We start from the raw sequence: 57,671 nt of genomic DNA, 5'->3' as shown, positions 1-57,671 counted from the left end.
GGTTGGAACGTGGTGCAGTTCGATTTGCGGGTGCTCCATGAGCACGCCCAGCGCCTCAATGTGCCATTGCTGCTCGGGCGCGGTGACGAGGCCATGAGTTGGCGCGAGCACGGCAGCCGCAACCATTACTTCGCGGCGGCGGCGGGGCGCTTGATCATCGACGGGATCGAGGCGTTGCGGTCGGCGACCTGGAGTTTCGAGTCCTTCAGCCTGGAAAACGTTGCGCAAACCCTGCTCGGCGAAGGCAAGGACATCTCCACCCCGTACCAACGCATGGACGAAATCAACCGCATGTTCGCCGAGGACAAGCCTGCCCTGGCACGCTACAACCTCAAGGACTGCGAACTGGTCACACGGATTTTCGAGAAGACCGAGCTGCTCAAGTTCCTGCTGGAGCGCGCCAGTGTCACCGGCTTGCCGGCTGACCGTAACGGCGGTTCCGTCGCCGCGTTCACTCACCTCTACATGCCGCTGATGCACCGCCAGGGCTTCGTTGCGCCGAATCTGGGCGACAAACCGCCCCAGGCCAGCCCCGGCGGATTCGTCATGGACTCTCGCCCCGGTCTTTACGAGTCGGTGCTGGTCCTGGATTACAAAAGTCTCTACCCGTCGATCATCCGCAGTTTCCTGATCGACCCCGTGGGCCTGATCGAAGGCCTCAAACACCCCGACGACAGTGATTCGGTCGAAGGCTTTCGCGGTGCACGGTTTTCCCGCACACGTCATTGCCTGCCGTCGATCGTCGCGCGCGTGTCCGAGGGGCGTGAAGTGGCCAAGCGCGAACACAATGCACCGCTGTCCCAGGCGCTCAAAATCATCATGAACGCCTTCTACGGGGTGCTCGGCTCCAGTGGCTGCCGGTTCTTCGACACCCGCCTGGCCTCATCGATCACCCTGCGTGGTCACCAAATCATGCGCCAGACCCGCCAGTTGGTTGAGGCCCAGGGTTATGAGGTGATCTACGGCGACACCGACTCCACCTTTGTCTGGCTCGGCCGCGCGCACTCACAGGAGGACGCCAGTCGCATCGGCCAGGCGCTGGTCAGGCACGTCAACGATTGGTGGCGCGCGCACTTGAGCGCCGAGTTCGGCCTGCAGAGCGCCCTGGAGCTGCAATATGAAACCCACTTCACGCGTTTCCTCATGCCGACCATTCGCGGCGCCGAGGAGGGCAGCAAGAAGCGTTACGCCGGCCTGGTCGTGCACGGCGACGGCCGCGAAGACATGGTTTACAAGGGGCTCGAAACCGTGCGCAGCGACTGGTCGCCGCTGGCCCGAAAGTTCCAGCAGGAGCTTTACCGGCGCATCTTTCATCGTCAGCCGCACCAGGCGTATATCCGCGATTACGTGCAACGAACCTTGAGCGGCGAATTCGATGAGCTGCTGATCTATCGCAAGCGCCTGCGACGCCGGCTGGACGATTACGAGCGCAATGTGCCGCCCCACGTGCGTGCCGCGCGCCTGGCGGACGAGTACAACGACCGCCTGGGACGCCCGCGCCAGTACCAACGCGGTGGTTGGATCAGCTACGTGATCAGCGTCAACGGGCCTGAACCGCTGGAGGTGCGTCGGGCGCCCATCGACTACGATCACTACGTCACCCGCCAATTACAGCCGGTGGCCGATGCGATTCTGCCCTTTGTGAATGACGACTTCAGCACGTTGGTCGGCGGGCAGATGGGACTGTTCTAAAGCGCTTGCACTGAGCGGTCGCATGTCTGCACGCTTGGCCTTCTTCGACGCGCAATCAAGGAGAGTTCCCGATGTACACGCTCTACGGCACCGACGAGTCCGGCTCATGCATGATCGAAATTGCCCTGCAGCGTTGCGCAGTGCCGTGGCATCGGGTGGACGCCAGCTCCTGGCACGAAGGTGAGGGCAGCGATGCCTTGGCGCGCATCAACCCCCTCAAGCAGATCCCCACGCTGGTCACGCCGGACGGCCAGGTGTTAACGGAAAGCGCAGCCATTCTGATCCACCTGGGCCTGGCATTTCCCGATGCGCACCTGCTGAGTGGCGACCGCGCGCAGATCATCCGCGGCCTGGTGTACATCGCGGCCAATTGCTACTCGGCGATTGGCATCATCGACTACCCGCACCGTTGGTTGGGCGACGCGCCGGACGCAGTGCAGGCGCAACTGGTCAGCGGCACACGGCGTCACCTGCATCAGGCCTGGGTGATATTTGCCGAGCAGTTTGCCGAGCAGTTGTTTGCCGACAACGGTGAGCCGAATGCGCTGGGCCTCATGGCGGCGACGGTGTCGCGCTGGGACTCGGCGCGAGAGGCGTTGAGCGCCCTGGCGCCAGGCTTTGCACAAACGCTGGCGCGCGTGGATGCCGACCCCGTCGTGGCACCCGTGTTTGCCCGGCATTGGCCGCAGTGGAAGGTGTCGTAATGTTTCTGCAATCAAGCGAAACAATCGTCGTGACCCTCCTCAACCCCTTGCGTCGCGGACGTCCTGACCTACGCTTTCTCAAAGTGCTGTAGGAATCATCCTTGAATTTGACGGTCGCAGACATGAAACTCAAGAACCCTGCATGGAATTCAAAGGAGGTGCGCATGCTCATCCGGTCGCTGACCCTGGCTACCTTGATGGCGTTTACGGGGCCGCTGTTGGCGGCTGACGATATCAACCCGCTCAAACAGGACTTGGGCAAGGCCCGCCCGCTGGTGGTGGTAGAGCTTGATTCCGGCAACGATACGTTGGCCAAGCTCAAGAAGGCGCTGGACGAGCCGGCCACCAAGCAGTCCTTTGAAGAACGCAGCATGGTGTTCTACACCGTCAAGTTCGGCAGCATCGGCGCCGAAGGCGAGAAGTTCGCCAAAGACCCTAAAGACAACAAAAAACTCACCCCGCCGGAAACCAACGCCTTGATCCGCGCCCTCAAACTTGGCGCCGGCAGCGGTACCAAAGTGATCCTGGTCGGCAAGGACGGCGACAAGAAGCTCGAGAAGACCGTGCCACCGGATACCCTCGACCTCAAGGAATTCTTCAGCGCCATCGACCAGATGCCCATGGCCGAAAAGGAAGCCGCGGCGGCACCTGAGCCGCAACCAGCGGCACCTGCCCCGACGCCGGCCAAGGGCGCCAAGCCTGCCAAGCACGGTAGCAAGCCAACTGCGCAGCCATTGGACGATTAACCTCGCAAGGAGCGAGCACGCTCGCTCCCCACACCTATTCCTAGCGCCTGCGCACCGGAAACGGAAAATAGAAAAACCGCAGGGCCGCCACCCGCTTGATCACTTCCCCGATCAGCAATGGCACCACCACGGCCACCACAAATCCGATGCACGCCGCGGCAAAGTCATGCAGCCCGAGGCGCACCAGCAGGTCCACTGTCTTGTGCTGGATCTCGCCATGGAAGATCAACAGGAACAAGGTGGACTGGCCAATGTAGGTCATCACCCGCGTCAACAGTAGCGACGCCATGATCACCTTCGCAAGTGCCCAGCACAGATACACGCCGATCACCGCCAGCAGGCTGGTCCACAGCCAGTGATCGTAGCGACGCTGCGCCAGGTCCATGGTGGCATGGCTGTAGAGGAACACCGCGGCGAACAGCACCACCGACACCAGCAGTGTCAGCCAGGAACCGCCGTGGGTCCGCAGCCAATCGCGAAGTAGGTAACCATAAACAAAACACGCACTGCTGATCGGCGTGATGTCCAGGCTGAACGGCAGGCCGGGCAGCACCCAGGTGTGCTCGCCGATCGTGACCGGCAGTTGCCAGAACCAGGGCAGCATCCAGATGCCCAGCAGCAGCGGGACGATCATTACGGTGCAGCTCAGCGCCAGCGACAGGCGCTGGATCAGCCGCAGCAGCACCCAGCTGAACACAATCGCTACCCAGAAGTGCGGCAGGAACCATAGCGCCTGCCACGGTATGGTGCCCACCGTGGCATACAACACGCCACCGATGTCCGGCAGCAAAGGTTGGCCGCGCAGCACATCGCGCACGATCACATACACCAGCATGGTGAAAAAAAATGGTTTGAGCAGGCCGTCCGCCTTGCGCACCGCCATTTCCATAAACGGCTGTTCCGGTTTGAAAAACACCCCGGACAGGAAGAAAAACAACGGCAGCACAAACGATGCCAGGATCGGATACAACACGTCCGGCGATGTGGCGACGAACCAGCTGTGGGCATACACGATCACCAGGATGCCGATGCCTTTGGCGATGTCCATTTGAATCCAGCGATGTTTCACCTCAGTGCTCCCGTTCGATGACAGCAACTCATGCTTTACGCCACGGCTTGAGCCACAGCCCCATACCCAGCATCACTCCCGCGCCGGCCAGCGTGCTCAGCCCCAGTTGCAGCCATACCCCAGGCACCGGGAACAGCAGCAGCGCCGGCAGGCCCAGCAGCAGCGCACTGAGCAGCCAGTGACGAGCCCAGGGCAGAGCGTCGAGCAACGCCTGGCGCTGCATCAACAACAACGCCGTGCAGATCACGCCCGCCAGCGCGGCCAATGGGATGCCCGCCAGGCCAACCATAAACGGCAGGGCGCCCAGCAGCAGTACATTGACCAGGCTGCCCAGCAGCTCGCAGCGCAGCGGCTGGCGAGTGTCGCCGGCGGCGTAGGCGTAACGCGCGAGCAGGGCATTCCATGCGCCGAACACCAGCGGTACGGCAAACCAGGCCAGCAGCAGCGGCAGCGGCGAACCCAGCGATTGGCTGGGCAGCAGCAGCGCCACCAGGCTCGGCGCGGCGGCGACCAGGCCGACGCCCGCCGGCAGGGTCAGCACGCTGGCGGTCTGCAGGCCGCGCTTGAGCAGGGCCAGGCGCTCATCGCCCTGGCGTCGGCTCATCATGCCCAGCAGCACCTGATTGAGGCTCATCAGCGCAATCAGCGGCAGGTTCATCAGCTTGCGCGCCAGGTTGACCCACGTCACCGCGCCTTCTCCCAGCAGTGACGCCACCAGGCGCTCGATCAAGGCCAGGCCCTGGCTGGCGCCGTTGCTCAGCAGCAGCGGGCCGATGCGCTGGCCCAGTTCCCGCAGCGGCGCAGCGCTCAGTTGCCAACGCCACGGGCGCCAACCCTGGCGCCAGATCGACGGCAGCAGTGCCAGCGGCATCAGCAGGCTGCCGGCCAGGCACGCCAGCGCCAGTGAGTGCGGCTGTGTGGCGCTGCCCGCGACGGCGAGGTAAGTCACCGGCGGCAGGTTGAACAACAACGAGCCCAGCCCCGCCAGCACAAAGCGTTCGCTGGCCTGCAAGGGAATGCTGAACAGGGCGTGCAGCAGTAATCCCGGCACGCACCACGCGACGATCTGCAGGTTATTGGCGGCCAGAGCCGTGGCGCTGTTCGCCAATCCAGGCCCCAGCACCTGCACCAGCCAGGGGGCCAGCCACATCAACAGCAGGCTGGTCAGCAGCGCAATCAACAGCAGGGCCGGAAACAATACCGCCAGCCAGTCCAGTCGCTCGCGCTCCTTACGCGCCAGGTACAGCGGCAGTGCGGCGGCGCTCAGCACGCCGCCGGCCAACGACATGCGCAGCGCTTCGGGCAGGAACAACGCGATCAGGAACGCATCGCTGCGCTCGCCGGCGCCCCACGCCGCCACCAGCAGCCACTCGCGGGCAAATCCCAGGCACAGGCCCAGCAAGGTTGCCAGGGTCAGCCACGCGGCGGAGCCGAGCATCAGAAGGGCGCACCATCAATCAGCGGTTTACCGTGCGCCACCCGCTTGACCTGCGGCACGCGCGCCGGGAACAGCCGCCGGGCCTCCAGCACATTGATCCCCACCATCAGCCAGAACAGCGCCACCATCACCACCGCGAAACTGAAGTAGTGGTCGAACAGGCCGCTGACCAGCGCCGACAGGATGCCGGCGGTGGTGCCGAGCCACAACGCATTGTCCTTGGTCAGGCGGATCGGGCCTTTATCCGGGCGTGCCTCGCGCCACCAGCGCATCGTCACCGCAACAAACAACAGCATGCCGGCCAGGCCGATCTTGTAGATGTAGTTCAGCCACAGGTTGGAGATCCCCAGCAGGTGCGAACCGGGCACCGGTGGGTCGGCCTTGAACCCGATGCCCAGGGGATAGGAGGCCACCGCCTGCGGGAACATGCGGTACTCGTCGAAGCGCACCTCGGTACTCGCATTGCTCGAGGAAAAGATGGTTGCCAGTCGGTCCTGCAGCGGTGGATAGGCGAGCACCAACGCCACGGTCAGCGCCGCGCCGATCATCAGCAGGCGCCCGGTGTACGGCACCCGTCGAATGGCCATCCACATCAACACCAATGCCAGGCTCACCATCGCCCCACGGCTGCTCGCCAGCAGCAACGCCGCCGCACCCAGACATGCCACGCCCAGGCCGAGCGCGCGTCTCCAACCTTGCTCGGTCATGCCGAAGCAGAACGCCAGCGGCAGCAGCAAGGCCATGATCCCGCCGATGGCGTTCGGGTGGGTCCAGGGCGAACCCATGCGCGAGGACATGGCTTCCAGGCCGAACTTGAGCATGTCGAAGTTGGCGTAGTTGAACATTGCCAGAATCGGCGCAATGCCGGCGCCGGAGCGGGTGCGCACGAACACTGCGATCGACAGCAGCAGCATCGCCAGGGTGCCCAGCAGCAGGGCGATCACCAGCGCCTCGCGGTGTTTACGTTCCACCAGCAGCCTGGCGGCGAGAAACACCCCTGACAGGTTCAACAACCAGCGCAGCCAGTTGGCCACGCCGCTGGTGTCGGCCTGGACGGTGACCTGCCCCACAATGAAGGGAAACACGCTGAACAGCATCAGCCACAGCAGCATCTGGTCGGTGGGCCGCGTCGCCAGGCTCGGCGTGGCCGGCAGGCGTGACAGAAAGCTGTGCCACACAATCGCGCCCCAGGTCAGGGCCAGGATCGCTTCGCTGACCGTGCTGCGAATGCCGAGATTGACCGTGGAGTACGGCATGAACGTCGCCATCCCCGCAAACAGCAGCAAGCCCCACAGCGGGAACCGCAGGATGGTCACTACGCCCGCCAGGCCGATCACCGCCAGGAATGCCTTGGCCGGGGACAGCAGCAGGGCCAGGGCACCAAACAGCAGGCCGAAGAGAATCGCGACGAGACTGGCCAGGTTCACTTTCACTTCAGTTCCTCGATCAGTTCGCCCAGGCGCTGGCGATAGGCGTGGTGATTGAAGCGCTCGGCCCACAGGCGGCGTTGTTCGGGCGAGTCCTCGGCGGGCCGCACGCTCAGGGTGAGCATCAACTGCATCAGCGCCGGACCGTCGGTGGGAGAAAAGCGCGGCGCAGTGGGTGGCGTGATTTCATCCAACGAGGTGCCGCTGGCCACCGCCACCGGGGTGCCCACGCTCAGCGCCTCGATCACCGGCAGGCCGAAGCCCTCGGCGTACGAGGGTTGCCACAGGCGTTCGGCGTGGCGATACAGCGCATGCAACTCGGCATCCGACACGCCGTTCAACGCCCGAATCCCCGGCAGTGCGCGCTGGGCTGGCGGCAAATGCTCAAGGCTGCCCACCAGCACCAGTTCCGGTACCGCAGGTGACTGGCGTCGCGCCTGCTGCCATGCCTCCACCAGAAACGGCACGTTCTTGCGCAACTCGCGGGTGCCTACCAACAGCCAGTAGCGCGCGGGCAGTTGGCGCGCCGTGAGGTCGGCGGCCAGCGCGCTAAACCCGTCGACCTGATTGGGCAGCACGCGAATCTTGCCGGTGGCCTTGGGGAACAGCCGCGCGGTCTCGTCCGCGCTGTACCGCGACGGCGTCCACACGCGGTCGGCACTGTGCACCGCGTAGGCAATCGACAGGCGATCGCTGGTCTTGTAGATCAGCGCCTTGAGACGATTGGCGTGGTAGTTCTGCAAGGTGATCTGGAACAGGTCGTGCAGCAGCACCACGGTGCGCAGGCCTTGTGGCTTGGGCGGCAACGGCAGGCCCATGTTGAACGTGCTGATATACAGGTCGATATGCTGCTCGCGCAGCGCACGCGGCAGAAAGCCGGCCTCGAAGCGCAGGCGATTGTGCGGCTGGTGCATCGCGGTCTTCGCGCAGCCCCAGACAGGGCAGTGGGCCTGCAAGCGGGTTTCATCGCCCAAGGGCGCGACGGTGAAGCGCTCCAGTTCGATCTCCGGCAGCGTGTACAAGGCGCTTTCCAGCGCATACACCTGGCGACTGATGCCCGATTGCGGCGAGGTGCCAACGGTGCGGTAATCCAGGCCTACACGCATGCGGGCTCCTCGTGGGGGTGCGGCGCCAGGGCGGCATACACCTGCTCCAGCTGGCTGGCGGCAACGTTCCAATCATGGGCGCGGCGCACATAGGCGCGGCCCGCTTCGCCCATCGGCACGGCGGCTTCAGGGTGCTGCAGCAGACGTACCACGGCATTCGCCAGGCCGCCGGCGCTTTGCCCGCCGAGGTAGTCCAGACCTTCCACCAGATCCAGCCCCGACACACCTTGCTCGGTGCTCGCCAGCGGCAGGCCGGCGGCCAGGGCTTCCAGCACCTTGAGCTTGGAGCCGCCACCGTGGCGCAGCGGCGCCAGGAACACCGAACAGCGAGATTGCAATTGCAGCAGGTCGGGCACAAAGCCTTGCCATTCGATACGCGGGTCCGGCCAGCGCTCGCGCCAGCTGCCGGGCATGCCGAAGCCGCACACGCTCATGCGCGCCTCGGGGCAGTGCTCCCAGACCTTCGGCAGAATCTCTTCCAGCGCCCACTCGATAGCATCCACATTGGGTGCATATTCATAGTTGCCCAGGAACAGCACACGCTGGGTCGCAGGGTCCGAACGCGCGCCGGCGAAGTGCGCGCAGTCCACGCCGTTGACCACCACCGACAGCGGTTTGCCGGCGATGGTTTCCAGCACTTGGGCGTCGCTGGTGGTAACGGCCACCACCTGGGCGGCCTGGCGCATCACCCGTTGTTCCCAACGCTGGTAGCGCCATTGGTCATAGCGGATAAACGGCAGCGACCAGCGCGGCAGCCGGTCATAGGTGGCGGCACCGAGGGCCGACTCTACGTTGTGCTCGGTCAGCACGAAGGGTTGGCACTGACGCGCCAGCGCCTGTTCATAAGGCTGGAAGGTATAGGAATGTTCGATCTGCACCACGTCCCAGTGCTCGCTCAGTAACTGCTCGAAGCGCGCCTGCAGCGCTGCCGACAGCCCGTTGACACTGGCCAGCAGCGGGTAGGGTGCGAACAACCCTGCCAACAGGGTCGTGAAGCTGCGCAACGGGCGGCGGGGCAGGATGATCACCTGTTCAAGAAACGCCTCCAGCACCTGGCGGTCGGGGGGCGCCACCGGGTGTTTGTCGTGCAGCAGCAGGGTGATCCGGTGTCCGCGCGCGGCCAGGCTGCGCAGCAGGTGGAACTGGCGCGTCTTGCCGCCGCTGGTGGCGGGCCAGGGCGAGTAGGGCAGGATCCATAAAATGCGCATGGCCGTTTCTAATCCCATAACAGAATTTGCAGGTTCGGCTTGACCGGTACGGTCAGCCCTTGAGCGCCGGTGACCGGGGTTTGGGTGCCGCGCAGCGGGTCGTATAACGTGGCGCGGGCCAAGCCGGGCAAGTGCGCGTTGCCGCCCTGGGCCGACCAGAAAAACCACAGCCTGCGCCCGTCGGCGCGCGTCCAGGCGATGCTGAACAGGCCGTCGGGCAAGCGGTCGGCGCCGGGCGGGTCGGCGGGAGTGAGCCTGGGCCCGCTGACGTCGAGGAAATTTTTCAGTGCGGTATAGACCGGCTTGGGATTGGCGTCGATGTCCAGCAAGCCGTAGGACTGGTCCCGCACGCTGGCGCGTTGGTCGAGGTCGCTCAGGGTAAACAGGAAGATTCTGTCGTAGTCCAGCGCGCTCATCAGTGCCAGGCGCCGTACCACGTAGTCGGCCTGGGCCTGCGGGCTGATGATGTCCTGAGCGTCCTTGGGCCCCTTGTAGGTCGACCAGCCCCACTCGGTGCTCCATAAAGTCTGGACCCCGCTGCTCCGCAAAGCCTGGTTGAGCTGGGTAGTCTTGGCGATAAAGTCGAGGTTGGCGGGGTCGTTGCCTTCGGGCAATTGGGTGTAGGGGTGGTAGGACATCACCGTGTTCAGGCTTGCCACCCCCAGCGCACCGAGCGCCTCGAGCATGGACTGGCCGTTGGGCATTTCACTGAAGAACGCCATGCCGGCGGCCACCACCGGTTTGCTCGGGTTGACCGTGCGCAGCGCCGTGGCGGTGACCGTCAGCAGCCTGGCATAACCGGCAGGGTCCGCCACCGGGCGCCAGAAGCCCAACAGGTTCGGTTCGTTCCACACCTGCCAGGCGTTCACGCTGGGGTAGCGCTGGGACAACAACAGCATGCGGTTGGCGAACACGTTCGGGTCTTTGGGCGGGTATTGGTCCTGGTAGGGCGCGCCGGCCGGTGCAGTGGTCGCGAACGGCGCGGACCCGACGAGGTAGAACACCGACTTGAGCTGATTGGCCTGCAGCTTCTGCACCAACTGATCCAGGGTAGCTACCTGATATTGGCCCTCAACGGGCTCCAGCTGGTCCCAATGCAAATCCAGGCGCACCCACTCCAACCCCAGCGCCTTGAGGCGATCGATCTGCTTCTGATAGCGCTCGGGGCTGAACCACAGGAACTGCGCGTTCACCCCCAGGAAATCCTTCCATACCACCACCTTGCCGGCCTTGAGCACATGGCTTTCGGCGTCCGCCTGGCGGCCCCAGAAAAACCCCGTCAGGCCAAGGGCGACGATCACGGTCAGCGTAGCGAAGTAGGTGCGTTTACGCGCCATGGCGAGCTCCTGCGATGGCTTGGTCAAACAGTTCGATGAATGTGCCGGCGGTCTTGGGCCACAGGCGCTCGCGCCCGATTTCGCCGGCGCGCTCGGCCCAGTCCCTGGCCAGCAGCGGTTGGCGCGCCAGTCTCAGGAGCTGCTCGCCCAGCGCGGCCACATCGCCTTCGGGGTAGATGGCGCCGTTGCCGCTGGCGACTTCCTCGGCAAACGCACGGGCATCGGAGGTGATTGCGCCGCGCCCACAGGCCGTTGCCCAGGACAGCGCGCCACTGGTGCCGCGCTGGCGCCCCAGCAGGCCGAGTTTTTTCGATTCGCGATAAGGCAGCACCATGACGTGGTGAGCCTGGATCGTCTGGGCGATCTGGTCAGCCGGCAGGTTCAGTTGCCAGTCGACGGCATCGGCCAGGCCCAGTTCGGCGATCTGTCCCTTGAGCTGTTCCAGGTAGTTGCCGCCCGCGCCGAAGGCCATTTCCGGCGCCGTGCCACCGGCCAGGGTCAGGCGCACCCGCTTGCGCAGCTGCGGGTCTTGATTGAATACGTCCGCCAGCGCCTGAACCAGGTCTTCAATGCCCTTGCCTCGGTAGATAAACCCGAAGTACAGCAGGCGCAGAGGCTCCAGAGGCGGCAGCGCAACCGGGTCGATGGCCAGATTGGCATGGTTGATCACCGCCACTTTGCCGGCGGGCAGTTGCATGCGCTGGCTCAGGCATTCGGCCCCCAGGCGCGTAAGGGTGATCAGCCGCGTCAGGCCCTGGGCGACCTGGCGTTCTTCGCGCAGGGTCAACGGATCGGCCAGCACCACCGCTGCCTGGGGCATCGGGCTGGGCAGGCGTTCGAGCAGGTTCAACGGAAACGGCAGTTGTTCGCGTCGCCACACCATCCGCTCTGGGTCGTGCACGGTGGCGGTCAGCGGCAATAGCGGACAGGCCTTGCGCAGTTCACGCAAGGCCAGGAATTCCCCCAGCCGGCCGCCGCCCAGCTCGGCATGGACCAGGTTCACGCTGTGCCAGTCAAAGGCGGCGATGGCCGACCTGATGGCCTCGCTGTTGCCCGCCACGCCCGCCAGCGGTGTCAGCACCGTCACGCCGAGTGCTTGGAGTGCCGTGCGAAAATGGTTCGCGTAGTCGGCGATCCCGTTTTTCTCCGGCGGCAACGGCGCGAGCAGGGCGATACGCATCAGAACGCTCCCCGGTATTTGGCGATGGTCTTGAGCACCTTGGACGGCACCTCGAACTTGCGCCGGTTGATAATGATGCCGTCGACTTTGCCAAACGCAGTGTTGAGGATCGACAGCGCATGCTCGACCACCGGCACCGTGCTTTTCTGGGCTTCCACCACCAGTGCAATCAGGTCGGCGCGGCGCAGGGCGACAAACGCATCACGGTTGTCCAGCAGGGCCGAGGCGTCCAGCAGCACCACTTCACCGGGCGCCGCCGGTTCAGCACCGCCGACCCGCGCGTTGATGCCGTTCTCGTCCAGCAACTGACGTAGTTGTTCAACCACGAACGTCACCCCTTCGCCATGCCGTGCCGAGGTGAGCCCCAGGGTCAGGCCCTGTTCGGCGATGCGGTCCGGGCGCAACAGGCTGTAGAGGCGGTAGATGCTCGCATTGAAGGCGTTGGTGCTTTGCGCGGTGCTGGTGTCCAGCTCCGGCAGGGTCGTCCACAGCGGCAGGCCGAACTTGCGCTCCACCAATCCGCCGTCGTGGATGCGCTGGTCCAGCAAGTAGCACAGGTAGACCACCAGCAGTCCTACAACGATGGCGAATGGAATCGCCAGCATGAGCATTACCAGGGTTTTGGGAAAAATGCGCCCGGGGTTGAGGGTGGCTTCTTCGATTACGGCGATATTGCTGATCTGGCTGTTGTCCAGCTCACGGTCGATACGTGATTTTTCCAGATTGTCGACGTACAGCGCGTAGTTACGCTCGGTGGCGCTCAGTTCGCGGGCCAGACGGGTCAGTTCCGGTTCGATTTCCAAGGCTTGCTTGCGCTGGCCTTCGAGGTTGGCCAGTTGTTTCTGTTGCTGAGTCAACTGAGTGCGCAGGGCGCGGTTGTTGCTCGACTCATCCAGCAGCACCCGCTGCAAGTGAATTTCCAGCGTGTTCGGCGCGCGGTTCTCGGAGCTTTGCACCGTGTTGCTTTCGCTGGCGACCTGGGCCTGCATCGCCTTGATCGACGCATCCAGAGCTTTGACCGGAGGCGCGTTGTCGGTGTAGGTGCGCATCATGTCGGCTTTTTCCAGCAGCTTCTGATTGAGCAGGCGGCGCAGGTCCTGCTGCTGCGGGTTCAGTGCGATCTGGCGTACCGTGGTGACTTCCTTGGGCTGGCTCTTGAGCTGGTTGCGGGTGCTCTCGATGGCGCTGTCGGAAGAGGCGATCAGGCGCGTGGTATTGAACACTTCGCCACGCAGCACGTTGATGCGCTCGGACAAATCCTCCAGGCGATCGGTGATGCTCGCCGCGCCAATCTCATTCAAGTGCGTGAGAATCTGCTGTTTGTAGCTCTTGATTTCGGTGGCGCTGTTGGACACCTGCCCCTCGTAGAAGGCATACAGGCTCTTGCGCCCCAGGGCCTGGGTGCGTTCGTTGATGTAGGTTTCGACCCAGTGCTTGACCACCTCCTGTGCGACCTGGGGGTCGCCCCAGGTGAAGGTAATGTCCATCACCGTGGAGCCGGCGGCGTGGCTTACGTCAAAATTTTTCTCCAGGCTGGCAGCGAGGCGCTCGACCGGCGTGGTTTTCTCGACGACACCGACGGTTTCCAGCACCACGCGCAAACCGTCGAACACCGCGCCGATGGTGCTCTTGACGTAGTACTTGATGCGCTTCCAGGCACCTTCCGGCGGCGGCGCGTTGTCGAGCACTTCCAGGTAGTGCTCGGCCACGGCGCGCACGATCGGGCGGCCGGTCAGCAAGCGCTCTTCGTCGACGATCGGGTCGCGCTGGGTGCTGGGCATCACCAGGGCCTGGCGATTGCTGATCTCGATCGGCAACGTCGAATCACGCCCGGGCTTGACCAACAGGCGCGCGGTGGATTCGTACTTGGCCGGAAGCAGGAACGCCCCCAGCAGAATGATCACCAGCGCGGCGATGGCCGCCAGCTTGAACTCGCGGCGGAAAATGAAGAACAGGCGCAGAAGATCGCGAAAAGAACGGATCTCGATCATGGGATGTCGCTCCTTTTAATTGCTGCCGCCGCTGGTGCGCGTGTAGTTGTAGCCGACGCCAATGGACTTGGTGAACGGAATCAACTGGTTCAGGTAGGTATCCACGCCCTGGATGCGCTCGCCCACATTGGACTTGGGCACGAACACCACGTCGCCGCGTTGCAGGTGCACCGGTTTGCGTCCATTGGGACCGGTCTTGAGCAACTGGCTGAAGTCCAGGAAGTACGCACGGTAGGCGCCCTGGGCGTCTTCGCGCAGCAGGGCGACCATGCTGGCGTCGCCCGCCGGGTTGATCCCGCCGGCACCGACGATGGCCTGCTCCAGGGTGTTGGCCGTGGCGATCTGCACCGCGGTCGGGTTGTTCACCGCACCGCCGACGATCACCGAGTTGCCCGGCGCCTGGTTGATATTCACCGTCACGCGCGGCTCGCGATAGGTCGGCGCGAGCTTGTTGGTCAGCTCGGTGGCCAGCTCCGACGGTTGGCGCCCGGCGACCTGGATCGGCCCCAGGAACGGGTAGTTGATCTTGCCGTCGGTTTGCACGGTGTACAGCGTCAACTCGTAGATAGTGCTGACATTGAACGCCGACAGCGTGGGCATCTCGCCGGCGTCGCGCACGATGCGCAACTGGTCGCCGATGCGGATGCGTTCCACCGCCGGCGGCAACTGCGCCAGTTGATCGAGGGCGCGCTTGCCGTCCTCGACGGTCTTGTCATCCGGGGGCTCGATGCGTGCCGGTGTATTGCAGGCGGCCAGGGCCATCACGGCCAGGGCGAGCACGGTGCTTTTCATCAAGGGGGACGTCCTGTGGGTCATGCTGCTCACCTCCAATACCCGGGAAACATGCTGATGCGTCGCTTGAGAGACACAGGCAGGTGCCGCTCAAGATGGCCCAGCCGGTAACCCAGCAATTTGAATGCACTGCGCACCAATACCTCGGGCGCTCTGTGAAGCGCACCGGCCTTGCGCAAGGCGGTCAGTTCCGCCATTACATAGCGCTTGCCTTCGCCGCCGGCGTCGCCAAAAGCTTGCCGGATCCATGGCTCGCGGCCATAGAACACGCCGATGTCGAAGTAGCGGTGAAACTCGTCCATGAGCGAGTAGTCGTGGGAGTGATATACCAACGACGTGGCCGCATAGCGCACCTTGTAGCCGTCGAGCAGCAGGCGCGCCGCGACGTAGGCATCTTCACTGCCGATGACGTCGACGGGGAAACCGCCCACGGCGTGCAGCGCACTGCGTCGGTACACGGAAAACGAGTCGGAGCTGAAGCAGGTCTTGATCCCCAGCTCCGGCGCGTCGGCCAGGCTCTTGCTGCGACTCAGGGGCGGATAGTTGAAGTGCCGCGACTGCGCCCCCAGCACACCGGCGTCGGGGTGCGGCAACTGGCGACCGTAGGCAACACCGTTGAGCGGGTCCTGGTGCAGCTCATCGAGCAGGTTGGCAAAGGTCTCTGCAGACGCGGGGATGGCGTCCTGGGTCATCACGATCAATGCATCGCCGCCTACCTGTTCGCTGGCCCAGCGCCGGGTGCCGCCGTGATTGAAGGTGCGCGCATCGATCACTTCGACCCGCGCGCCGAATGCGCGAAAGCGCGCCACGGTGTCATCGCTGGAGGCGCTGTCCACCACCAGCATCTCGTCCGGTTGCAGCGTCTGCATCTGGAGCGCCGGCAGCAACCGCGCCAAGTGACCGGATGCGTTACGGGTCGGAATGATCAGTGCGGTGCGCATGTCATTTTTTCACGTCGGCCGGGGCGCGGCCGTAAATATCATCGAAGCGCACGATGTCGTCCTCGCCCAGGTATTCGCCGCTCTGTACCTCGATCATCACCAGGTCGATGATGCCGGGGTTGGTCAGCCGATGTTTGTGCCCGGCGGGGATGTAGGTGGATTCGTTGGCGTTGATCAGGAATTCGCGTTCGCCATTGGTAATCTGCGCCGCGCCGCTGACCACCACCCAGTGTTCGCTGCGGTGGTGATGCATTTGCAGCGACAGCGAGGCCAGGGGCTTGACCACGATGCGCTTGATTTTGAAGCGGCTGCTTTCCTCCAGCACCGTGTAGGTGCCCCACGGCCGCGTGACGGTACGGTGCAGGCTGTACGCCGGATGATTCTGGCGCTTGAGTTCGGCGACGATGTAACGCACATCCTGGCTGCGGTGGGCGTCGGCGATCAGCAGCGCGTCGGGGGTGTCGACAATGATCAGGTCGCGCACGCCGACTGCCCCGAGCACACGCTTGGGCGAGTCGATGTAACAGTCGTGTACGTCATGCAAAATCGCTTCGCCATTGACTTGGTTGCCATGGGCATCGTTGGGCGTGAGCTGACGCAACGCCTCCCAGGAACCGATATCGCTCCAGCCGATATCACAGGGGATCACGGCCACCTTGGTGGACTTTTCCATCAGCGCCACGTCGATGGAAATATCCGGTGCATTGCCGAACGCGTCCGCGTCCAACTCACGCTGGCGCGAGGTGGTGTTCTGCAAGCTCTGGCTGTGTTCCAGCGCGGCGCGACCGGCGTGCAGCACATCGGGCGCGTGGGTGGCCAGTTCTTCCACCAGCGTGCTGGCGTTGAAGCAGAACATGCCGGCGTTCCACAGGTGTTGGCCGCCGTCGAGGTAGGCCTGGGCGGTAGCCTGGTCGGGTTTTTCGACGAAGCGTTTGACGCGGTTGCCATAGGTGAGCGCTTCGCCTTGCTCGATATAGCCAAAGCCGGTTTCCGCATGGTCGGGCTGGATGCCGAAGGTCACCAGGTAACCGGCGGTGGCCAGCTCGCGGGCCTGGACCACCGCCTCGGCGAACGCGACTTCATTGAGAATCAGATGGTCCGCCGGCATCACCAGCAGTTGCGCCGCATCGCCGAAATGCTCTTGCACATGCAACGCCGCCACCGCAATGGCCGCCGCCGTGTTGCGCCCGAAGGGCTCCAGCAGCAGGTCCAGGGGCAGGCGGGCTTTGTTCACCCCGCGATAGTCATCAAGGGTGCGAAACAGCAGGTCGCGGTTGGTCACCGTGAGCACGCTTTGCACGTCGGGCAGCCTGGCGGCGCGCTGGAAAGTTTTCTGCAGCAGGCTCTGGCCGTCACGCATGCGCATGAAGGGCTTGGGCATGTTCTGCCGCGACACCGGCCACAGCCGTGTGCCCGAACCACCGGAAATGATGCAGGGGATTAATCCGTTGAGGGTATTCATCAATAGACTTCCTTGGTGGAAAGGACGGCCGGGACCGTCATGAAAACGATGTACAGGTCAAACCACACCGACCACTTGGAGATGTATTCCAAGTCGTACTCGACACGTTTCTGGATCTTGAACAGGGTGTCGGTTTCCCCGCGATACCCATTGATCTGTGCCCAGCCAGTGATGCCCGGCTTAACGCGATGACGCGAACTGTATTCGCTGACCGCCACTTCGAAGGGAATGCCCGCCGCCTTGGTCGCCGTGGCATGCGGGCGCGGGCCGACCATGGACATGTTGCCCAGCAGCACATTGAACAGCTGCGGCAGCTCGTCGATGCTGGTCTTGCGGATGATGCGCCCCACGCGGGTGATGCGCGGGTCGGCGCGGGTGGTCTGGCGCTCGGCGGTGAAGTCGCTCTGGTCGGTATACATCGAGCGGAACTTGAATACCCGAATCTCGTTGTCGTTGTAGCCGAAACGGTTCTGGCGGAACAGCACCGGGCCCTTGGAGTCGAGCTTGATCGCAATCGCGGTTACCAGCATCACCGGCGACAGTGCCACCAGCGCCAGGCTGGCCAACAGCACATCCTCGCAGCGCTTGATCACCGGCGACCAGCCGCGCAGGGGCAATTGCGAAGTGTTGAACATCAGGATGCCGCCCACGTCGGTGATGCGGCTGTGGCCGTAGCGCAAGGCTGCCATGTCGGGCACCAGCATCACATTCACCGACATTTGCCGCAGACGGTTGACCAGGCCGTGGATACGTTGCTCGGCGGCCCACGGCAGGCAGATCATCACTTGGTTGACCTGCTCGGCGCGGATCAGTTTTTCCAGGTCGCGGGTATTGCCCAGCAGGGGCAGGTTGCTCAGTTCCTTGGGGATGCGCTCGGTGCGGTCATCGATAAAACCCACCAGGCCGGAGCGAATATCGCCGTTGCGCTGCAGGTGCTCGGCCACATGCACAGCGGTGTCGGTAAAGCCCAGGATCACTGTGCGTTGCAGGTATTTGCCCTTGCGCATCAGGTTGCGGTACAGGCGCAGCATCAACAGGCGTTCCAGGCAGAACAGCCCCAGGCTGGCGATGTACCACGTCACCAGGTTGCGCGGCGTCAATTGCGGAAACATCTGCAGGATCTGGTACATGAACAGCAGGATGCAAAAGGCCGCCGACCAGGCCTTGATCTTGGTTTTCAGGCGCATGCGGTTGCTGAACAATTCTTCGGAGTAGATACCCAGCGCCTGGAACAAAATGATGGTCAATGCCGCGAAGAACACCAGCAGGCCCAGAAAGTGCGTGCGCAGTTCAGGCGCCATCGGCTCCAGGAACAGCACCAGCACCAACGGCGGCAAGATGGCCGACAGACCATGGATCAATTTGACGAAAACAACAAAAAACTCAACGAAACCGGCACGCGTTAAAAACAGGCTGTCGACGGACGACTTCTCTCGCATAAAACATCCCTCATTGCACACCAGACGCAAGTATTCGGTGTTAAAGCAATGAGCTGCTTCAATGCAAAAACCGAACAACTGAACGCTGGTTAATACGCAACTATCAATTCAAACGAGGCTATCCATTTGAAGGGAATTTGCGGGCGTAACGACTAAAGGATTAATTCCAAAATATGCTGGTCAATGAATTGACGGTGGTGCGGATCGGCATGCTAGACGTGTTAAGCAGTCTGATTTTCGACATTTTATTGACTTTCCTTGTCCGAAACACTTCGTCTACTGGGTGTGTTTTTGAGTGTAGAAACAAATGTGGGATTTTTCCTGCTTAACGGTAAAAGCTTTTTTAAGAGGAGGGGGGGAAGGGGGACAGAGGAAGGTTATCTACACCGTTCTAAAACACTGAGACATAACTCTGTGGTGAGCCCGCTCACCACAAAAACGTCATTTTTCCTGGTCATGTTTTCACGGGTGGGTATATAGCGAAGGTGTCATTAAGAGGCTCGCTCGCCATCTTCGCGACAAGCGAGCCTGAGACACGCTGAAAAACCCTCAGCCCAGACGCGCAGCCGCGCGCGCGGTGATTTCGGCGCGGGTCTTGCGCGATTCGACGGTGCGTTTGTTGGCTTCGTCCAGCACCGCCTGCGGGGCGGTGTCCGGGCGGCCGGCGTTGAAGGGCGGGGCTGGGGCGTATTCAAGCTGCAACTGCACCAGTTGTGCAGCCGCCGGGCTGTACAGTTCTGCCGCCAGGGTCAGGGCGAAGTCGATGCCGGCGGTGATGCCGCCACCGGTCAACAGGTTGCCGTCGCGTACCACGCGACCCTGCACCGCGATGGCGCCGAGCGGGGTGAGCAGGTCGTGATAGGCCCAGTGCGTGGTGGCCTTGCGACCGCGCAGCAACCCAGCCGCGCCGAGCACGAGCGCGCCGGTGCACACCGAGGTCACGTAACGTGCGGTATCGGCCTGGGCCTTGAGGAAGTCCAGGGTCACCGGGTCTTCCATCAGCGCACCAACACCCGAACCGCCGGGCACGCAGATCACATCCAGGGCAGGGCACTCGGCATAGGTCATGGTCGGAGTGAACACCAGGCCGGTGCTGGAGGTGACCGGTGCCAGGTCTTTCCACACCAGGTGCAGCTTTACGTCCGGCAGCGAGCCGAGTACGTCATACGGCCCGGTGAGGTCCAATTGCTGGATGCCGGGGAACAAAACAAAACCGATGTGCAGGGTCATCAAAAGCGCTCCGAGATAGGGGTGGACGGCTTCACTGTAGAGGCCTAGGCTTTGGCGAATACGCCATTGAACCCACTAATCACGCCAATCATGTCCAGAACCGTTCATGTTCTCGCTTTCCCCAATGCCCAAGTGCTCGATGTCACCGGGCCGTTGCAGGTGTTCGCCTCCACCAATGACCTGGCGCGCCAGCGCGGTTTGCCGTTGCCTTATGCCGTGTCGGTCGTCGCAGCTCAAGCGCAACCGGTGGTGACGTCCGCCGGCCTGGCGCTGGTGGCCGAGCCGTTGCCCGCCGCCGATGCACCGTGCGACACCTTGGTCATTGCCGGCGGCTGGGGGGTATACAACGCCGCCGATGACCCGGCGCTGGTGGCGTGGGTGCGCGACAAGGCGCGGCATACCCGGCGCATAACCTCGGTGTGCACCGGCGCGTTTCTGTTGGCTGCCAGTGGACTGCTCGACGGTTGCCGCGTGGCGACGCACTGGACGCGTTGCGAGGAGTTGGCGAAGCGCTTCCCGTCGCTGACGGTGGAGACCAATCCGATTTTTATCCAGCAAGGTTCGGTATGGACCTCCGCCGGCGTCACCGCTGGCATCGACCTGTGCCTGGCCTTGGTGGAAGAGGACCTGGGGCGCGCCGTGGCGTTGGAAGTCGCGCGCCACCTGGTGGTGTTTCTCAAACGCCCGGGCGGGCAGTCGCAATTCAGCGCGACCCTGGCCCTGCAAGAGGGCGGCAGCCGTTTTGCCGAGCTGCATGCCTGGATCGCGGAAAACCTCACCCTCGATTTAAACATCGCGACCCTGGCCAGCCAGGCGGGCATGAGCGAGCGCAGTTTTGTCCGTCACTACCGCGCCGAAACCGGCCAGACTCCCGCACGCGCCGTAGAACTGATCCGCGTCGAAACCGCGCGCCGACAGCTGGCCGACAGCAACGCCTCGATCAAACGCATCGCCGTGCAGTGCGGTTTCGGCTGCGAAGAGACGCTGCGCCGCAGCTTCCTGCGTGCCCTCGACGTGACGCCCCAGGCTTATCGCGAACGGTTTTGTGCGTCGGTCTGATCCAGTAATTGTTGCAGCGCATCGAGGGTTGCCTGCGGTGCCTCCTGAGGAATGTTGTGGCCCACGCCGGGCAATACCTGGCGCTGATAAAAGCCGCTGAAGCGCGCCGCGTCCTCATCCTCCTCGGGCGGCGGGCCTACGCCATCGTCGGCGCCGCACAGCGAGATACTCGGCACCGAGATCGTTGGTTGGCGCGCCAGTGCCTGCTCAATCCATTCAAGCGCGGGATCACCGGGCGCATACATGAAACGGTGGCGATATGAATGAATCACCACGTCGACAAAATCCGGGTTATCGAACGAACGTGCAGTCTGCCCATACAGGCCTGTGCCGGCCGCCCAAGTCGGCGACCACAGTGCCCATAACAACTCACATAGTTCGCGGCGGTTGGCGGTCAATCCGTCGATACCGCGTTGGGTATGAAAATAATACTGGTACCACAAGCGATGCTCGGTCTCGGGCGGGCGTGGCGAAATTGACTGGGGGATATTCTGGATGTTGTAGCCATCCCCGCTCACCAGCGCGCGCACTCGTTGCGGCCATAGTGCGGCGACGATGCACGCGGCGCGCCCACCCCAGTCGTACCCCGCCAAGGTCACGCGGGGGAACGCCAACGCATCCATAAAGTCCAGCAGGTCTTTGGCCAGCGCCGCTTGTTGTCCGGAGCGCATCACCTGATCGTGGATAAAACGCGTCGGCCCGTAACCGCGCAGGTACGGCACCAGCACACGATAGCCGCGCTCTGCGAGCACCGGTGCAATAGCGTCATAGGCGCGTGGATCATAGGGAAATCCATGCAGCAGAATGACCGGCTCGCCGTCCAGCGGGCCATGAGTTTCATAGGCGATGTCGAGCATCGAGGTGCGCACGTATAACAACGAAGTCAGAGGCATGTGAGTTCCTGCCGGGCGATCAGAGTTGCGCAAACTGTAGCCCAACGCAGGCGGGGCAGGCAGCGCGTTGCTGCCCACCCTCGCCGGGTCTTAGGGTTGCCACACGGTCTTTGCCCCACTCAACTTGCGGTCCAGGAATGTCGCCGCGCTGATCAAGGCCAAGTGGCTCAACGCCTGGGGCGTATTGCCCAGATGCCGCGCCTGGCTGTCGAACTCTTCGGCGTACAGACCCAAGGGATTGGCGTAGCGCAGCAGTTGCTCGAACTCCAGATGGGCCTTTTCCACCTGGCCGGCACGGGCCAGGCATTCGACGTACCAGAACGAACAGGCGGCAAAGGCGCCTTCGGTGCCCTGCAGGCCATCGATCTGGCTGTCGTCGTTGCGGTAGCGGTACACCATTCCGTCACGCACCAGGCTTTTCTTGATGGCTTCCAGGGTACTCAACCAGCGCGGATCGGTGGCCGCGACGAAGCGCACCAGCGGCATCAGCAGCATCGAACCGTCCAGCGCGGTGCTGCCGATGTACTGCACAAAATGCCCGCGCTCTTCGTTCCAGAAGTTGCTCCAGATATCGGCGTAGATCGCCTGGCGGGTCTGGTCCCAACGCGCGAACGGCGCCGGCAGCGAGCGCTTGGAGGCCAGGCGTATCGCGCGGTCCAGCGCCACCCAGCACATCAGCCGCGAATGCAGGAAGTGATGTTGTTCACCACGCATTTCCCAGATGCCGACGTCTTTGCGATTCCAGATTTCGCAGACCTGATCGGCGACCTCCACCGTGTGTTTCCAGCCCTCATGGGAAATGGCTTCGCCGTACTTGTTGACCAGGTACACCGCATCCATCAGCTCGCCGTAGATGTCCAACTGAATCTGGTCGAATGCCTCGTTTCCGATACGCACCGGGGTGGCGCCGCCATGGCCGCTGAAGTGCTCCAGTTCGCTCTCGGGCAATTGCTGGCGACCGTCGATGCCGTAGAGGATATTGATCTTGGTCGGCTGCCCGCAGCAATCGCTGACCCGCCCCTTGAGCCAGCGCATGTAGGCATTGGCCTCGTCGACAAAACCCAGGCGCATGAACGCATAGACCGTAAACGAAGCGTCGCGGATCCAGGTGTAGCGGTAATCCCAGTTGCGTTCGCCGCCGGGGGTTTCCGGCAGGCCGAAGGTCGCGGCGGCGATGATCGCACCGTGTTTGCGCGACGTCAGCAGCTTGAGCGCCAGGGCGGAGCGGTTGACCATTTCGCGCCAACGCCCACGGTAAGTCGATTGCGCGATCCAGCCGCGCCAGAACTTGAGCGTGTGGGCCAGCGCCAGGTCGGTGCAACCGCCGTCCACCCTTAGATCGTCCCGGCCACCGAGCACGAACTCGGCGCTCTCTTCCTGGTTCAGCGTGAAGCTGGCGACGGCGATGTTGTCCTCCAGTTGCAGCGCATGGCTGCCGGCCAAGCGCAGGCCCGGTTGGCCGTCAGCGGTAAAACACACCGTGCGGTTGTCGAGGGAGGCGTGGGTCGGGGCGCGTGCGTAGTCATGGCGCACCGCGCAACGCAGATGCAGGGTCGCGGTGCCGCTGACCACGCGCACGCGGCGTATCAGCAGGGGCAGCTCGTCGACTTCCTCGCTGATCGCCAGCAGATCGGTGATCTCCACCACGGCTTTGTCGCTGAGCCAGCGGGTTTGCAGCACGTTGGTGTCGGGCAGGTAGATCTGCTCGCGCCGGGCGTCGGGCAGGTCCGGAGTGAGCTGGAAGGTTCCGGCTTCGGGCGTGTCCAGCAGCGCGCAGAAAATCGACGGACTGTCGAATTCCGGCCAGCAGAAAAAGTCGATGCTGCCTTTGTCGTTCACCAGGGCTGCGCTGCGCATGTCGCCAATGATGCCGTGGGCATCGATGGCGCTTTGGGGTTCGTTCTTAAGATCAACCATTGCCACGAAACTCCGGGTAAAGGCTCATGCCGCCATCGATAAACAGGGTGCTGCCAACCACGTAGTCGGAGGCATCGCTGGCCAGCCACACCACGGCATTGGCCACATCCTCCACGTCACCTACGCGACCGTAGGGAATCAGTTTGAGCAGCTCTTTTTCGGCCGCGCCTTCGGTGGCGGCGCGGTTGATCGCCGTCCGAATCGCCCCCGGCGCGATGCCGTTGATGCGAATGCGCTGTTCGCTGACTTCCTGGGCGAGGGTGCGCATCAGCATCTCCACGCCGCCTTTGGAAGCGGCATAGTTCACATGCCCGGCCCAGGGGATCAGTTGGTGCACCGAACTCATATGGATGATTTTCCCGGCGGCCCGCGACACGCCTTCACGCACGCCCTGACGATTGAAAATCCGCACCGCCGCGCGGGCACAGAGGAATTGGCCGGTGAGGTTCACGCCGATCACGGTGTTCCAGTCGTCGAGGCTCATGTCGACCACGGCGGCGTCCTTTTGCATGCCGGAGTTGGCGACCAGGATATCCAGGTGCCCGAAGGCATCGAGGGTCTGGGCGAACAGGCGCTCGACGTCAGCCTCCTTGGACACGTCTGCGCCGACGGCAATCGCACGTCCGCCCTCGGCATTGATCTGCGCCGCCAAGGCTTCAGCGGGGGCTGCCTGGGCGTTGTAGTTGAGCACGACCGCAGCGCCGGCCTGCGCCAGGGCCTTGGCGGCACCGGCACCGATTCCGGAACTGGCGCCGGTCACCAGCGCCACTTGTTGTTCCAACGAGATATGCATGGACAGCCAGCCTCTGATTCGTAAGTTCAAATAGCTGACTGGCGGCGCATTGGGGAAGTTCAGATGCCTGACGGCGAGTGCACGCGGCCGCGACGGCCGACGGGAAGCAATTGCCGTGCTTAATGGGAAACATTACTATTCACGCCCCGCCTAACAGTGCTCCCACGATGATCCCTCCGCCGCCCCGCAGAACAGGCTTTTTCGAGCACTACGAAGAGTTGATCGGGACGTGGACACGTCGTCTGAAAAATCGTCAGCAGGCCGAAGACCTGGCCCATGACACATTTGTGCGCGTGCTCGAATCTGAACCCGCTCAGGTTCAGCAACCCCGTGCATATCTGCATCAAACCGCGCGCAATATCGCAGTGGACGCCTACCGTCGCGACGATCGACGCGACGCTATGCTCCAGGACGCCGGCGATCAGCGCGCCTCCCACACCGGCGACCCTGAGCACCTCAGGCACGCGATACAGTTGGCGGAGGCTATTGAACGGGCGCTGGCCGAATTGCCGCTCAACTGCCGGCGGATTTTCATCTGGCAGAAGATCGAAGGGCTCACCCAGCAGGAGATCGCCGATCGCCTGGGTTTGTCTAAAAACATGGTGGAAAAGTATATGATCCGCACGCTGCGGCATCTGCGTGATCGCCTGGACGCGCCGGCACCATGACTCGTATCGAAACAGGATCTGCCACGATGGATAACCGTGCCCGTGATGAGGCTGCCCAGTGGTTCGCGCGCCTGCAGGACGGCGAACTGAGCCCCGAGCAAACCCGGCGCTTCGAGGCCTGGCGCGCGGAACACCCGTCCCATCAATACGAGTTCGATGTGCTGCAAGGCCTGTGGCGCGCCGCCGACCTGCTGCCGTGGACGCGCTGCCAGGTGTTGTGCCAAGCGCCCGCCGAGCGGCCGCGCCGGTCTGCCACCTGGCGTTATGCGGTGGCGGCGAGTGTGGTGGCAGGCGCGCTGGGGTTGGGGTTGTTCAGCAGGCTCGATCATCCCAAGACCTTCCATGCCCAATTCAGCACCCGCCTGGGCGAGCATCGTCAGGTGACCCTGCCCGACGGTTCCTTGATGGATCTCAACAGCCGCAGCGTCGTCACGGTGACGTACGAGGGCGGTCGGCGCGGCGTGGCGCTGCAGCAGGGTGAGGCGATGTTCAGCGTCGAGCATGACGGCAGCCGTCCTTTCGTGGTCGATGCCGGCGTCGGGCAGGTCACGGTCACCGGCACACGTTTCGATGTGCGCCGCGATAACGATCAGACCCGTGTTGCCGTCGAGGCAGGCACGGTCAACGTCCAGGGGCGAGGGCCGGGCCAGCACGTCGTGCTGACCGCCGGGCGGGGCACCCATATCGACAGCCAGGGCGCGGTGGCGGCGGCCTACGCGGTGAATGCCGAGGAACTGACGGCCTGGCGCAGCGGCAAACTGGTATTCAACAATGCCACGCTCGGCGAGGTCGCCCGGGAAGTGTCGCGCTACCGCGAGCAGCCGCTGCGGGTCAATCTGCCCGCTGTGGCCAACCTGCGCTTGACCAGTGTGTTCAAGGCCGACGACACCGATGCCTTGCTCAAAGCGTTGCCGCGCATTTTGCCGGTGGCCCTGCGCACCTTGCCGGACGGTAGCCAGGAAATTATTTCGCGCTGAAATTCAGGTTTTTTTCGAGTTCTTCGTCTTCTCCTGCAACTGCAACTGGTTTGCATTAACGGCCGCGTACTTTTGCGCTCACAGGACAAGGTTCGACGTGAACAATTTCTCCCGCCACAACAATAAGAGCCGCCGCTGGGTACCGCTGGCCCTGGCCTACGCTGTCAGTGCCTCGGCGTATGCCGACGACGCGATTCATATCCAGGCCCAGCCCCTCGGCACTGCGTTGAGCCAGCTCGGTCAGCAGACGTCCCTGCAACTGTTCTTCAGCCCCGAACTGGTTGCCGGCAAACACGCGCCCGCGGTGGACGGCAACCTCAGCGCCGAGCAGGCCCTGCGCCAAGTGTTGCAAGGCAGCGGCCTGGACTACCAGATCGAGGCGGGGTCAGTGACCCTGCGCCCGCACCACAGCGGCAGCGGTGAAGCCGGCTCGCCGATTGAATTGGGCGCCACCGATATCAAGGTGGTCGGCGACTGGCTCGGCGATGCCAACGCCGAAGTCGTGCAGAACCATCCCGGCGCACGCACGGTTATCCGTCGCGAAGCCATGGTGGAGCAGGGCGCGCTGAACGTCGGCGAGGTATTGCGCCGCGTGCCAGGCGTGCAGGTGCAGGAAGCCAACGGCACCGGCGGCAGCGATATTTCCCTCAACGTGGGTGTACGCGGGCTCACGTCACGCCTGTCGCCACGCTCTACCGTGCTGATCGATGGCGTGCCGGCGGCCTTCGCGCCGTATGGCCAGCCGCAACTGTCGATGGCGCCGATTTCCGCCGGAAACCTGGACAGCATCGACGTGGTGCGTGGCGCCGGTTCGGTGCGCTACGGGCCACAAAACGTCGGTGGCGTGATCAACTTCGTGACCCGCGCAATCCCCGAAACGTTCTCCGGCGAGGTCGGCACTACCCTGCAGACGTCCGCCCATGGAGGCTGGAAACATATCGAAAACGCCTTTATCGGCGGTACCGCCGACAACGGCATCGGCGCCGCCTTGTTGTATTCCGGGGTCAACGGCAACGGATACCGCAACAGCAACAACGGCAATGACATCGACGACGTGATCTTCAAGACCCACTGGGCGCCGACCGACCAGGACGACTTCTCGCTGAATGTTCATTACTACGATGCCAGCGCTGACATGCCGGGCGGCTTGACCCAGAAACAGTTCGACGCCAACCCATACCAGTCGGTGCGCGATTGGGACAACTTCAGCGGCCGCCGCAAGGACGTGTCGTTCAAGTACATCCGGCAGATCGATGACCGTACCCAGGCCGAAGTGTTGACCTATTATTCCGACAGTTTCCGTGGCAGCAACATCGCCAACCGCGACCTGAAAACCATCAGTTCCTACCCGCGCACCTACTACACCTTCGGCATTGAACCGCGGGTGTCCCACGTCTTCGATCTGGGGCCCAGCACGCAGGAAGTCAGCGTGGGGTATCGCTACCTCAAAGAAGGCATGCACGAGCAGGCCACCAGCCTCAACCTGGTCAACAACGTGCCCACGCCCGGTGGGCAGAACGACGGCCATGTGTACCAGGACCGCACCGGCGGTACCGAGGCCAACGCGTTCTATATCGATAACAAAATCGATATCGGCAAATGGACCATCACCCCAGGTATTCGCTTCGAAAACATCCGCACCGAATGGCACGACCGCCCGGTGATCGCCCTCAATGGCACGCGCACTCCGGAAAAGCGTCGTGAGGTGCACAACAACGAGCCGCTGCCGGCCCTGAGCGTGATGTACCACGTTTCCGACGCCTGGAAAGTGTTCGCCAACTACGAGACCTCATTCGGTAGCCTGCAGTATTTCCAGCTGGGGCAGGGGGGGACCGGCAACCAGACCGCCAACGGCCTGAACCCGGAAAAGGCCAAGACCTACGAAATCGGCACGCGTTACAACGACGCCGTCTGGGGCGGCGAAGTGACGCTGTTCTACATCGACTTTGCCGATGAGCTGCAATACGTCAGCAACGACGTGGGCTGGACCAACCTCGGCGCCACCAAGCACGCCGGTGTCGAAGCGTCGGCGCATTACGACCTGGCCAATCTGGACCCGCGCCTCGATGGCCTGACCGCCAATGCCGGGTTCACTTACACCAAGGCCACCTCCGAGGGCGATGTGCCCTTCAAGGGGCGCGACCTGCCGCTGTACTCGCGCGAAGTGGCGACCCTGGGCCTGCGCTACGACATCAACCGCTGGACCCACAACCTGGATGTGTATGCCCAGTCCGGCCAGCGTGCCCCCGGTACCACCAGCACCTACGTCACCCAGGGCACCGCCGATGGCCAGTTCGGCGATATTCCCGGTTATGTGTCGGTCAACGTACGCAGCGGTTATGACTTCGGCGCGTCCTTGTCGAACCTGAAGTTGGGCGTGGGGGTAAAAAACGTCTTCGACCAGCAGCACTACACGCGCTCCAGCGACAACAACGCCGGGTTGTACCTGGGCGAACCGCGTACGTTCTTCGTACAGGCCAGCGTCGGATTCTGATCCTTGATCCCTTGGAAAAATGTCGCAGCTCTGTCCGGGGCTGCGATTTTTTTTGCCCGTTTCCTACAGGCTCGGCGTGCATCTTATTGCCCGAGCAGGAACCGATTCCGACATCCCCGCCACAGATGAGCCAGCTGTCGCGCTTCGACGCGATGTCGCAGCGGCAGGCTGACTATCACGCCCATTGTGTTGGAGAACACTATGTCGTTATCGACACCCGATACATCCTCAGCGGCTTCGTCTGCGCTTGACCGTTTCCAGGACAGTGCCAAAGCCGAATTCAAGGCTCGTCGCCCGGCGCCTGGTGCCTTGTCTTTCAACGACGCTAATACGGCAAACGTCAGTTTCTCTGTGCGAGAAAACAAGGCCGGTCCCGTGTTCGGCGATCTGCACGCACCGACAGAGCGCCATCATCCTGCTTATCCCGGCATGCCTGCCAGGCATCCAGGTTTTATGGACACGTTCAGGCAGTGGATGAACGCGCACTTCGGTTGGCACCGGCCGCCTCGGCCTCATCCGTGCTGCAGCAACCCTCCGCCAAGGCCGCAGCCTGGGTACGGTAACCCGCCGCCTCGTCCCGATCCCACTATCGGCAAACCCTATCCCACGCTGCCAGGCAGGCCCGATCCGCAGTACTCGCTGAAGAACAATGAACAATTGGCGAGCCAGTTGAGCAAAAACTTCGACGCCTTCATGGACCCCAAAAAACCCGGTTACGTCAGCATCGACAGTATTTATGCAATGGCAAATAAAGGGTGGTCGTCGGATCCGCGCGTTAACGAAAACATTCGCCTGGCCAAAGAAATGCTGCGCCGTCCGGACCTGCTCGGCGCCCTCGACCGGCACAGCTCCACCGGTGCGCTGGATGGCCTGATCGATCGGCAGAATGTGAACCGGGTCATCCATGGCGACAATTACTTCAAATACAACACCGATAAAGAACTGGTCGGGGAGCTGTATGAGCATTTCAGCGTCTTGAAAGACGGACCAGGGTCAGCGGACATCAGCATTTCCGATTTGAGGAACCTGGCGCGTGAACCTCTGACAGGCGATTCGCCCAAAGACCACCTGGTGCAGTTGGCGCAGGAACTTCTCAAACGCAGCGACCTGGTCACGAAGCTGGATAACCTGGCAAGCCAAAACGGTGACGGGCGGATCAACCTGCGCGCGCTTTTACTATTGCTTCGCTGACAGAAAGGCACCGCAACCCGGTTGCGGTGCCTTCCACAACCTTGTAAGGAACTGATTACGTTGATTTGCCACATAGGAAATACCTGCCGGTGTTGATCGAACCGGCTGCATTTGGGGCTCCGAGCCAGGGCAAATACAATGACTTCGACCTCGTTTCAATCTCCTCGTCACGGTTGTCCTGAACCGTTTCACAGCGTCCGCGATGCTGATCCGGCGCTCTCACCGGGCATCTCGGCATCGCAGGATGTGCAGCCGCCCCCGGATTTGCATGTCGCCGAAGCTCGGCGCATGAAAGCCTTCGCCGGTCAGCGACAGTTTCAGGCGCCGGTCGCCGATGATTTTTCCCGCGGCATGCACGCAGCCGGGCAGCCTGCCAATGATGCCTCCAAGCTAATCAAACCTGCGGGGCTGTTTGATGGCTTGGCCACGTGGTGGCGTCGCAGGCTCGGTTGAGCCGGTCGGGTGGTAGGTTCCTCAACTCCAGTGGTTACAAACGCTCAAATTTTACTGCGCTCGACGCGGCGTCCTTGCTGGAACCAGGGTTTTCCAAGCGCCACTCACTCTGCGCCTGTTGATTCAGGTGCGTGACTGATCGACCCGGCAAGGCTCGATCCACGCAATCTAACGCTGCTGGAGAGAAACAATGGCTGACTGGCTGAATAATTTGAGGCACATGCCGCCTGGACTGAACCTGAACACAGGCGATGGCCATGCCCGTCTCGGCGTTGCTGAACGCGCGGTGGGCAAGGCGCTTCCCCCGCAAGGGCGTCAGCTTTTCGATAGCCGATTTCCGAACAATGGGCAGGTGCATTTTGACGCCCAAGGCTTTTATTCAGGTGGTTCGCAGGTAGGCAACCCGTTTATCAGCTCGGATGACCACCTGCTGGCGACCCAACTGAACAACGTTTTTTCAATGCTGGGGGATTTCAAGAAGGATGGCCGCCTGACGCTCGCCTCCTTGGAAACGATAGCCAAAGAGGACCCCAAGGAGAGCAAGGTACTTGAGCGCACAATCATGCTTGCCCGAGAAGTACTCAATCGGCCGCGGCTGGCCGATGCGATTGTTGCAAAGGGCGGTGAGATAACGCCGACCAGTCTCGAAAAAGTCGCCAGTTATACCATTGGCAATACCAACCCCAACACGCAGAGTGCCGACCCTTTTCATTCCAAAACCGACGCCCAGGTGGTGCAGGCGTTCAAGGGCATGTTTGATGACTTGCGCGACAAGTCGGAAGACTCCACTTTCTTTTTTGAAAAGCACCGCTATGTCAAAAAAGACACGATTATCGAGATGAGCAAGGACCCCGACGAAACAGATAAACACGGTCAGGTAGTACGCGACGCATCCAACGGTTTTCCCAAGAAAAAATACAGCGAGCTGCAGGTCTACATGGCCAAGAACCTGGTCGAGCGGCCAGGCCTGCTGGCGTCGCTGGACAGCACCAAGGCAAACGGGACTAACATCTTCGGCAGCCACAACGATGACGGTTGGTTGAAGAACTACAGCATCGACCGCTGGTTGAAAAACGATAAGGAAGAAAAGGGCAGGTAACGTTACCTGCCTTCTATTGGGCTTCTTGATGCACGCTGGAAGCCCATGATGCAGTCATTCACACCCGCAATATTTTTCCGCCGGCGGCCACCGCCACCAGCAATATGCCAATCAGCAAGAAGGCCGTGGCCAGGCTGCTGCCATGGGCAATAAAACCGATTGCGGCAGGCCCGGTCAGGATACCGGCGTACCCCAGCGTGGTAATGGCCGGCACCGCAATGTGCTCCGGCATGACGGTCTGCTGGCCGACGGCGGTGTAGAGCACCGGTACGATATTCGAACATCCCGCTCCTACCAGCGCGTAACCGAGCAATGCAATCTCCCAGGCCGGCGACAGCGTAGCCAGGAAAATACCGCTCGCGGCCAGCGCGCCGCCCACGATGATCACCTTGGTCGCGCCGAGGCGCCGAACGATGGCATCGCCGGTCAGGCGTCCGGCCGTCATCGTCAGGGCGAAGGCGGCGTAGCCCAGGCCGGCGTATGCTTCGTCCAGGCCGCGCTCGTCACTCAGGAACACCGCGCTCCAGTCCAGCACCGCGCCCTCGGCCAGAAACACCACGAAGCACAGGCAGCCGATAAACAGCACCACGCCATGAGGTATCGCAAACGCGGGTCCCGAACTTTCGCTGCCGTAAGGCAGTAGATGCGGGCCGGCTTTGAGCAGCGCCGCGAGTGTGATCACGATCACCACCAGTGTCGCCTGAAGAGGCGACAGGCCCATCCCCAGCAAACCGGCAACGCCTGCCGCGCCGACGATCCCGCCCAGGCTGAACAACCCGTGGAAGCCCGACATCATGGTTTTGCCGCTGGCCCGTTCGACGATAACCGCCTGCAAGTTAACCGTGGAGTCCACCGTGCCCAGCCCGGCACCAAACAGGAACAGCCCGACGATCAGCAACGGGATCGAGCTGACCGTAGCCAGCAGCGGCAAGGCCAGGCAGATCATCAGAGTGCCGGCCGTGAGCACGCGTCGGCAACCAAACCGCGATGCCAGCGCACCTGCCGCCGGCATCGCGATAATCGAGCCCACCCCCAGGCACAACAGCAGCAGGCCCAGCGTCCCTTCACTCAGCCCTGCGCGAGCCTTGGCATACGGCACCAGCGGCGCCCAGGCGGCGATCCCGAAGCCGGCGATGAAAAAAGCGATGCGGGTCGACATTTGCTCCAGTCGCCCGGGAACCACGGGGGCTGAGGTAGGGATGGCAGTCATGAACAAATCCTTGGTTTTGCGCTCAACGAACGATGTCCGGCGCGACATCCTTGCACATCAGGCCTTGGTGAGCGAGCCGGGTTCCCTTGGTGTGATCGGACGTGAAGTTTATTTTTACAATCCTGGAACCCATTCGGCGCAGGCAACCACAGAGGTGCAATCGCCTGTGTGTAGGAGGCGGTCTGGAAGGTGCGTAATCCCTGTGGCAAGCGTTGAACCCCAGGGTTTCTGCGGCGGATTACCACCTTCCAGGGCGCTTTCCCCAAACAGGGCGTTCTGTAATACGCTGCTCACCCAATGTGTAGGCGCGCGGGCGGGCAAACCGATGAAAATGTACAGGCAGGCGACGCAATGACCCTGTTCTATGACGCGCGGGGCAATATTTACGGGGTGGTCAGCCCGGCATTTCTGCGAGACCAAGGCATCCCCGTGCCAGAGAGCGCTGCCCAGGCCGCGCTGACGCGTAAAGCCTGGGCCGTCGACGCTGTCGCATCCGAATGCGCCTGGGAGCCGACGCAACGCCCGGTCAATGCCAAGGCCCATCGCTGCGATGGTTTGTTGGTCGGCCCGTTTCAGTCCCAGGCACCGTTCGACCTGCTGATCGTCAACACCGACGGCTCATTGGCCGAGCGCAGTGGCAATGGTTTGACGATTTTTGCCCAGGCCCTCACGGATCAGGGCTTGCTGAGCGCGGCTTGTGAATTACGCGTGCACCATGACCAGCCCCAGGGGCCATCGCCGGTGGCGACAGGGGTCGAGCCTGCCGTGTACGAGCACCTCGCAGGGTTCTGGCTGGACCTCGGGTTGCCGGAGTTCGGGCCATCGGCCGTCGGCGCGCAGGGGGTGGAACACGCCTCGCTGGGCCGCGCCGAACTGAGCCATGTGCGCGAGCTGGCGGCGATCAATCCGCACTGGGCGCACAGTCAGTTCGTGCGGGTCGGCAACCCCCATTGTGTGACGTTGGTCGAGCAGGTCGCAGCCCTGCCGGATAACCGGCACATGCAGCACTTGGCACTGTTCGACTCGCTGCGGGCGATCGCCTTTGCGCCGCCGGTGGGGGGCGGTAAACCCTGCACGGCCGGGGTCAATTTGCAATGGGCCACAATGCTCGGCCACAACCGCATCGCGGCGCGGGTGTTCGAGCGCGGAGAGGGGCCCACTGCGTCTTCCGGCACCAGCGCGAGCGCCGTGGCCTGCGCCGCTTGGCGTGTGGGCTGGGTCGAAGGTGGCGAGGTGGCGGTGGTGATGCCGGGTGGCACGGCGCCGGTGCGTCTGCATGCCCAGGACGATGCGCTGCTGAGCGTCAGCCTGTTCGGGGCCGCACACCGTCAGGGTTGAGTCCCTTGGATGCTGGCGTTCCCATATAGGCGTCAGTTGTTTCTTTATCAAGTAACTATGTATTCGCAAGTTTTCGTAGGGCATTTCATATGTTTATGAAATAGCGCTGTGCCTCGATTTTTATTTTTTAAAAGACGCTTCCATTATCTTCGTACGAAACTTCTTTTTTATTTTCCAAGCATCGATTTTCTCCCGTAATCGCTAAGCTTCAGGGCGCGAGTTTGCACTTTGCCTGCCTGGATTTTGCCGATGTTGCGGCGGCGGGATAAAAGTTCGATCACTATTTCAGTTGGGTAATAAAGGGCGGGTAACAACGGATGGTTAACGCGTTTGCGTCGTCAAGTTTCAAGTTAATACTTCCAGGCATCCATAACGACTTCAAAGTGCTGGCATTCAAAGGTCAGGAGGCTCTGGATCAACCGTTTTTCATTCAGGTACAAGTGATCAGCGAAAACCCGGACCTTGACCTGGAGGCTTTTCTTCACCAGGCGGCTTATCTGGATCTAGGCGACGCCGAAGCGGGCCTGCATGGCCAGGTCTATGCCATTGGGCGCGATGACCCCGGTCGACGTTATACCCGCTACCATCTGACATTGGCGCCGCGCCTGGCCTGCCTGGCCCATCGTCGCGACCAGCGGATTTTTCAGCAACGCAGCGTTCCGCAGATTGTTGCCGCCGTGCTCGAACACCACGGCATCCTCGCCGATGCCTACGCCTTTGAGCTGGGGCCGGTGATCTACCCGCCGCGAGCGTTCTGCGTGCAGTACGCGGAAACCGATCTGGACTTCATCCAGCGGTTGTGTGAAGAGGAGGGCATTCATTACCACTTTCGCCACAGCGAAACCGCCCACGTGCTGGTGTTCGGCGATGACCAGACGGTGTTCAATCGTCTGCCGGCGCAAGCTTATTGCGCTGCCGGTGGGCCGCAGGCGCCGATGCGCAGTGTGCAGCGGTTCGATGTGCGTTTTTCCATTCGCAGCCAGCGAACGGTTCGCCGTGACCATGATTTCGAACATCCCTCCCTGCGGCTGCAGGACAGCGCAGACGCAACCCGCGCCCAACCGCTTGAGGATTATCGCTACCCCGCCGGTTTCAGCACTCGTCTGCGCGGCCAACAGCTCGCGCGACGGGGGCTGGAGCGTCATCAACGGGATCGGCATCGAGCATTGGGCAGGAGCGATCAACCGCTCCTGCGCAGCGGATATTTTCTTGAACTGCACGATCATCCCGACCCTGTCTGCAATGACCTGTGGTTGATCACCTCGGTACGTCACGAGGGCTATCAGCCCCAGGTGCTGGAAGAAGCGGTGGTCGAGTCCGATCGACTCCAGGGCTACCGCAACCGGTTTACGGCGACCCCCTGGCGAGCGACGTATCGACCGCCGCTCAAGCATCCCAAACCGACCATCAACGGAAGCCAGACCGCTACCGTCACCGGCCCCGCTGGCGAAGAGGTGCATTGCGATGCGTACGGCCGCGTCAAGGTGCGGTTCCATTGGGATCGCCGGGATCAAGCCGACGACAAAAGCAGTGGTTGGGTGCGAGTGGCGTCAAGTTGGGCGGGGGATGGGTTCGGCGCCACGCTCATTCCTCGGGTGGGCATGGAAGTGCTGGTGACCTTTCTGGAGGGCGACCCGGACCAGCCATTGATCAACGGCTGCTTGCCCAACGCGCTGCACATGCCCAGCTATCCATTGCCGCAGCACAAGACGCGCAGTGTGCTGCGCAGCCGCAGTTCCCCGGACGGCGGGGGCTTCAATGAACTGCTGGTGGAGGATCGTCGCGGCGATGAACTCATTTACCTGCGCGCTCAACGCGACTTCGAGCAGCATGTCGGCCATGACAGCCGCCTGGAGGTGGCGGGCGAGCGGCACGAAACCATTCGCGGCTTGAGTTCAAGCCGCTTGGGTGACCAGGCGCACCAGCACATTGCCGGCGAACGCAAGGTGGTGCTCGAGGCCGATGACCACCTGCGCGTGCACGGTGGCAGCCAGGTCCATATCGGCCAGAGCCTGGTGATCGAAGCGGGGCAAGAGGTGCACGTCAAGGCGGGAGCCAGCCTAGTCATCGATGCCGGGGCACAGTTGAGTTTCAAGGCCGGGGGTGAACATCTGTTGATCCAGGCGGGCGGCATATTCAGCAGTCGCCCCATTACCGTCGGCGGCAGCCCTGCCGCTGTTCGTCCCGCCTTGCCCCTGGCGCCGGGTGATAACGTCGCGGCAGTTGCTGAGCGCGTGAATAACGTGCAGCTATCGACCGTCCAGAGCCAGATCATGGATTGGGCCAGGCAATGGGGGGCTGACTTTTGCCCGCTGTGTGAACGCTGTCGAGACAACGCGTGCGCTATCGATGGGAGGGCGGCGTGATGGACGACCTTGCTCATCACTGGATGGCCAGGCAACAGCAGGCCGGTCAGCGGTTGTGCTTGATACTCGACGGCGGCCATCAAGCGTGCGAGCGGCTATTGGCGGTGCGCGGCGTACCGCAATATTGCAGCCTTTATGCCCAGACACCGTTGGCTCAATTGGCGGCGGGGCCTTTGATCCTGCTGCTCGAGCACGCCGGCGAGCCCGCGCTACTCAGCCTTCTGCAGCATCCGCAGACGAACTGGGGGTGGCTGGGCAGCCTGGCAACCCCCGACCTGACGGGCGTGACGCAGCACTGGCGCGATCGGCTGCTTGTGGGGCCGCAGGGGGATCAGGCGCTCTATCGCTTTCACGACAACCGTACCTTTGCACGCGCCCTCGAGCATTTGGCGCCGCAGCATTGGCCGTCGTTTCTCGGGCCGCTGGTCAGCGTGTGTTATTGGCACGCGCAACGCTGGCACAACGTGGACAACCCGGCACCCGGCGAGTACCCGGCCCCAGATCCCGCTCCCTGGCTCAATACACCCAACCCCCAGGCCAACGCGATCCTGCATGCCAATATCCTGCGTTACCTGCTCGCCAGGCACAGCGAGGACCTCGCGGCATTGGTCGAATTCCAGGATGCGAGCGCCTGGCTTGCCCATGTGCTGGAGCAGGCACGTGCCTGGCAATGGAACCGGCCGCAACAGCTTGAATTCCTGGTGGTCCGCAGGCTGGAAGAAGCCACTCGCACCAGTGTGATTCGCTGGCCGCCCATGATCGGCGAGGCACCTGAAGAACACTTTCAACGCGTGGTCGAACAATGGCGCTCAGTGGAGAAGATCGATGAATAAACGAGGGTGGCACGCAGGGTTCTTACTGGGCATGGCGGGGTTGACGGGGTGCACGTTGAAACCAGTGGACAGCTTTACGCTGGAAGTGGATTTGCCCGCCCAATTCGAACTCAAAACCGCGGCCAACTACGGACCCGCGACGGGCGAAACCTGCACCTTGCCCAGGCGTCGAGGTAAACGGCCTGAGCGAAAGGTATTTTTTACGGAATACAAGGCTGTGGCCAGCCGGGTCAGTTATGAGTTGCCGTTGAGTGAAAGGGTGGAGGGGTGCCCGTTGGTATTGCGCAGTGTGGAGTTTGGTTTTACTGCGAAATGGGGGGTGAGGAGTACGGATGTCGGGTTGGATAGTGGAGTCATTGGTATTCGAGACCGGTTGGAAGGAAACATGCCGGGTATGCCTGACTCGGGTGTTCAGGAACTGCGAGGGGAATGTCACTGGCTGTTTCGAACGGCAGGTTCGCAGCACGCAATTATAAAAATTCTCAAATGCAACGAGTTGGACGCCAATCATCAACTGTTGCAGACGCAACCTGGAGGCATTGCGCAACGAGATCATTTAAGGGGAAGAACACTGAGATTTGGGATGACGCTGAGTGATAAGGAACTGCCGGCGATTAGTGACAACTGGGTCGCTGTACCCGGCGGTTGGAAACGGTGCAGAGGGGCGAACTTCGAAGATCGTTACGCTTTCTGCAATGGTGATTTCACTCATTTCAAACCTATAAAGATGCCGGATGGCCGCACATGTGATGTGTATCCATCTTGCAATTAACCAAGGAGCCGGCTCATGAGTCTGGATGCACGGAAGCAACCATTTTTCAATAACAGCAGACCTGCTTGCCCGTTGCGAGGCGACTGGGTGAGCTTTCGCCTGGTCGATGAATTCGGAGTAGGAAGTGGCTATGGCGGGTTGCCCTTCATATTGCATGACAGCGCAGGGCAAAGATACGAAGGCAGACTTGACGCCGACGGATTCGTCAAACTGGAAGATATTTATTGCGGCCCCGTGGTTGTTGTTTTCGACGCTCTCTATACAGGCGTTGATCAGCTGTATCGGCGGTTAATGGCGCGAAGCAGCTATCCGTTGCCTATTACCGAACTTCAGTTTCGGGCGGAACACACTCGATTCGCCACACCTGGCGGTAGTCGCACTGACAATAATCCTGCTCGACAGCAGGCGAACAAGTTTTATCAAGTTGAGGTGCGCGATTTAGTTCGACATGTTGCTCATTTACCACCGCCGGCCCCTCGGGCGCATCATCCCCAACGGCATGCTCTGAAAATGTTGTCTGATCTGGGGTTTGGCGCGCCCCAGCCTCTTTTGTCCGGGATCGTATTATTTCCCAACAACTACACGGTGTTGGAAGTGCGCCCGCTGCGCGCTTTACGTCCAGTCCTCTCGAGCGACGACAGCTTTAGTGCTTTGAATCTGTATCAGTTGTCATTGATGGCCGCTTTGAGTTATTGCGATTTTGGTCAGGAACCGCCAGTAAAACCCGTAGATCAGGTCCACTTCCCTCTGAGTCCAAGTGTCGGCAATCTGTTTGCGGAACAGCTATCCAACTACGCAGAAGCATGGAAAATCGATCCAAACCAGATACAACGTTTTTACCCGCTGTATGAAGACGTTCCTTATTCCCGACGATTTGAGATTCTTCCTTTTGACCCGCAGTTGTATCCACAAAATCGTCCCGAGCTCGGCAAAGAGCAGCAGCACCCCGCAAGTTTGCACTTCTTTGATGACGAAAAATTTGGGACTGACACACAGGCTTTCATCACTCACCATGACGAGGTGATCTTGATTTCCGTGCGAGGGACGTTCAGTAATGCTGATGCGTTACGGGACGCAAATGCCCACCAGGTGCCTTTCGCGGATGGTATCGGTAAGGCGCACGAAGGTTTTTATCAGGCCTACCGGGCGATGCGCGACTTTGCGCTGAGCTACCTCAGCCAGTTTCATATGGAGCAGCGAATAGTTATTTGCGGACACAGCCTGGGCGGTGCAATTGCATTGCTGCTGGCGGAGGGCTTACGCCGTACTGCTGATCGTGACTACAACATCCTCCTCTACACCTACGGCGCCCCCCGCGCCGCCGATTCCGAATTCGTCGCCGGTGCTTCCGCCCTGGTCCATCACCGTATCGTCAACCACAACGACCCGGTCCCCAGTGTTCCGGCACCGTGGATGAACACCACCGCCAAGCTGTGGGTTCCCGGTGCGGTTACCGTGTTCAGCGCGCCTATCCCCGGGGGGCTGTTGTTCGCCACGGGGTTGGTGCGCGTGGGTGGCAATCCTTACCAGCACCACGGCGAGCAGCAACACTACATGCCGATCACGTTGGCCGATGGCACCCAGTCTTCGGTGCTATGGAAACCTGGTTGCGAGTCCATCCAGGAGGCTGGAGCCAACCGTGCACTGCAACTGCAGGGCGATACGCCCTTGCGTGAGAACTTCCTGAGGCAGTTGTTCCAGGCAAGCCAGCACTTTATGACTGCCAGTTACATCCCGGCCGCCTGGGCCACGCTACGGCGCTGGCAGCAGACCCTGGAGCACCAGAGCTCGCTGGTGACACACAGCGAATACGAACAACTGGATCGCGCGTTGGAAAGCATGCGCCAGCAATTGCGCGACAAGCGACGTGAGCTGGACCGTCGTCCCGCGCCGAATGGGCGCAGCCATGTACCTGAGCACTATCATCAGGCGTTGAATGCTGAGATCGATCGTTTGCATACCAGCCGCCGGCGCCTGGAAAGTCTGCGCTGGCGCCGCCTGGATGCGCGGGATGTGTACGGCAGCCACGCCCAGGCCGCGCACCTGCAACCCAGCCTCAAGCGCTGGTTCAGTCATCGCGAAAACCGCGAGACGCCACCGGCGGCGAGCATTCCACCCGCCACGTCCAGTGAGCGTGGGAAGGCGCAGCCACTGGATATCGACTCGATTGTCTGAACCGCCCGCTTACATGAACGCCACTTGCGCGGGCTGGCGTTTCATCAACACCTTGCCGTTGCGGATCGAATAGAGCGGCAGGCCCTGGCTGCGGATCACCTCGTAGTCGCTGTCTGCCGAGAGGATCAACAGGTTGGCCGGGCGCCCCGGCTCCAAGCCATAGCGCTCGCCCAAGCCCATCGCCTTGGCGCTATTGTCGGTGACCAGGTCGAGGGCGCTTTGCAGGTTGCGATAACCGAGCATATGGCAGATATGCAGACCGGCTTCCAGCACGCGCAGGATGTTGCCGTTGCCCAGGGGGTACCACGGGTCGACGATGGAGTCCTGGCCGAAGCACACGTTCATGCCGGCTTCCAGCAACTCGTTGACTCGCGTCACGCCACGACGCTTCGGGAAGCTGTCGAAGCGTCCTTGCAGGTGAATGCTCTCGGTAGGGCATGAGACAAAACTGATACCGGAATGCCCCAGCAGGCGGAACAGTTTGGCGCAGTAGGCATTGTCATAGGAACCCATCGCGGTGGTATGGCTGGCGGTGACGCGTGCGCCCATGTCGCGGCTGCGGGCTTCTTCGGCGAGCACTTCAAGGAAGCGCGAGTGGGGGTCATCGGTTTCGTCGCAATGCACATCCACCAGGCAGCCGCTGCGTTCGGCCAGGTCCATCAGGAATTTCACCGAACTCACGCCCTGATCGCGGGTGTATTCAAAATGCGGAATGCCGCCGACGACATCGGCGCCCATGCGGATGGCTTCCTCCATCAGTTCGCGGCCATTGCGGTAAGACTCGATGCCTTCCTGGGGAAAGGCCACGATCTGCAGATCGATCAGGTGCGCGCTTTCTTCGCGCACCTGCAGCATGGCCTTGAGCGCGGTGAGCTGCGGGTCGGTAACGTCGACGTGGGTGCGTACGTGCTGAATGCCGTGGGCGGCCAGGGCCTGGATGGTCTTTTGCGCGCGTGTGCGGGTGTCTTCCTGGGTGATCGTGGCTTTGCGTTCGCCCCAGCACTCAATGCCCTCGAACAGTGTGCCGCTCATGTTCCAGCGTGGCTCGCCGGCGGTCAGGGTGGCATCGAGGTGGATGTGCGGTTCGACGAAGGGTGGGATCACCAGGTTGCCGGCGGCGTCCAGGTCGTCGGGCCCCAGGGCCGGCACGCTGGTTTGTGCGGTGATGCTGGCGATCCGGCCGTTTTCCAGGTGCAGATCATGCAGGCCTTCACGGTGGCGCAGGCGAGCGTTGATGATGTGCATGGGCAAGTTCCTCTTGGCAAAAAATATCGGGCAGACTGCCGCCGGACTCTCGGGTCGACGTTCAGGCGGTCATGGCGGTTGGTCCGCGTCAGGCCGCGAGGCTCTGGCGCGGTGTCGCAGCGGGTTCTGCCGGTGAGGTTAGCATTCCTGTGAAAGCAGGTTCATGCCTGGGCGTCAGCCAGCGGCGCACGCACACGCAGGAGGGCGATCAATAGGATGTAGGTCAGCGATGCCGCACCAATTCCCACCAGCGGCGCGACCCACGGCGAATTGAACGCCAGCACGGTGCCCACCCCATAGGCCAGCAGCCCCGGCCAGTTGAACGCGGGCAGGCGTGCATCCGCCAGGCGCGGGTAATGACCGCGGTAGCGGTAGAAGAAGTCCGCCATGATCACACCGCCTATCGGTGGGATTACCGTGCCCAGCAGAATCAGGTACGGCACCAGCATGTCGTACATGCCCAGCAATGCCAGCAGGGTGCCGATCACCGCGCCGGCCAGGGTCACGGTCTTGCGGCGTCTGGTGCGCAGGAGGTTGCAGCCGGCCACGGCGAAGTTGTAGATGGTATTGTCCTGAGTGCTCCAGATATTGAGCAGCAGCATAGCCATTGCGGCCATGGCAAAGCCCTGCAGCAGCAACACTTCCACAACATCGGGCTGTTGATAGACGATCGCGCCATACGCCCCGATCAGCACCATCAGCCCATTGCCGATAAAGAAGCCGATCAGGCTGGCCAGCACCGCGACCTTGGCCGAGCGGGAAAACCGCGTCCAATTGGTGGCCTGGGTCGCGCCGCTGACAAAGGTGCCGAACACCAGGGTAATCGCCGTGGAAAGGTCCAGTTGGCCGGTCGGCTTCACGGCCAGCAGGCCATCCAACCCACCGATTTTCACCGTAGCCACCCACATCGACAGCACCAGCAGGATGCCCATGGCCGGCACCGCGATGTAGGACAGAATCTCCAGCCCGCGATAGCCCACGTAGGCCGTGGCGCAGAACACCAGCCCGAACAGCACCATCAACCCCAGCACGCTGCCCTGGCTCAGTTCGAAATATTTACCGAGCACCACGGCGGCGGTGGCGGTGCCCCAGGCGTACCAGCCGATCTGGGTAAACCCGAGGATCAGGTCGCTGAGCTTGCTGCCCACCTCGCCAAAGCAGAAGCGTCCCATCAACACCGAGTTCAAGCCGCTTTTAAAGGCGATATAGCCCAGGCCTGCGGCGTAAATACCCAACAGCAGGTTACCCAAGGCCACGACGCCGAGCATCCCGGTGAAGCTGAACGCCACCCCCAGTTTGCCGCCGGCAAACATGGTCGCGGTAAAAAAGGTAAAGCCCAGCAGCACCATGGCGGTGGACGCCAAGCCTTTACGTGCATGCATCGGGACTTCGCTCAAGGGGTAATCGTTTCCCGGTTCGTGCTGCGTCATGTGCCTTGCTCCCTGAATGAGTGACGCAGGCCTGCTGCACCACGCGTGCCAAACGGGCAGCAGTGCGTAAATCGAGGCAGGAACGGAGCAAAACAGGCGGTTCGCGATGCCCTTGAGGGACGAAAGCGGTGCAGCAGTGACACAAAATAGATCAGCCGGACGGCCCTGTGACGAGGGAGCGGGTGTCCTCGCCACAGTGTGTGTTTACTGGCGGTTATTCACCGCGATAGATGCAGCCGCTGGTGCAGGTTTCGTGGATACGAATCGCGCTCAGCTCCGGCAGCAGCGGTTTGAGTTCAGTCCAGATCCATTTGGCCAGCACTTCGCTGGTGGGGTTTTCCAGGCCGGGAATGTCGTTGAGGTAATTGTGGTCGAGGCGTTCGTAGAGCGGCTTGAAAATCGCCTTGATCTCCGAGAAATCGCGAATCCAGCCGGTGTGGGGATCCAGGTCGCCGCTCAGGTGGATCGCCACCTTGAATGAATGCCCATGCAGGCGCCCGCATTTATGGCCGTCCGGTACGTGCGGCAGGCGGTGGGCGGATTCGAATGTAAATTCCTTAAAGATTTCCACAGTATTTTCAGCTCGGTCAGGTATCTGGCAGCCGGCGAGTTTAACAGCTTGCTCCCTCGCCGCGCATACCGCTCGGTCAAAGCGCCTGCAGGCGCTCGCCTAGCCCACCGTTATCGGCCAATTGCAGAAACTCATCCCCCAGCCGCCGGCTCTCGCTCATTGCGGCCTGCCAGTACTTGTTGCGACTCGGATCGTCGCCCATGAAACGCTTGAAGTCGCTGCGATCCGGCAGTTTGCCGTGGGGCAGGCGCGCCAGATACTCCCTGGAGGGCGCGAGCAGCAACACATCCTGCAAGCCTTGCGGATTGCTGCGCCGCCAGGGCAGACCTTTGTCGAACCAGCCGGGGATGACCCGATCGGTGAAGTGCGGGTACAGCACGATGTCGTCGCCGTGGTAGGGCAGGTCGAGGTGGTAGTCCAACAGGCCGCCGTCGCGGTAGGTACCCTGGCCGGCGCCGGGGAGGTCGCGCACGCCTTGCATCACCATCGGGATCGAGCCGGATGCCAGCAATGCCTGGCGCAGGTTGCCCACGTCCAGGTCGAGAAAGCGCGACGCAAAGTCCTTGAGCGGATGCACCGGCGGCGGCTGGCGCGGGTCGTGGACGATCAGACGTTCGAAGTGCCGCGCCAGCCGCGCGCGGCCGCGCAGGTTGTCGGCAATCACCGACGAAAGGCCCAATCCCAGGCGCCCGCGATGGTCATCGGCGAGCAGCCCATGGGTCTTGACCACCATGATGTTGAGCCGGTAATCGGGGTTGTCCAGCACCCGCGCATCGCGCCCGGCCAGTAGATCGTCGAGCATGCGCACGCAGCTCTGGCTCACCTGGGCCATGGTCACGCCCTTGGCGAAACGTTGCTCGTTGTACAGGCGGCCGAGGTCCAGCAGACCTTGCACCGGGTCCGGCAGGCAGGCGCTGGCGAAGCGCCAGGAACCAATCGACGCACCGATCAGCGCGCGTTGCCGTGGTGCGCGGGGCAGCCAGTCGCCGAACAGCGCCAGGTCAAGGCCCTGGATGCCCAAGGCCTTGGGCCCGCCGGCCGCGCCTGGGAGTATGCCGACATCCGCAGGTGCAAGGCCCCGCTCACGAATGCGCGACAGGGCGCGTTTGCCGGCCTTGAGGGTCAGCGCGGGGAATTTGATATGGATGGCTGTCATACCGATCTCTGGTCAAGCAAGGTGTAGGCGCACATGCGCTCGCGAAAAGTGTTAACCATACCGCGTGAATCCTGAATAAACACCGTTGTTTGTGGCGCCGGCTCGGAATTGCCATGGTGGCAATTCAGTTTCAATTAAGTTGCGACGGCTACCGTGACCGACGTAGGAAAACATCGTGTTACGGAGACTCATCATGAAGAGCCTCACAGCTTTATTCGCCGTCGGTATGATCGCCTGCATGGCGAACCAGGCCGGCGCCGTGGATCCCGACAAACCACTGACTGTGCCCGCCACTGTTACAATCGTCGCTTTTGATCAACTGGAAGCTGCGGCGCTGGCCCTGCACCCCGGTTCGACGTTGCTGGACACCGACCTGGACGAGGAATACGGCAAATACCTGTATCAAGTCGAACTGGAAGATGCCCACGGCGTTGAATGGGACATTGAATTGGACGCGCTCACCGGGCAGGTTCTCAAGAATCATCAGGATACGTAATGAAGGTAAATTTACGCGCCGGCGGCCGATGGGCGCTGGTGCTCATGGTGTTCTGCTCAGGCCTGGCGGCGCGCGACCTCAACCAGGATGAAGCCCTGGCGCTGCGCCAGCAGGGGGTGATCCTGCCGCTGGAGCAATTGCTGCAGCAGGCCATGGCGCGACATCCCGGCTCGCGTCTGCTGGAAGCCGAACTTGAAAAGAAACACGGGCAATATGCTTATGAAGTGGAGCTGGTAACCACCGATGGCGTCGTGCGCGAAATCAAGCTGGACGCCACCAGCGGCGTGCTGATCAAAGACGAGGAAGACTGATGCGCCTGCTCCTGGTGGAAGACAACGTACCCCTGGCCGACGAACTGCTGGCCGGCCTGCAGCGGCAGGGCTATGCCGTCGATTGGCTGGCCGACGGGCGCGACGCCGTGTATCAGGGCCGCAGCGAACCTTACGACCTGATCATTCTCGACCTTGGCCTGCCCGGCCTGCCGGGGCTCGAGGTGCTGGCGCAATGGCGCGCGGCGGCACTGGCCACCCCGGTGCTGGTGCTGACCGCCCGTGATTCCTGGGCCGAGCGTATCGAAGGGCTCAAGGCCGGTGCCGACGATTACCTGAGCAAACCCTTTCACCCCGAAGAGTTGCACCTGCGCATTCAGGCGTTGCTGCGCCGCTCCCACGGCCAGGCCAACCAACCCACCCTGCACGCCGCCGGCCTGCACCTGGACGAAGGGCGCCAGTGCGTACTGCGCGACGGCGACGAAATCCAGCTGACTGCCGCCGAGTTCCGCCTGCTGCGTTATTTCATGTTGCACCCTGAGCAAATCCTGTCCAAAAGCCATCTGGCCGAGCATCTGTATGACGGCGAAACCGAGCGCGACTCCAACGTACTGGAAGTGCACGTCAATCACCTGCGTCGCAAGTTGGGCCGCAGCGTGATCGAAACCCGACGGGGCCAGGGCTATCGGTTTGGCGCCGGCGCGGCATGAAGTCGATTCAACGACGCCTGAGCCTGGGGCTGGTCAGCGTGATGGTGATCGTCGGGGTAGTGCTGGCGCAAACCAGCCTGTGGTTGTTCGAAGCCGGGCTGCAACGTTACCTGGAGGCGGGCTTGCGCAATGACGCTGAGAACCTGCTGGTGGCGTTGGTGCGTGGGCCCAATGGCGTACAACTGGACGAACACCGTCTGTCGCCGGCCTATCAGCGGCCATTTTCCGGGCATTATTTCCGTATCGATTTCGTCGACACCCATTGGCGCTCCCGCTCCTTGTGGGATCAGGAACTGCCGCGCCTGTCCGAGGCCGGTCTGAAAGGCAATCTGCAACTGGGGCCTGAAGGCCAGCAATTGCTGGTCCTGCGCTCGGACTACAAGCGCTTCGGTCATTCGATCTCTATCAGTGTGGCGCAGGACTACACACCCGTGCGCGAAAGCTTTCGCATGATGCGTCGGATCGGTCTGGTGCTGGGGCTGGCGGCGTTACTGCTGGTGCTGGCGCTGCAGCGCATCACCGTGCGCCGCGCCCTGCGCCCGCTGGAAACCGCGCGCAACCAGATCGCCCAATTGCAGCAGGGCCAACGCTCGCAGCTCGACACCCAGGTGCCGCTCGAACTGGAACCGCTGGTGGCGCAGATCAACCACCTGCTGGCCCACACCGAAGACAGCCTCAAACGCTCGCGCAATGCCCTGGGCAATCTCGGCCATGCCTTGAAAACCCCGTTGGCGGTGTTGCTGAGCGCGGCGTCCAGCGAGGCGCTCAAGGACCGCCCCGAGCTGAGCCAACTGCTGCGCGACCAGTTGGAGCACGTGCAACAACGCCTCAACCGTGAACTCAACCGCGCGCGCCTGGCCGGTGAAACCCTGCCGGGCGCCTTGTTCGATTGTGAACAGGAACTGCCGGGTCTGCTCGCCACCCTCAATATGATCCATGGCGAACACCTGGACCTCAGCTACCGCACACCTTCCGGTCTGCATTTGCCATGGGATCGCGAAGACCTGCTGGAATTGCTCGGCAACCTGCTGGACAACGCCTGCAAATGGGCGGATGCCGAGGTGCGCCTGACCATCAGCGAAACGCATACACATTACCTGCTGGCGGTGGAAGACGACGGCCCCGGCATTCCCGAAGCCCAGCGCGACCAGGTATTGAGCCGTGGCGCGCGTCTGGATGAACAGGTCGACGGTCACGGCCTGGGATTGGGCATCGTGCGCGATATCGTCGAGGTGTGGGGCGGCGTGTTGCAGCTGCAGCAGAGCGAGTGGGGCGGTTTGAAGGCGCTGATCGAATTACCCAAACGCCATGCGTGACGCATGGCGATCGGGAGTACGCCTCGTTGAAAGGTCTTCAACCTTCACACCCGGAACTGATCCATCAACCCCTGCTGCTGATTGGCCAGACTGTTCAACGCCTGGCTCACCCGCGCCGATTCATTGGCCTGCTCCGACAGCGACTCGGTCACATCGCGAATGGTCGCCACGTTGTTGTTGATCTCCTCGGCCACCGCGCTTTGCTCTTCGGCGGCACTGGCGATCTGCAGGTTCATGTCGCTGATCACGGTGACCGCGTCGCCGATCTGGCGCAGCGCGGTAACGGCCTGGCCGACCTGTTCGACACTGCCCTGGGCCTGGCGATAGCTGTTGCCCATGGCGCCCACTACGTCGGTGGTGCCGCTCTGCAGGTGTTCGATCACCAGGCGGGTTTCTTCCACCGATTCCTGGGTGCGTTGCGCCAGGTTGCGCACTTCGTCGGCTACCACGGCAAAGCCACGGCCGGCCTCACCGGCACGGGCGGCTTCAATCGCAGCGTTAAGCGCCAGCAGGTTGGTCTGCTCGGCGATGCCGCGGATCACCTCCAGCACCGAACCGATTTTTTCGCTGTTGGCTGAAAGGCCTTCGACCCGCGTCATGGCCGTGCTCATGTCTGCCGCCAATTGGTCGATATTGGCGGTGGTGCGGTCGATCACGGTGAGGCCGGCGCGGGTGGCCCGGTCGGCATCGCGCGCGGCCTGGGCCGCCTGTGCCGCGCTGCGGGCCACGTCCTGGGCGGTGGCGCTCATTTCATGGGAGGCGGTGGCCACCTGGTCGACCTGGCGATACTGCTGCTCCATGCCGGCGCTGGTCTGGGTGGCGATCGCGGCGGATTGGTCGGCGGTGCCACGGGCGTCCTGCACCGAGCGTTTGACCTCGGCGATGATCGGCTGCAGTTTGTCGAGGAAGCGGTTGAACCAGCCGGCCAGTTGGCCCAGTTCATCGCGTTTGTCATAGGCCAGGCGTCGCGTCAGGTCGCCTTCGCCGCTGGCGATGTCTTCGAGCATGCGCGCAACGTCCAGGATCGGCCGGGTCACGCTGCGGGCCATCAACCACACCAGGATCAGGCCGATCACCGCCGCGAGCAGGCCCAGGCTCAGTTCCAGCAGGGTGCCACGGGTGTTGTGCGCGTCCATCTGCGCCTTGAGGGCTTCGGCGGGGCCTACCAGGACTTTTTCCGGTACTTCAAGCAACACCCCCCACGGTTTGCCGCCGGGGATCGGCGCAAACGGCGCCAGTACCTTCAGCTGATGCTCGGTGCGCAGGCTGCTGATGCCCGTGCTGCCGGCCAGGGCACCGATCAGCTGCGCGCCGCTGTTGCGGTCGACCTGGTCCAGGCGCTGGCTGAGTTTGCCGGCGTCCGCGCTGTGCCCGGCGAGCAAGCCGGTGGGGCTGAGGATGCTGACCTGGGTCTGGCCGTCGTACAGCTTGTGGCTGGCCTGTTGGCTCACGGCCTGCAGACTGTTGAGGTTGATGTCCACCGACAGCGACGCGATGACCTTACCGTTGACCATCAGCGGGAACACGATGCTGGTCATCAGCACGTTCTGCCCGTTGATCACATAAAAATAGGGTTCGATCACGCACGGCTTGAGGGTGGTGCGCGGGCAGGTGAACCAGGCGTTGGCCTTTTCACCGCTGGGGCCGACGGCGGTGTCGGTCATGTCGCTTTCCGGCAGCGCCATCGAGGTCAACTGGCCGGGCGTCGGCTGCGACCAGTACAGGGCAAAGCGGCCCTTGTCGTTGCTGCCCAGCTCGGCTTGGCTCGCGAACAGTTCGTCCTTGCCGTCCAGCGCATTGGCTTCGAATACCAGCGAAAGGCCCAGCAGGTCCGGGTTGGCCTGCAACGCGGCCTTGACCTGGCGGGTCAGGTCTTCGCGGGTGTCGAAGGCGTCCAGAAAGCGTTTTTCGGCCTGTTCGCGCAAGAACAGTACCTGGCGGGCAAAGCCATGACCATATTGGTAGGCGTCCATGAACTGCCGGCGAATCCCCAGCGCCTGCACCTCACCCTGGGCTTCGATACGCGCCTGGGCGGCTTCGTCGAGCATTTGCATGCTGGACGCTTTGACCTGCTCGGAATTCTGCGCCATGCGGTACAGCGACAACCCCACCAGCAGGCTCACGATTCCCAGCAGGCAGAGGCCGGCGAGCAGGGTGATTTTCCATTGAATGGAGAGTTGTCTAAGCGACATCGGACATCCTTACCTGAAAACACGAAGAGCCTGTTTATCGGCGGCTCTGACGGTTTCTTTATTCAAACGGTCAATTTAAATCTGCCGGGAGCGCCCGTGCCTTCGCATCGGTTTTTGACATGCGGCCGCGCCTGCTGCAAAGTGCCCGCCCTCTAATAAGACCTCCTTGAAGCCTGCACGCCGGCCGCCCTTCCAATGGGCCGCCGGGGCGCGGGCATGCCTGTTTTTCTGTTTCTGCTTGAGGTAACCATGATTAACGCAGTCATCGCCGCGGTCGGCACCATGCTGGTGCTCAGCCTGTCCCGCGTGCATGTGGTCATCGCCATCATCGTCGGCGCGGTGGTGGGCGGTCTCACCGGCGGCCTGGGCATCGAGGCCACCCTCAGCGCTTTCAACGGCGGCTTGGGCGGCGGCGCGACGGTGGCGTTGTCCTACGCCTTGCTCGGTGCGTTCGCGGTGGCAATCGCCAAGTCCGGCCTGGCCCATGCTCTGGCGGACAAGGCGCTGCTGCTGGTGGACCGTCAGGAAGCCACTGGCGGCAGTCACGTCAAATGGTTGCTGATCGGCCTGCTGTGGGTGGTGGCGATTGCGTCGCAGAACATCCTGCCGATCCACATTGCGTTTATCCCGCTGCTGGTGCCGCCACTGTTGTACGTGTTGACCAAGCTGCAGCTGGACCGCCGCTTGATCGCCTGTGTGATGACCTTCGGTCTGATCACGCCGTACATGTTCCTGCCGGTGGGCTTCGGCAATATCTTTCTCAACCAGATCCTGCTGGCCAACGTAGCCAAGAGTGGGGTGGATATCAGCCAGGTCAACGTGACCCACGCCATGAGTCTGCCGGCGCTGGGCATGGTGGTCGGCCTGCTGGTCGCGGTATTTATCAGCTACCGCAAAAAACGCGTGTACGACCTGGAAAAAATCGAGCGGGTCGAGCAGGTGGCGGTGCAGTACAACCCGCTGACCCTGCTGGTGGCCGGTGTGGCGATTGCCTCGGCGTTTATCATTCAGTTGTGGCTGGACTCGATGATCATCGGCGCACTGGCCGGGTTCCTGATCTTCTCGGCTTCGGGCATCGTGCGCTGGCGCGAGACCGATGACCTGTTCACCGAAGGCATGAAGATGATGGCCATGATCGGCTTCATCATGATCGCCGCCTCAGGGTTCGCCGAAGTGCTCAAGGCCACCGGCGATGTGCGTTCGCTGGTGGAAACGTCGGCTGCGTTCATCGGCCACAGCCGTGGGGTCGGTGCGCTGTTGATGTTGCTGGTGGGGCTGCTGGTGACCATGGGCATCGGCTCGTCGTTTTCCACGGTGCCGATCCTGGCCGCCATCTTCGTGCCGCTGTGCGTGCAACTGGGCTTCAGCCCAATGGCCATCGTGTGCATCGTCGGCACGGCGGGGGCGTTGGGGGATGCCGGTTCGCCCGCGTCGGATTCCACCCTCGGCCCGACCTCCGGCCTGAATATCGACGGCCAGCACCACCACATCTGGGACACCGTGGTTCCCACGTTCCTGCACTACAACATCCCGTTGCTGGCGTTTGGCTGGCTGGCGGCGATGACTCTTTGACCCTGTAACTGTAGGAACGGGCGCGCTCGCTCCTACAGATAGTTTTCCATCGGCCGATACGCTCTCAAGTCGCCCAATAAGAGAGAAAAGCCATGCGTCTGAGCCTGAAGGCCAAAGTCCTGTCCCTTGCCGTCGTGCCGGTGTTGCTGTTCGCGGTGGTCATCAGCCTCACCACGGTGTGGATCCTCCAGGGCCAGGCGCGCAGTGAGGTGGATGAAACCCGCCAGCGCCTGCTCAATAACGCCAAAGCCACCCTGCAAAGTTATGTGGAAGTGGCCATGAGTACCATCAAGCCGCTCTACGATGCCGCCGCGCCCGGCGATACGGCGGCGCGGGCCGAGGTGGTCAAGCTGCTGTCCAACACCAGCTATGGCAAGGACGGTTATTTCTTCGGCTACGACTCCGAAACCATCCGCCTGTTCAAAGGCAACAGCCCCGACGGCGTGGGCAAGAGCTTCAAGGACAACCGCGACCCCAACGGCGTCTATGTCAATCGCGACCTGGTCAAGGTCGGCAAGGACGGCAGCCATTACCTGCAATACAGCTCGACCCAGCCGGGGCAGACCGAACTGGTGCCCAAGCTCGGCTACACCGAGTACCTGCCCAAGTGGGACATGGTCATCGGCACCTCGGTCAACCTCGACGGCATCGAAGCCCAGGTGGCGGTGGTCGAGGCCAAGGTCGAGAAGCGCATGGAAGGCGTGCTGCTGAGCATCCTCGGCGTGGCGGTGGTGGTGTTGCTGGTGATTGCCGCCGTGGGCATGGTGCTGGCCAATACGATTCTGCGCCCGCTGCATTTGATGAAAGCCAACCTCGACGATATCGCCGCAGGCGAGGGCGACCTGACCCGACGCCTGGCCATCACCAGCCAGGACGAACTGGGCGAGTTGGCCGGCGCGTTCAATCGGTTTGTCGACAAGATCCACGGCCTGGTGCGCCAGATCACTGAAATGACCGCGCAGCTCACCGGTCTGGTCAGTCAGGTGTCCGACCAGGCCCAGCGTTCGGAGCAGGCCATGGAGCGTCAGCGTCACGAGACAGATCAGGTTGCCACCGCCATCAATCAAATGTCGTCCGCCGCCCAGGAAGTGGCGCGCAGCGCCCAGGGCGCCTCGGTGGCCGCGCAGCAGACCGACGCCGAAGGTCAGGCGGCCAAACGCGTGGTAGACGGCAGCATCGTGCAGATCCACGCGTTGGTGAACGATATCCGCAGCAGCGGCGTGTCCCTCGACAGCCTGCAACAGGACGTGACGTCGATTGTCAGCGTGTTGAGCGTCATCCGCTCGATCGCCGAGCAGACCAACCTGCTGGCCCTCAACGCTGCCATCGAAGCCGCGCGGGCCGGGGAGGCCGGCCGTGGTTTCGCGGTGGTGGCCGACGAAGTGCGCGCCCTGGCCAGCCGCACCCAGACCAGCACCCAGGAAATCCAGGGCATGATCGACCGCCTGCAAACCGGCACCGAGGCGGCCGTGCAAGCCATGCGCCGCTCCAGCGACGCCGGCGACGGCACCTCGGCCCAGGCCAACCAGGCCGGCACATCGCTGGATACCATGGCCCAGTTGATCGCCACCATCAATTCAATGAACGCCCAGATCGCCAGCGCCGCCGAAGAACAGACCGCCGTGGCCGAAGAGATCAACCGCAGCGTGCATCAGATTGCCTCGGCGGTGGACAGCGTGGCCGATGAGACCCAACGGGGCGCCCAGACTTCGCGCAGTCTGGCGGAGCTGGGCCAACGCCTGGGGCAACTGGTCGGCCAGTTCAGGATCTGATCAGACGTCGCGCATCAACAAGCCAAAGCGCAGGTCTATCTCAACGGGCAGCGGTAGATACACCGTATGCCCGTCCCCCGGCGCCACGTCGATGGCTTCGTCCTTGGCGTTGCGCAGGCCGGCCAGATCGAAGTGAAAATTGCCGGTGGGCGTCATCAATTCCAAGTGATTGCCCACGGCGAAGCGGTTCTTCACCTTGACCTCGGCCAATTCGCCCCGGCGCTCGCCGGTCAGCTCACCGACAAACTGCTGGCGCTCGGAGACCGAGCTGCCGTTCTGGTAGTTCTGGTATTCGTCGTGGACGTGGCGGCGCAGGAAACCTTCGGTGTAGCCGCGCTGGGCCAAGGACTCGAGGTCCGTCAGCAGGTTGCGGTCGAACGCGCGACCGGCCACCGCATCGTCGATGGCGCGGCGATACACCTGGGTGGTGCGCGCGCAGTAGAAGTGCGACTTGGTGCGGCCTTCGATCTTCAGCGAGTGCACGCCCATATGGGCCAGGCGCTCCACGTGCTGCACGGCGCGCAGGTCCTTGGCGTTCATGATGTAGGTGCCGTGTTCGTCCTCGAAGGCGGGCATCTGTTCGTCGGGGCGGTTGGCTTCCTGCAACAGGAACACCTGATCGGTGGGCGCGCCGATACCCAGGGTCGGTTCCGGCGCGTATTGCTGGACGATCTCGCCGTTGGCGTTTTCCACCGCCGGGGTGGCCTGGTATTTCCAGCGGCAGGCGTTGGTGCAGGTGCCCTGGTTGGCGTCGCGCTTGTTCATATAGCCCGAGAGCAGACAGCGCCCGGAATACGCCATGCACAAGGCGCCGTGTACAAACACTTCCAGCTCCATGGCCGGCACGTGCTCGCGGATTTCGCCGATCTCTTCCAGTGACAATTCCCGCGACAGGATCACCCGGCAGATCCCTTGCTGCTGCCAGAACTCGACACTGGCCCAGTTCACTGTATTGGCCTGCACCGACAGATGAATCGGCATCTGCGGGAAGTGCCGGCGCACCAGCATGATCAGTCCCGGATCGGACATGATCAGCGCATCCGGGCCCATGGCGATCACCGGCGCCAGGTCCTTGAGAAAGGTTTTGAGCTTGGCGTTGTGCGGCGCAATGTTCACCACCACATAAAAGCGCTTGCCCTGGGCGTGCGCTTCCTGGATGCCCAGGGCCAGGTTGGCGTGGTCGAACTCGTTATTGCGCACCCGCAGGCTGTAGCGCGGTTGCCCGGCGTACACCGCATCGGCGCCGTAGGCAAAGGCGTAGCGCATGTTTTTCAGGGTGCCGGCGGGGGCGAGCAGTTCGGGGGCGATAACAGTGGGCATGGCGTAGGGTCGCAAAAAGGCGCGAGGGTAGTGCAGGGCGGATGAGGGCTTATTGACCCAGGTCATTTTTGTATCGCTGTGTATCTCCAGGCGCTGTGGATACGTACCGAGGGGCGCGCGGCGATTTTCGACACAGGCGCGATACCTGCGGCGCTTTTAATCGGTTCCAACGAGGCACACCGCCTCGCTTCGACCCGAACCTGGAGCCTATCGCCATGAACCACAGCAAAGCCCTCTACGCCGCTTGCCTGTTCGCCGCCCTCAACCTCTGCACGCTGTCGGCGCGCGCGCAAGCCAGTGCCAACGAGCAGACCTACACCTACGGCACGCATCTGGACATCCGCAAAGTGCTGTCGATCACCGAAGACGCCGGGCCGTCCTGCGGCGTGGTGGGCGCGCGGATGACCTACCTCGACTCACACGGCACCGAACAGGTTCTGAACTACCAGAAAGTGTCCGACACCTGCATCGGCGACAACTGAGTTCGCCACGCGCGACCCGAGGTGAACATCATGCTATTGATCGCATTCCTGGGCGGCGTCCTGACCGTCCTCAGTCCTTGTATCCTGCCGGTGGTGCCGTTTCTGTTCGCCGGTGTCGACCGCACCCGCCGCTCAATCCTGCTGACCCTCGGCGGCATGGCGCTGACCTTTGCGCTGATCGCCAGCCTGGCGGTGGTCAGCAGCGAGTGGGTGGTACGCGCCAACGCCACCGGACGGCAGGTGGCGTTGATCGTGATGGTGCTGTTTGCGCTGTCGTTGATCAGCGCGCGGATCGGTGGCTGGCTGGCGCGCCCGTTCGTGCTGCTGGGTAACCGCATCGCTCCCGACGGCCGCGCGCTGTCGGGGCCGCTCAAGTCCCTGCTGATCGGCGTCGCCACGGGCCTGTTGTGGGCGCCGTGCGCCGGGCCGATCCTCGGGGTGATCCTCACCGGTGCGATGCTGCAGGGCGCCAATGCGCAGACCAGCCTGTTGCTGCTGGCCTATGGCATGGGCAGCGCTCTGTCCCTGGGCACATTGATCTTCGCCGGGCGCGGCCTGATGAACCGGCTCAAGGCGTCGGTTCCGCTGACCGGTTGGCTGCGTCGGGGTGCCGGGGTGGCGGTATTGGCGGCGGCGGCGGTGATTTCCACCGGTGCCGACCGAACCCTGCTGGCTGGCACCTCGTCCGAGGGCGTCAGCCGCCTGGAGAGCGGGGTGCTGGAAAACGTGCCCAAGGTGGTGGATTACCTGGTCAGCAAGGTCAAGGCGGCGCCGCTGGCCGCGAACGACCAGGGTGCGATGCCGTCGCTGTCCGGTGCCGTTGAATGGCTCAACTCGCCGCCGCTGACCCCGCAGGCGCTCAAAGGCAAAGTGGTGCTGGTGGATTTCTGGACGTATGACTGCATCAACTGCCAGCACACCCTGCCGTATGTCAAAGCATGGGCTGAGAAGTACGCCAAGGATGGATTGGTGGTGATCGGCGTGCACACCCCGGAATACGGGTACGAGCGCATCATCGACAACGTCAAGGCCCAGGTGCGCAGATTGGGCATCACCTACCCGGTGGCCATCGACAATAACTACGCGATCTGGCGCAATTTCGACAATCAGTATTGGCCTGCCCGTTACCTGATCGATGCCAAGGGGCGCATACGCGGCAGCCACTTCGGCGAAGGTCGCTACGAGGCCCAGGAGCGGATGATCCGGGCATTGTTGGACGAGGCCAAGGCAGACGATTCGCACCCGTGAACAGGGCGGTTTACCGGTGTGCGATAAATAAGGGCACTCCCAGGTTTTGCAGCGGACTAAGCAACAGGGCCTACACAGGCCCGTTGCTTTTCTGACATGGACCGGACATGAACCAAACCACCCTGCAATTCAAAACCCTGTTGTTACTGCTGGTCCTGGTGACCGTCGCCTTTATCTGGATATTGCTGCCGTTTTACGGCGCGGTGTTCTGGGCGGTGATCCTCGGCATCATCTTTGCGCCCATGCAGCGCCGCGTGCAGCTCAAGTTTGGCTGGAACCGCAATCTCACGTCCCTGACCACCTTGACCGCATGCCTGGTCATCGCGATTTTGCCGGTGATTATCACCAGTGCGTTGCTGGTACAGGAGGGCGCCACGCTGTACAAGAACATCGAAAGCGGCAAGCTGGATGTGGCCGGCTACATCGAACAGTTCAAGAACTTCCTGCCGCCGTATTTCCAGCACCTGCTGGATCGCTTTGGCATGGGCAACCTGGAAGGGCTGCGCGAGAAAATCGTCAAGAGCGCGATGCAGGGCAGTCAGTTCTTTGCCACCCAGGCGTTCAGTTTCGGCCAGGGCACGTTTGATTTCCTGGTGAGCTTTTTCATCATGCTGTATCTGCTGTTTTTCTTTTTGCGCGATGGCCCGGAGCTGGTGCGCAAGGTGCGCACGGCGGTGCCGTTGGCCGAACCGCAAAAGCGTCGCCTGCAGCTCAAGTTCAACCGCGTGGTGCGCGCCACGGTCAAGGGCAACGTGCTGGTGGCGGTGACCCAGGGCGCGTTGGGCGGGTTGATTTTCTGGTTTCTGGATATCCCCAGCGCGTTGCTCTGGGCGGTGCTGATGGCGTTCCTGTCTCTGTTGCCGGCGGTGGGCGCGGGCATCGTGTGGGGGCCGGTGGCGGCGTATTTCCTGCTGAGCGGGGCGATCTGGCAGGGCGTGGTGCTGGGCCTGTTCGGCGTATTCGTGATCGGCCTGGTAGACAACGTGCTGCGCCCGATCCTGGTGGGCAAGGACACCAAGATGCCCGACTACCTGATCCTGATCTCGACCCTGGGCGGCTTGTCGGTGTTCGGCCTGAACGGGTTTGTGATCGGGCCGCTGGTGGCGGCGCTGTTCATGTCGAGTTGGGCGCTGTTTGTCGAGAGCAAGCCGCGGGTCAAGTTGCCGTTGCCGTAAACCGGCCGCTTCACGCTTGCAATTGGTAGGTGGTGGCTTGCAACTGGTGTTCGGCGGCTTTCAACGAGGTGAGCGGGCCGGTAATGGGCTCGCCTTCGCGTACCAGGTACCAGCAAGCCAGCACACCCGAGGCGCGCAGAGGGGCGGGGACGGCACTGCCGATGACGGACATGATCTGAACACTGGGCATAAGGACCTCCAATCGTGGTAGGGGTCACCTTACGGGCCATGGCGGCTGAGGAAAAATCAACTGGCTCGATAGTCAACATCGATGCCAGGCGTCAGTCCACCACTTGATCGAGCATGCTCACCACTTCCTGCTCGTTGAGCAGACCCTTGCGCACCAGGTTTTCCGCGAGCAGGGCAAGGAACTTCGCGCTGCGGTGGCCTTCGAGGTGCTTGAGTTCGGTCAGGGCGCTGTACACCTTGCTGGAGGTGCAGAGGCCGGCGGTGCGGTGCGGGTTTTGCGTGGGCATGGTCAATCGTCCTTATTGTTATTGGGTGGACAGGCTCGATAGTGAGAGGGTTGTGTGACGCAAACATGACAGCGCGAGCCCCGTTCGGGCAAGTAGACATTGGTGTCAATCATGTGTGAATACGCGCCCGGCATTGTCCCCATAGCGACCTTGAAGCGATGAAACCGGACGTCGTCGCAAAAAAAAGGTTCTTCACGGAATCCCGGGAAACATAGAAACAAGAACGCCGATTTGATGGATG

Annotated in this window: 48 protein-coding genes and 2 pseudogenes (1 of these 50 running past the window's edge); 24 read left to right on the top strand and 26 right to left on the bottom strand. The window is 62.4% G+C overall.

The window, feature by feature from the left end:
* The 3 genes from QRN10_RS21390 to QRN10_RS21380 form a co-directional block, all read left to right on the top strand.
* Positions 1–1,692 carry the 3' portion of a DNA polymerase II gene (locus QRN10_RS21390; RefSeq protein WP_285429089.1) on the top strand. The gene continues 666 nt to the left of window position 1, outside the view, so 1,692 of the gene's 2,358 nt are visible here — the last part of the coding sequence; its start codon lies off the left edge, out of view; it ends in the stop codon at positions 1,690–1,692.
* A gap of 71 nt (positions 1,693–1,763) precedes the next feature.
* Entirely contained in the window at positions 1,764–2,396 is a 633-nt protein-coding gene (locus QRN10_RS21385; protein WP_285429088.1) for a glutathione S-transferase N-terminal domain-containing protein, read from the top strand.
* 164 nt (positions 2,397–2,560) lie between these two features.
* Positions 2,561–3,142 (top strand): DUF4174 domain-containing protein, encoded by a 582-nt coding sequence (locus QRN10_RS21380; protein WP_181081351.1) that lies wholly within the window; start codon positions 2,561–2,563, stop codon positions 3,140–3,142.
* A gap of 40 nt (positions 3,143–3,182) precedes the next feature.
* On the opposite strand, the gene QRN10_RS21375 is transcribed toward QRN10_RS21380, so the two are convergent.
* The 13 genes from QRN10_RS21375 to inhA all read right to left on the bottom strand — a co-directional run bounded on the left by QRN10_RS21375 (position 3,183) and on the right by inhA (position 19,762).
* Complete coding sequence (locus tag QRN10_RS21375) at positions 3,183–4,211, bottom strand: acyltransferase family protein (protein WP_285429087.1); 1,029 nt, start codon at positions 4,209–4,211, stop codon at positions 3,183–3,185.
* 28 nt (positions 4,212–4,239) lie between these two features.
* Positions 4,240–5,649 (bottom strand): lipid II flippase MurJ, encoded by a 1,410-nt coding sequence (locus QRN10_RS21370; RefSeq protein ID WP_285429086.1) that lies wholly within the window; start codon positions 5,647–5,649, stop codon positions 4,240–4,242.
* A complete protein-coding gene (locus QRN10_RS21365) occupies positions 5,649–7,076 on the bottom strand; it encodes an O-antigen ligase family protein (RefSeq protein WP_253511810.1) in 1,428 nt (475 codons plus the stop codon). Before QRN10_RS21365 ends, QRN10_RS21370 begins: the two co-directional genes overlap by 1 nt.
* 2 nt (positions 7,077–7,078) lie before the next feature.
* The gene (locus tag QRN10_RS21360) at positions 7,079–8,182 is read right to left on the bottom strand and encodes a glycosyltransferase family 4 protein (protein WP_285429085.1); all 1,104 of its coding nucleotides are present in this window, start codon (positions 8,180–8,182) and stop codon (positions 7,079–7,081) included.
* Positions 8,173–9,390 carry a glycosyltransferase family 4 protein gene (locus QRN10_RS21355; RefSeq protein ID WP_285429084.1) on the bottom strand — a complete coding sequence of 406 codons (1,218 nt, stop codon included), beginning with the start codon at positions 9,388–9,390 and terminating at the stop codon, positions 8,173–8,175. The genes QRN10_RS21360 and QRN10_RS21355 overlap by 10 nt, the downstream gene beginning before the upstream one ends.
* 8 nt (positions 9,391–9,398) lie before the next feature.
* Positions 9,399–10,727, bottom strand: coding sequence for a GH39 family glycosyl hydrolase (locus QRN10_RS21350; protein WP_181081355.1), 1,329 nt, complete (start codon positions 10,725–10,727; stop codon positions 9,399–9,401).
* Entirely contained in the window at positions 10,717–11,907 is a 1,191-nt protein-coding gene (locus QRN10_RS21345) for a glycosyltransferase (RefSeq protein WP_181081356.1), read from the bottom strand. Before QRN10_RS21345 ends, QRN10_RS21350 begins: the two co-directional genes overlap by 11 nt.
* Complete coding sequence (locus tag QRN10_RS21340) at positions 11,907–13,898, bottom strand: GumC family protein (RefSeq protein ID WP_181081357.1); 1,992 nt, start codon at positions 13,896–13,898, stop codon at positions 11,907–11,909. Before QRN10_RS21340 ends, QRN10_RS21345 begins: the two co-directional genes overlap by 1 nt.
* A gap of 15 nt (positions 13,899–13,913) precedes the next feature.
* Positions 13,914–14,690 carry a polysaccharide biosynthesis/export family protein gene (locus QRN10_RS21335; RefSeq protein WP_181081410.1) on the bottom strand — a complete coding sequence of 259 codons (777 nt, stop codon included), beginning with the start codon at positions 14,688–14,690 and terminating at the stop codon, positions 13,914–13,916.
* Positions 14,691–14,719: 29 nt separating this feature from the next.
* Positions 14,720–15,631, bottom strand: coding sequence for a glycosyltransferase family 2 protein (locus tag QRN10_RS21330; RefSeq protein ID WP_181081358.1), 912 nt, complete (start codon positions 15,629–15,631; stop codon positions 14,720–14,722).
* A gap of 1 nt (position 15,632) precedes the next feature.
* Entirely contained in the window at positions 15,633–17,093 is a 1,461-nt protein-coding gene (locus QRN10_RS21325; RefSeq protein ID WP_181081359.1) for a mannose-1-phosphate guanylyltransferase/mannose-6-phosphate isomerase, read from the bottom strand.
* Complete coding sequence (locus QRN10_RS21320; RefSeq protein WP_181081360.1) at positions 17,093–18,532, bottom strand: undecaprenyl-phosphate glucose phosphotransferase; 1,440 nt, start codon at positions 18,530–18,532, stop codon at positions 17,093–17,095. Before QRN10_RS21320 ends, QRN10_RS21325 begins: the two co-directional genes overlap by 1 nt.
* Positions 18,533–19,081: 549 nt before the next feature.
* Positions 19,082–19,762: an isonitrile hydratase gene (gene inhA, locus QRN10_RS21315; protein ID WP_181081361.1), complete on the bottom strand. Its 681-nt coding sequence runs from the start codon at positions 19,760–19,762 to the stop codon at positions 19,082–19,084.
* 90 nt (positions 19,763–19,852) lie between these two features.
* On the opposite strand from inhA, the gene QRN10_RS21310 reads away from it, so the two are divergent.
* The gene (locus QRN10_RS21310; protein ID WP_285429083.1) at positions 19,853–20,821 is read left to right on the top strand and encodes a GlxA family transcriptional regulator; all 969 of its coding nucleotides are present in this window, start codon (positions 19,853–19,855) and stop codon (positions 20,819–20,821) included.
* Here the strand turns inward: QRN10_RS21310 and QRN10_RS21305 are convergent.
* From QRN10_RS21305 to QRN10_RS21295, 3 genes are all read right to left on the bottom strand, one after another.
* Positions 20,791–21,714: an alpha/beta fold hydrolase gene (locus QRN10_RS21305; protein WP_285429082.1), complete on the bottom strand. Its 924-nt coding sequence runs from the start codon at positions 21,712–21,714 to the stop codon at positions 20,791–20,793. The two genes, QRN10_RS21310 and QRN10_RS21305, sit on opposite strands and share 31 nt — an antisense overlap.
* Positions 21,715–21,804: 90 nt before the next feature.
* Complete coding sequence (locus tag QRN10_RS21300; protein ID WP_285429081.1) at positions 21,805–23,631, bottom strand: glycoside hydrolase family 15 protein; 1,827 nt, start codon at positions 23,629–23,631, stop codon at positions 21,805–21,807.
* Complete coding sequence (locus tag QRN10_RS21295; protein ID WP_181081364.1) at positions 23,624–24,424, bottom strand: glucose 1-dehydrogenase; 801 nt, start codon at positions 24,422–24,424, stop codon at positions 23,624–23,626. Before QRN10_RS21295 ends, QRN10_RS21300 begins: the two co-directional genes overlap by 8 nt.
* A gap of 167 nt (positions 24,425–24,591) precedes the next feature.
* Here QRN10_RS21295 and QRN10_RS21290 point away from each other — a divergent pair, with 167 nt between their 5' ends.
* From QRN10_RS21290 to QRN10_RS21265, 6 genes are all read left to right on the top strand, one after another.
* Positions 24,592–25,092, top strand: a complete 501-nt coding sequence (locus tag QRN10_RS21290) for a sigma-70 family RNA polymerase sigma factor (protein ID WP_285429080.1) — start codon at positions 24,592–24,594, stop codon at positions 25,090–25,092.
* Between the two features lie 26 nt (positions 25,093–25,118).
* The gene (locus QRN10_RS21285; protein ID WP_285429079.1) at positions 25,119–26,069 is read left to right on the top strand and encodes a FecR family protein; all 951 of its coding nucleotides are present in this window, start codon (positions 25,119–25,121) and stop codon (positions 26,067–26,069) included.
* Positions 26,070–26,166: 97 nt separating this feature from the next.
* Positions 26,167–28,563: a TonB-dependent siderophore receptor gene (locus tag QRN10_RS21280; RefSeq protein WP_285429078.1), complete on the top strand. Its 2,397-nt coding sequence runs from the start codon at positions 26,167–26,169 to the stop codon at positions 28,561–28,563.
* 201 nt (positions 28,564–28,764) lie between these two features.
* Entirely contained in the window at positions 28,765–29,754 is a 990-nt protein-coding gene (locus QRN10_RS21275) for a type III secretion effector protein (RefSeq protein WP_253506355.1), read from the top strand.
* A 138-nt stretch (positions 29,755–29,892) separates the two neighbouring features.
* Positions 29,893–30,207: a type III secretion protein gene (locus QRN10_RS21270; RefSeq protein ID WP_253506358.1), complete on the top strand. Its 315-nt coding sequence runs from the start codon at positions 29,893–29,895 to the stop codon at positions 30,205–30,207.
* A 190-nt stretch (positions 30,208–30,397) separates the two neighbouring features.
* Positions 30,398–31,306 carry a hypothetical protein gene (locus QRN10_RS21265; RefSeq protein ID WP_253506363.1) on the top strand — a complete coding sequence of 303 codons (909 nt, stop codon included), beginning with the start codon at positions 30,398–30,400 and terminating at the stop codon, positions 31,304–31,306.
* Positions 31,307–31,364: 58 nt separating this feature from the next.
* Here the strand turns inward: QRN10_RS21265 and QRN10_RS21260 are convergent, their stop codons facing one another.
* Complete coding sequence (locus QRN10_RS21260) at positions 31,365–32,516, bottom strand: MFS transporter (RefSeq protein ID WP_181081369.1); 1,152 nt, start codon at positions 32,514–32,516, stop codon at positions 31,365–31,367.
* A gap of 351 nt (positions 32,517–32,867) precedes the next feature.
* Between QRN10_RS21260 and QRN10_RS21255 the strand changes: the two genes are divergently transcribed.
* From QRN10_RS21255 to QRN10_RS21235, 5 genes are all read left to right on the top strand, one after another.
* On the top strand, positions 32,868–33,854 hold the full coding sequence (locus QRN10_RS21255; protein WP_285429077.1) for a diaminopimelate epimerase: 987 nt from the start codon (positions 32,868–32,870) through the stop codon (positions 33,852–33,854).
* Between the two features lie 317 nt (positions 33,855–34,171).
* On the top strand, positions 34,172–36,220 hold the full coding sequence (gene tssI / locus QRN10_RS21250) for a type VI secretion system tip protein TssI/VgrG (RefSeq protein WP_285429075.1): 2,049 nt from the start codon (positions 34,172–34,174) through the stop codon (positions 36,218–36,220).
* Positions 36,220–37,053 carry a DUF4123 domain-containing protein gene (locus QRN10_RS21245; RefSeq protein ID WP_285429074.1) on the top strand — a complete coding sequence of 278 codons (834 nt, stop codon included), beginning with the start codon at positions 36,220–36,222 and terminating at the stop codon, positions 37,051–37,053. Before tssI ends, QRN10_RS21245 begins: the two co-directional genes overlap by 1 nt.
* Positions 37,046–37,825, top strand: coding sequence for a hypothetical protein (locus QRN10_RS21240; protein WP_285429073.1), 780 nt, complete (start codon positions 37,046–37,048; stop codon positions 37,823–37,825). Before QRN10_RS21245 ends, QRN10_RS21240 begins: the two co-directional genes overlap by 8 nt.
* A 15-nt stretch (positions 37,826–37,840) precedes the next feature.
* On the top strand, positions 37,841–40,000 hold the full coding sequence (locus tag QRN10_RS21235) for a lipase family protein (RefSeq protein WP_285429072.1): 2,160 nt from the start codon (positions 37,841–37,843) through the stop codon (positions 39,998–40,000).
* A gap of 9 nt (positions 40,001–40,009) precedes the next feature.
* Here QRN10_RS21235 and codA read toward each other — a convergent pair whose 3' ends face one another.
* The 4 genes from codA to QRN10_RS21215 form a co-directional block, all read right to left on the bottom strand.
* Complete coding sequence (gene codA, locus QRN10_RS21230; RefSeq protein ID WP_253506388.1) at positions 40,010–41,245, bottom strand: cytosine deaminase; 1,236 nt, start codon at positions 41,243–41,245, stop codon at positions 40,010–40,012.
* Between the two features lie 161 nt (positions 41,246–41,406).
* Positions 41,407–42,675 carry a cytosine permease gene (gene codB / locus QRN10_RS21225; RefSeq protein ID WP_181081376.1) on the bottom strand — a complete coding sequence of 423 codons (1,269 nt, stop codon included), beginning with the start codon at positions 42,673–42,675 and terminating at the stop codon, positions 41,407–41,409.
* Positions 42,676–42,889: 214 nt separating this feature from the next.
* Positions 42,890–43,246 (bottom strand): 6-carboxytetrahydropterin synthase QueD, encoded by a 357-nt coding sequence (gene queD / locus QRN10_RS21220; RefSeq protein ID WP_017736453.1) that lies wholly within the window; start codon positions 43,244–43,246, stop codon positions 42,890–42,892.
* A gap of 76 nt (positions 43,247–43,322) precedes the next feature.
* Positions 43,323–44,402: a patatin-like phospholipase domain-containing protein gene (locus tag QRN10_RS21215; protein WP_285429070.1), complete on the bottom strand. Its 1,080-nt coding sequence runs from the start codon at positions 44,400–44,402 to the stop codon at positions 43,323–43,325.
* Positions 44,403–44,595: 193 nt separating this feature from the next.
* Here QRN10_RS21215 and QRN10_RS21210 point away from each other — a divergent pair, with 193 nt between their 5' ends.
* Genes QRN10_RS21210 through QRN10_RS21195 form a run of 4 tightly spaced genes read left to right on the top strand, consistent with a single transcriptional unit; the run spans position 44,596 to position 47,193 of the window.
* On the top strand, positions 44,596–44,898 hold the full coding sequence (locus tag QRN10_RS21210; protein ID WP_253506397.1) for a PepSY domain-containing protein: 303 nt from the start codon (positions 44,596–44,598) through the stop codon (positions 44,896–44,898).
* Positions 44,898–45,209 (top strand): PepSY domain-containing protein, encoded by a 312-nt coding sequence (locus tag QRN10_RS21205; protein ID WP_181081380.1) that lies wholly within the window; start codon positions 44,898–44,900, stop codon positions 45,207–45,209. The genes QRN10_RS21210 and QRN10_RS21205 overlap by 1 nt, the downstream gene beginning before the upstream one ends.
* The gene (locus QRN10_RS21200) at positions 45,209–45,877 is read left to right on the top strand and encodes a response regulator transcription factor (protein WP_181081381.1); all 669 of its coding nucleotides are present in this window, start codon (positions 45,209–45,211) and stop codon (positions 45,875–45,877) included. Before QRN10_RS21205 ends, QRN10_RS21200 begins: the two co-directional genes overlap by 1 nt.
* The gene (locus QRN10_RS21195; RefSeq protein WP_285429069.1) at positions 45,874–47,193 is read left to right on the top strand and encodes a sensor histidine kinase; all 1,320 of its coding nucleotides are present in this window, start codon (positions 45,874–45,876) and stop codon (positions 47,191–47,193) included. The genes QRN10_RS21200 and QRN10_RS21195 overlap by 4 nt, the downstream gene beginning before the upstream one ends.
* 44 nt (positions 47,194–47,237) lie before the next feature.
* Here the strand turns inward: QRN10_RS21195 and QRN10_RS25400 are convergent.
* Positions 47,238–47,822, bottom strand: a pseudogene (locus tag QRN10_RS25400) (methyl-accepting chemotaxis protein); the annotation flags it as partial.
* Positions 47,823–48,095: 273 nt separating this feature from the next.
* Positions 48,096–49,166, bottom strand: a pseudogene (locus QRN10_RS25395) (PDC sensor domain-containing protein); the annotation flags it as partial.
* A 471-nt stretch (positions 49,167–49,637) separates the two neighbouring features.
* Between QRN10_RS25395 and QRN10_RS21185 the strand changes: the two are divergent.
* Both QRN10_RS21185 and ctpM read left to right on the top strand, forming a co-directional pair.
* Positions 49,638–50,957 carry a Na+/H+ antiporter family protein gene (locus QRN10_RS21185; protein WP_181081413.1) on the top strand — a complete coding sequence of 440 codons (1,320 nt, stop codon included), beginning with the start codon at positions 49,638–49,640 and terminating at the stop codon, positions 50,955–50,957.
* A 92-nt stretch (positions 50,958–51,049) separates the two neighbouring features.
* Entirely contained in the window at positions 51,050–52,729 is a 1,680-nt protein-coding gene (gene ctpM, locus QRN10_RS21180) for a methyl-accepting chemotaxis protein CtpM (RefSeq protein WP_285429067.1), read from the top strand.
* Here the strand turns inward: ctpM and trhP are convergent, their stop codons facing one another.
* Positions 52,730–54,049 (bottom strand): prephenate-dependent tRNA uridine(34) hydroxylase TrhP, encoded by a 1,320-nt coding sequence (gene trhP / locus QRN10_RS21175; protein WP_285429066.1) that lies wholly within the window; start codon positions 54,047–54,049, stop codon positions 52,730–52,732.
* 215 nt (positions 54,050–54,264) lie between these two features.
* Between trhP and QRN10_RS21170 the strand changes: the two genes are divergently transcribed.
* From QRN10_RS21170 to QRN10_RS21160, 3 genes are all read left to right on the top strand, one after another.
* A complete protein-coding gene (locus tag QRN10_RS21170; RefSeq protein ID WP_266248768.1) occupies positions 54,265–54,531 on the top strand; it encodes a DUF2790 domain-containing protein in 267 nt (88 codons plus the stop codon).
* A gap of 30 nt (positions 54,532–54,561) precedes the next feature.
* Positions 54,562–55,779: a cytochrome c biogenesis protein DipZ gene (locus QRN10_RS21165; RefSeq protein ID WP_285429065.1), complete on the top strand. Its 1,218-nt coding sequence runs from the start codon at positions 54,562–54,564 to the stop codon at positions 55,777–55,779.
* Positions 55,780–55,886: 107 nt separating this feature from the next.
* Positions 55,887–56,954 carry an AI-2E family transporter gene (locus tag QRN10_RS21160; RefSeq protein WP_253506411.1) on the top strand — a complete coding sequence of 356 codons (1,068 nt, stop codon included), beginning with the start codon at positions 55,887–55,889 and terminating at the stop codon, positions 56,952–56,954.
* A 10-nt stretch (positions 56,955–56,964) separates the two neighbouring features.
* Here QRN10_RS21160 and QRN10_RS21155 read toward each other — a convergent pair whose 3' ends face one another.
* Complete coding sequence (locus tag QRN10_RS21155) at positions 56,965–57,144, bottom strand: hypothetical protein (RefSeq protein WP_181081389.1); 180 nt, start codon at positions 57,142–57,144, stop codon at positions 56,965–56,967.
* A 91-nt stretch (positions 57,145–57,235) separates the two neighbouring features.
* A complete protein-coding gene (locus tag QRN10_RS21150) occupies positions 57,236–57,430 on the bottom strand; it encodes a hypothetical protein (protein ID WP_003173044.1) in 195 nt (64 codons plus the stop codon).
* Positions 57,431–57,671: the final 241 nt, after the last annotated feature.

The sequence above is a fragment of the Pseudomonas sp. lyk4-R2A-8 genome (genome assembly GCF_030209095.1).
Taxonomy (GTDB): domain Bacteria; phylum Pseudomonadota; class Gammaproteobacteria; order Pseudomonadales; family Pseudomonadaceae; genus Aquipseudomonas; species Aquipseudomonas quebecensis.
Note: the sequence above shows the minus strand (reverse complement) of the source record. Positions and strands in the feature narration are given on the sequence as shown.

Excerpts from the sequence above, each read along its gene's own strand:
- QRN10_RS21320 (WP_181081360.1), bottom strand. The coding sequence starts at position 18,532 with ATGCGAGAGAAGTCGTCCGTCGACAGCCTGTTTTTAACGCGTGCCGGT.
- QRN10_RS21360 (WP_285429085.1), bottom strand. The coding sequence starts at position 8,182 with ATGCGTGTAGGCCTGGATTACCGCACCGTTGGCACCTCGCCGCAATCG.
- QRN10_RS21370 (WP_285429086.1), bottom strand. The coding sequence starts at position 5,649 with ATGCTCGGCTCCGCCGCGTGGCTGACCCTGGCAACCTTGCTGGGCCTG.
- QRN10_RS21270 (WP_253506358.1), top strand. The coding sequence starts at position 29,893 with ATGACTTCGACCTCGTTTCAATCTCCTCGTCACGGTTGTCCTGAACCG.
- QRN10_RS21355 (WP_285429084.1), bottom strand. The coding sequence starts at position 9,390 with ATGCGCATTTTATGGATCCTGCCCTACTCGCCCTGGCCCGCCACCAGC.
- QRN10_RS21260 (WP_181081369.1), bottom strand. The coding sequence starts at position 32,516 with ATGACTGCCATCCCTACCTCAGCCCCCGTGGTTCCCGGGCGACTGGAG.
- QRN10_RS21155 (WP_181081389.1), bottom strand. The coding sequence starts at position 57,144 with ATGCCCAGTGTTCAGATCATGTCCGTCATCGGCAGTGCCGTCCCCGCC.
- QRN10_RS21300 (WP_285429081.1), bottom strand. The coding sequence starts at position 23,631 with ATGGTTGATCTTAAGAACGAACCCCAAAGCGCCATCGATGCCCACGGC.
- QRN10_RS21170 (WP_266248768.1), top strand. The coding sequence starts at position 54,265 with ATGAACCACAGCAAAGCCCTCTACGCCGCTTGCCTGTTCGCCGCCCTC.
- QRN10_RS21245 (WP_285429074.1), top strand. The coding sequence starts at position 36,220 with ATGGACGACCTTGCTCATCACTGGATGGCCAGGCAACAGCAGGCCGGT.
- QRN10_RS21205 (WP_181081380.1), top strand. The coding sequence starts at position 44,898 with ATGAAGGTAAATTTACGCGCCGGCGGCCGATGGGCGCTGGTGCTCATG.
- QRN10_RS21215 (WP_285429070.1), bottom strand. The coding sequence starts at position 44,402 with ATGACAGCCATCCATATCAAATTCCCCGCGCTGACCCTCAAGGCCGGC.
- QRN10_RS21330 (WP_181081358.1), bottom strand. The coding sequence starts at position 15,631 with ATGCGCACCGCACTGATCATTCCGACCCGTAACGCATCCGGTCACTTG.
- QRN10_RS21210 (WP_253506397.1), top strand. The coding sequence starts at position 44,596 with ATGAAGAGCCTCACAGCTTTATTCGCCGTCGGTATGATCGCCTGCATG.
- tssI (WP_285429075.1), top strand. The coding sequence starts at position 34,172 with ATGGTTAACGCGTTTGCGTCGTCAAGTTTCAAGTTAATACTTCCAGGC.
- QRN10_RS21335 (WP_181081410.1), bottom strand. The coding sequence starts at position 14,690 with ATGAAAAGCACCGTGCTCGCCCTGGCCGTGATGGCCCTGGCCGCCTGC.
- QRN10_RS21235 (WP_285429072.1), top strand. The coding sequence starts at position 37,841 with ATGAGTCTGGATGCACGGAAGCAACCATTTTTCAATAACAGCAGACCT.
- QRN10_RS21285 (WP_285429079.1), top strand. The coding sequence starts at position 25,119 with ATGGATAACCGTGCCCGTGATGAGGCTGCCCAGTGGTTCGCGCGCCTG.
- QRN10_RS21240 (WP_285429073.1), top strand. The coding sequence starts at position 37,046 with ATGAATAAACGAGGGTGGCACGCAGGGTTCTTACTGGGCATGGCGGGG.
- QRN10_RS21340 (WP_181081357.1), bottom strand. The coding sequence starts at position 13,898 with ATGATCGAGATCCGTTCTTTTCGCGATCTTCTGCGCCTGTTCTTCATT.
- QRN10_RS21195 (WP_285429069.1), top strand. The coding sequence starts at position 45,874 with ATGAAGTCGATTCAACGACGCCTGAGCCTGGGGCTGGTCAGCGTGATG.
- QRN10_RS21295 (WP_181081364.1), bottom strand. The coding sequence starts at position 24,424 with ATGCATATCTCGTTGGAACAACAAGTGGCGCTGGTGACCGGCGCCAGT.
- codA (WP_253506388.1), bottom strand. The coding sequence starts at position 41,245 with ATGCACATCATCAACGCTCGCCTGCGCCACCGTGAAGGCCTGCATGAT.
- QRN10_RS21275 (WP_253506355.1), top strand. The coding sequence starts at position 28,765 with ATGTCGTTATCGACACCCGATACATCCTCAGCGGCTTCGTCTGCGCTT.
- trhP (WP_285429066.1), bottom strand. The coding sequence starts at position 54,049 with ATGCCCACTGTTATCGCCCCCGAACTGCTCGCCCCCGCCGGCACCCTG.
- QRN10_RS21290 (WP_285429080.1), top strand. The coding sequence starts at position 24,592 with ATGATCCCTCCGCCGCCCCGCAGAACAGGCTTTTTCGAGCACTACGAA.
- QRN10_RS21380 (WP_181081351.1), top strand. The coding sequence starts at position 2,561 with ATGCTCATCCGGTCGCTGACCCTGGCTACCTTGATGGCGTTTACGGGG.
- QRN10_RS21325 (WP_181081359.1), bottom strand. The coding sequence starts at position 17,093 with ATGAATACCCTCAACGGATTAATCCCCTGCATCATTTCCGGTGGTTCG.
- QRN10_RS21305 (WP_285429082.1), bottom strand. The coding sequence starts at position 21,714 with ATGCCTCTGACTTCGTTGTTATACGTGCGCACCTCGATGCTCGACATC.
- QRN10_RS21200 (WP_181081381.1), top strand. The coding sequence starts at position 45,209 with ATGCGCCTGCTCCTGGTGGAAGACAACGTACCCCTGGCCGACGAACTG.
- QRN10_RS21150 (WP_003173044.1), bottom strand. The coding sequence starts at position 57,430 with ATGCCCACGCAAAACCCGCACCGCACCGCCGGCCTCTGCACCTCCAGC.
- QRN10_RS21310 (WP_285429083.1), top strand. The coding sequence starts at position 19,853 with ATGTCCAGAACCGTTCATGTTCTCGCTTTCCCCAATGCCCAAGTGCTC.
- QRN10_RS21350 (WP_181081355.1), bottom strand. The coding sequence starts at position 10,727 with ATGGCGCGTAAACGCACCTACTTCGCTACGCTGACCGTGATCGTCGCC.
- inhA (WP_181081361.1), bottom strand. The coding sequence starts at position 19,762 with ATGACCCTGCACATCGGTTTTGTTTTGTTCCCCGGCATCCAGCAATTG.
- QRN10_RS21160 (WP_253506411.1), top strand. The coding sequence starts at position 55,887 with ATGAACCAAACCACCCTGCAATTCAAAACCCTGTTGTTACTGCTGGTC.
- QRN10_RS21265 (WP_253506363.1), top strand. The coding sequence starts at position 30,398 with ATGGCTGACTGGCTGAATAATTTGAGGCACATGCCGCCTGGACTGAAC.
- QRN10_RS21345 (WP_181081356.1), bottom strand. The coding sequence starts at position 11,907 with ATGCGTATCGCCCTGCTCGCGCCGTTGCCGCCGGAGAAAAACGGGATC.
- QRN10_RS21255 (WP_285429077.1), top strand. The coding sequence starts at position 32,868 with ATGACCCTGTTCTATGACGCGCGGGGCAATATTTACGGGGTGGTCAGC.
- codB (WP_181081376.1), bottom strand. The coding sequence starts at position 42,675 with ATGACGCAGCACGAACCGGGAAACGATTACCCCTTGAGCGAAGTCCCG.
- QRN10_RS21385 (WP_285429088.1), top strand. The coding sequence starts at position 1,764 with ATGTACACGCTCTACGGCACCGACGAGTCCGGCTCATGCATGATCGAA.
- QRN10_RS21165 (WP_285429065.1), top strand. The coding sequence starts at position 54,562 with ATGCTATTGATCGCATTCCTGGGCGGCGTCCTGACCGTCCTCAGTCCT.
- ctpM (WP_285429067.1), top strand. The coding sequence starts at position 51,050 with ATGCGTCTGAGCCTGAAGGCCAAAGTCCTGTCCCTTGCCGTCGTGCCG.